This is a genomic window from Streptomyces sp. NPDC047869, from assembly GCF_040704065.1.
Classification (GTDB): domain Bacteria; phylum Actinomycetota; class Actinomycetes; order Streptomycetales; family Streptomycetaceae; genus Streptomyces.
Genome location: NZ_JBEYRK010000014.1, coordinates 110,856 through 165,279, shown reverse-complemented (window position 1 = coordinate 165,279; position 54,424 = coordinate 110,856). Strand labels below are relative to the sequence as shown.

At 74.5% G+C, this 54,424-nt stretch carries 55 protein-coding genes and 1 pseudogene (2 of these 56 only partly in view); 19 read left to right on the top strand and 37 right to left on the bottom strand.

What is annotated here, in order from left to right; genetic code table 11:
- From kdpB to AB0924_RS20165, 4 genes are all read right to left on the bottom strand, one after another.
- Positions 1-1,132, bottom strand: partial view of a potassium-transporting ATPase subunit KdpB gene (gene kdpB, locus AB0924_RS20180; RefSeq protein WP_366912069.1) — the 5' portion only. The gene continues 1,010 nt to the left of window position 1, outside the view; only the first 1,132 of its 2,142 coding nucleotides appear in the window; the start codon lies at positions 1,130-1,132; its stop codon lies beyond the left edge, outside the window.
- Positions 1,132-2,829 carry a potassium-transporting ATPase subunit KdpA gene (gene kdpA, locus AB0924_RS20175; protein ID WP_366912068.1) on the bottom strand — a complete coding sequence of 566 codons (1,698 nt, stop codon included), beginning with the start codon at positions 2,827-2,829 and terminating at the stop codon, positions 1,132-1,134. The genes kdpB and kdpA overlap by 1 nt, the downstream gene beginning before the upstream one ends.
- A gap of 8 nt (positions 2,830-2,837) precedes the next feature.
- Complete coding sequence (gene kdpF, locus AB0924_RS20170) at positions 2,838-2,927, bottom strand: K(+)-transporting ATPase subunit F (RefSeq protein ID WP_037817630.1); 90 nt, start codon at positions 2,925-2,927, stop codon at positions 2,838-2,840.
- Positions 2,928-3,213: 286 nt separating this feature from the next.
- The gene (locus AB0924_RS20165) at positions 3,214-3,585 is read right to left on the bottom strand and encodes a ferredoxin (protein WP_358934262.1); all 372 of its coding nucleotides are present in this window, start codon (positions 3,583-3,585) and stop codon (positions 3,214-3,216) included.
- 143 nt (positions 3,586-3,728) lie between these two features.
- On the opposite strand from AB0924_RS20165, the gene AB0924_RS20160 reads away from it, so the two are divergent.
- Positions 3,729-4,094 carry a DUF6479 family protein gene (locus AB0924_RS20160; protein ID WP_358934260.1) on the top strand — a complete coding sequence of 122 codons (366 nt, stop codon included), beginning with the start codon at positions 3,729-3,731 and terminating at the stop codon, positions 4,092-4,094.
- Between the two features lie 112 nt (positions 4,095-4,206).
- Here AB0924_RS20160 and AB0924_RS20155 read toward each other — a convergent pair whose 3' ends face one another.
- From AB0924_RS20155 to AB0924_RS20080, 16 genes are all read right to left on the bottom strand, one after another.
- Positions 4,207-4,665 carry an RpiB/LacA/LacB family sugar-phosphate isomerase gene (locus AB0924_RS20155; protein WP_358934258.1) on the bottom strand — a complete coding sequence of 153 codons (459 nt, stop codon included), beginning with the start codon at positions 4,663-4,665 and terminating at the stop codon, positions 4,207-4,209.
- Positions 4,666-4,797: 132 nt separating this feature from the next.
- Positions 4,798-4,992 carry a hypothetical protein gene (locus AB0924_RS20150; protein WP_358934256.1) on the bottom strand — a complete coding sequence of 65 codons (195 nt, stop codon included), beginning with the start codon at positions 4,990-4,992 and terminating at the stop codon, positions 4,798-4,800.
- Between the two features lie 142 nt (positions 4,993-5,134).
- Positions 5,135-6,385, bottom strand: coding sequence for an ANTAR domain-containing protein (locus tag AB0924_RS20145; protein WP_366912067.1), 1,251 nt, complete (start codon positions 6,383-6,385; stop codon positions 5,135-5,137).
- A gap of 133 nt (positions 6,386-6,518) precedes the next feature.
- Positions 6,519-6,938, bottom strand: a complete 420-nt coding sequence (locus AB0924_RS20140) for an STAS domain-containing protein (protein WP_358934252.1) — start codon at positions 6,936-6,938, stop codon at positions 6,519-6,521.
- A 166-nt stretch (positions 6,939-7,104) separates the two neighbouring features.
- The gene (locus AB0924_RS20135) at positions 7,105-8,025 is read right to left on the bottom strand and encodes a glycosyltransferase (RefSeq protein ID WP_358934249.1); all 921 of its coding nucleotides are present in this window, start codon (positions 8,023-8,025) and stop codon (positions 7,105-7,107) included.
- Entirely contained in the window at positions 8,022-8,948 is a 927-nt protein-coding gene (locus AB0924_RS20130; protein WP_366912066.1) for a glycosyltransferase, read from the bottom strand. Before AB0924_RS20130 ends, AB0924_RS20135 begins: the two co-directional genes overlap by 4 nt.
- A complete protein-coding gene (locus AB0924_RS20125; RefSeq protein WP_358934245.1) occupies positions 8,938-9,942 on the bottom strand; it encodes a glycosyltransferase family 9 protein in 1,005 nt (334 codons plus the stop codon). The genes AB0924_RS20130 and AB0924_RS20125 overlap by 11 nt, the downstream gene beginning before the upstream one ends.
- A gap of 38 nt (positions 9,943-9,980) precedes the next feature.
- Positions 9,981-11,417, bottom strand: a complete 1,437-nt coding sequence (locus AB0924_RS20120) for a PfkB family carbohydrate kinase (RefSeq protein WP_366912064.1) — start codon at positions 11,415-11,417, stop codon at positions 9,981-9,983.
- A complete protein-coding gene (locus AB0924_RS20115; protein ID WP_366912062.1) occupies positions 11,414-12,172 on the bottom strand; it encodes an SIS domain-containing protein in 759 nt (252 codons plus the stop codon). The genes AB0924_RS20120 and AB0924_RS20115 overlap by 4 nt, the downstream gene beginning before the upstream one ends.
- A 13-nt stretch (positions 12,173-12,185) precedes the next feature.
- A complete protein-coding gene (locus tag AB0924_RS20110) occupies positions 12,186-13,424 on the bottom strand; it encodes a glycosyltransferase (RefSeq protein ID WP_366912061.1) in 1,239 nt (412 codons plus the stop codon).
- Positions 13,421-14,383, bottom strand: coding sequence for a glycosyltransferase (locus tag AB0924_RS20105; RefSeq protein WP_366912060.1), 963 nt, complete (start codon positions 14,381-14,383; stop codon positions 13,421-13,423). The genes AB0924_RS20110 and AB0924_RS20105 overlap by 4 nt, the downstream gene beginning before the upstream one ends.
- On the bottom strand, positions 14,380-15,390 hold the full coding sequence (locus tag AB0924_RS20100) for a glycosyltransferase family 9 protein (protein WP_358934235.1): 1,011 nt from the start codon (positions 15,388-15,390) through the stop codon (positions 14,380-14,382). The genes AB0924_RS20105 and AB0924_RS20100 overlap by 4 nt, the downstream gene beginning before the upstream one ends.
- A complete protein-coding gene (locus tag AB0924_RS20095; protein WP_358934233.1) occupies positions 15,387-15,962 on the bottom strand; it encodes an HAD-IIIA family hydrolase in 576 nt (191 codons plus the stop codon). Before AB0924_RS20095 ends, AB0924_RS20100 begins: the two co-directional genes overlap by 4 nt.
- Entirely contained in the window at positions 15,959-16,960 is a 1,002-nt protein-coding gene (locus AB0924_RS20090; RefSeq protein WP_358934230.1) for a glycosyltransferase, read from the bottom strand. Before AB0924_RS20090 ends, AB0924_RS20095 begins: the two co-directional genes overlap by 4 nt.
- Positions 16,957-18,591, bottom strand: a complete 1,635-nt coding sequence (locus tag AB0924_RS20085) for a carbamoyltransferase C-terminal domain-containing protein (protein WP_366912059.1) — start codon at positions 18,589-18,591, stop codon at positions 16,957-16,959. The genes AB0924_RS20090 and AB0924_RS20085 overlap by 4 nt, the downstream gene beginning before the upstream one ends.
- Positions 18,592-18,629: 38 nt before the next feature.
- Positions 18,630-19,688 carry an NAD-dependent epimerase/dehydratase family protein gene (locus AB0924_RS20080; RefSeq protein ID WP_358934226.1) on the bottom strand — a complete coding sequence of 353 codons (1,059 nt, stop codon included), beginning with the start codon at positions 19,686-19,688 and terminating at the stop codon, positions 18,630-18,632.
- A 318-nt stretch (positions 19,689-20,006) separates the two neighbouring features.
- Here AB0924_RS20080 and AB0924_RS20075 point away from each other — a divergent pair, with 318 nt between their 5' ends.
- Together AB0924_RS20075 and AB0924_RS20070 are read left to right on the top strand one after the other, a co-directional pair.
- Positions 20,007-20,900 (top strand): polysaccharide pyruvyl transferase family protein, encoded by an 894-nt coding sequence (locus tag AB0924_RS20075; RefSeq protein WP_358934224.1) that lies wholly within the window; start codon positions 20,007-20,009, stop codon positions 20,898-20,900.
- A 102-nt stretch (positions 20,901-21,002) separates the two neighbouring features.
- A complete protein-coding gene (locus AB0924_RS20070) occupies positions 21,003-21,566 on the top strand; it encodes a hemerythrin domain-containing protein (RefSeq protein ID WP_358934222.1) in 564 nt (187 codons plus the stop codon).
- A gap of 130 nt (positions 21,567-21,696) precedes the next feature.
- Here AB0924_RS20070 and AB0924_RS20065 read toward each other — a convergent pair whose 3' ends face one another.
- Entirely contained in the window at positions 21,697-22,059 is a 363-nt protein-coding gene (locus AB0924_RS20065; protein ID WP_358934220.1) for a DUF3040 domain-containing protein, read from the bottom strand.
- A 278-nt stretch (positions 22,060-22,337) separates the two neighbouring features.
- On the opposite strand from AB0924_RS20065, the gene dhaK reads away from it, so the two are divergent.
- Genes dhaK through AB0924_RS20050 form a run of 3 tightly spaced genes read left to right on the top strand, consistent with a single transcriptional unit; the run spans position 22,338 to position 24,394 of the window.
- Positions 22,338-23,330: a dihydroxyacetone kinase subunit DhaK gene (gene dhaK, locus AB0924_RS20060; protein ID WP_358934218.1), complete on the top strand. Its 993-nt coding sequence runs from the start codon at positions 22,338-22,340 to the stop codon at positions 23,328-23,330.
- A gap of 46 nt (positions 23,331-23,376) precedes the next feature.
- Positions 23,377-23,991 (top strand): dihydroxyacetone kinase subunit DhaL, encoded by a 615-nt coding sequence (gene dhaL / locus AB0924_RS20055; RefSeq protein ID WP_358934216.1) that lies wholly within the window; start codon positions 23,377-23,379, stop codon positions 23,989-23,991.
- Positions 23,984-24,394 (top strand): PTS fructose transporter subunit IIA, encoded by a 411-nt coding sequence (locus AB0924_RS20050; protein ID WP_359554707.1) that lies wholly within the window; start codon positions 23,984-23,986, stop codon positions 24,392-24,394. Before dhaL ends, AB0924_RS20050 begins: the two co-directional genes overlap by 8 nt.
- Positions 24,395-24,494: 100 nt before the next feature.
- Here the strand turns inward: AB0924_RS20050 and AB0924_RS20045 are convergent, their stop codons facing one another.
- Positions 24,495-25,193 carry a glycoside hydrolase family 75 protein gene (locus AB0924_RS20045; RefSeq protein ID WP_358934213.1) on the bottom strand — a complete coding sequence of 233 codons (699 nt, stop codon included), beginning with the start codon at positions 25,191-25,193 and terminating at the stop codon, positions 24,495-24,497.
- 263 nt (positions 25,194-25,456) lie between these two features.
- Here AB0924_RS20045 and AB0924_RS20040 point away from each other — a divergent pair, with 263 nt between their 5' ends.
- Together AB0924_RS20040 and AB0924_RS20035 are read left to right on the top strand one after the other, a co-directional pair.
- Positions 25,457-26,443 carry a fibronectin type III domain-containing protein gene (locus AB0924_RS20040; RefSeq protein ID WP_366912058.1) on the top strand — a complete coding sequence of 329 codons (987 nt, stop codon included), beginning with the start codon at positions 25,457-25,459 and terminating at the stop codon, positions 26,441-26,443.
- Between the two features lie 193 nt (positions 26,444-26,636).
- Positions 26,637-27,185 (top strand): hypothetical protein, encoded by a 549-nt coding sequence (locus tag AB0924_RS20035; RefSeq protein WP_358934209.1) that lies wholly within the window; start codon positions 26,637-26,639, stop codon positions 27,183-27,185.
- 81 nt (positions 27,186-27,266) lie between these two features.
- On the opposite strand, the gene AB0924_RS20030 is transcribed toward AB0924_RS20035, so the two are convergent.
- From AB0924_RS20030 to AB0924_RS20015, 4 genes are all read right to left on the bottom strand, one after another.
- Complete coding sequence (locus AB0924_RS20030; RefSeq protein ID WP_366912057.1) at positions 27,267-27,851, bottom strand: PadR family transcriptional regulator; 585 nt, start codon at positions 27,849-27,851, stop codon at positions 27,267-27,269.
- 30 nt (positions 27,852-27,881) lie between these two features.
- Positions 27,882-29,897: an NADPH-dependent 2,4-dienoyl-CoA reductase gene (locus AB0924_RS20025; RefSeq protein ID WP_358934205.1), complete on the bottom strand. Its 2,016-nt coding sequence runs from the start codon at positions 29,895-29,897 to the stop codon at positions 27,882-27,884.
- A gap of 185 nt (positions 29,898-30,082) precedes the next feature.
- Entirely contained in the window at positions 30,083-30,454 is a 372-nt protein-coding gene (locus AB0924_RS20020) for a hypothetical protein (RefSeq protein WP_358934203.1), read from the bottom strand.
- Between the two features lie 119 nt (positions 30,455-30,573).
- Positions 30,574-31,461: a hypothetical protein gene (locus tag AB0924_RS20015; protein WP_358934201.1), complete on the bottom strand. Its 888-nt coding sequence runs from the start codon at positions 31,459-31,461 to the stop codon at positions 30,574-30,576.
- A gap of 319 nt (positions 31,462-31,780) precedes the next feature.
- Between AB0924_RS20015 and AB0924_RS20010 the strand changes: the two genes are divergently transcribed.
- On the top strand, positions 31,781-33,859 hold the full coding sequence (locus AB0924_RS20010; RefSeq protein WP_358934198.1) for a SpoIIE family protein phosphatase: 2,079 nt from the start codon (positions 31,781-31,783) through the stop codon (positions 33,857-33,859).
- A 6-nt stretch (positions 33,860-33,865) separates the two neighbouring features.
- Here the strand turns inward: AB0924_RS20010 and AB0924_RS20005 are convergent, their stop codons facing one another.
- Positions 33,866-34,663 carry a putative protein N(5)-glutamine methyltransferase gene (locus AB0924_RS20005; RefSeq protein ID WP_358934196.1) on the bottom strand — a complete coding sequence of 266 codons (798 nt, stop codon included), beginning with the start codon at positions 34,661-34,663 and terminating at the stop codon, positions 33,866-33,868.
- 278 nt (positions 34,664-34,941) lie between these two features.
- Entirely contained in the window at positions 34,942-36,021 is a 1,080-nt protein-coding gene (locus tag AB0924_RS20000) for a hypothetical protein (protein ID WP_358934194.1), read from the bottom strand.
- A gap of 133 nt (positions 36,022-36,154) precedes the next feature.
- On the opposite strand from AB0924_RS20000, the gene AB0924_RS19995 reads away from it, so the two are divergent.
- The gene (locus tag AB0924_RS19995) at positions 36,155-36,562 is read left to right on the top strand and encodes a MarR family winged helix-turn-helix transcriptional regulator (RefSeq protein WP_358934421.1); all 408 of its coding nucleotides are present in this window, start codon (positions 36,155-36,157) and stop codon (positions 36,560-36,562) included.
- Here AB0924_RS19995 and AB0924_RS19990 read toward each other — a convergent pair.
- Together AB0924_RS19990 and AB0924_RS19985 are read right to left on the bottom strand one after the other, a co-directional pair.
- Positions 36,559-37,311 carry a GNAT family N-acetyltransferase gene (locus tag AB0924_RS19990; protein WP_366912055.1) on the bottom strand — a complete coding sequence of 251 codons (753 nt, stop codon included), beginning with the start codon at positions 37,309-37,311 and terminating at the stop codon, positions 36,559-36,561. The genes AB0924_RS19995 and AB0924_RS19990 overlap by 4 nt on opposite strands.
- On the bottom strand, positions 37,308-38,234 hold the full coding sequence (locus AB0924_RS19985) for an NADP-dependent oxidoreductase (RefSeq protein ID WP_358934190.1): 927 nt from the start codon (positions 38,232-38,234) through the stop codon (positions 37,308-37,310). Before AB0924_RS19985 ends, AB0924_RS19990 begins: the two co-directional genes overlap by 4 nt.
- A 188-nt stretch (positions 38,235-38,422) precedes the next feature.
- Between AB0924_RS19985 and AB0924_RS19980 the strand changes: the two genes are divergently transcribed.
- The 6 genes from AB0924_RS19980 to AB0924_RS19955 all read left to right on the top strand — a co-directional run bounded on the left by AB0924_RS19980 (position 38,423) and on the right by AB0924_RS19955 (position 43,962).
- The gene (locus AB0924_RS19980) at positions 38,423-39,028 is read left to right on the top strand and encodes a sulfite oxidase-like oxidoreductase (RefSeq protein WP_358934188.1); all 606 of its coding nucleotides are present in this window, start codon (positions 38,423-38,425) and stop codon (positions 39,026-39,028) included.
- Positions 39,021-39,788 (top strand): ferredoxin reductase, encoded by a 768-nt coding sequence (locus AB0924_RS19975; RefSeq protein ID WP_358934186.1) that lies wholly within the window; start codon positions 39,021-39,023, stop codon positions 39,786-39,788. The genes AB0924_RS19980 and AB0924_RS19975 overlap by 8 nt, the downstream gene beginning before the upstream one ends.
- 204 nt (positions 39,789-39,992) lie before the next feature.
- Positions 39,993-40,577, top strand: coding sequence for a hypothetical protein (locus tag AB0924_RS19970; protein WP_366912054.1), 585 nt, complete (start codon positions 39,993-39,995; stop codon positions 40,575-40,577).
- Positions 40,578-40,810: 233 nt separating this feature from the next.
- Complete coding sequence (locus tag AB0924_RS19965; RefSeq protein ID WP_366912053.1) at positions 40,811-41,779, top strand: acetylxylan esterase; 969 nt, start codon at positions 40,811-40,813, stop codon at positions 41,777-41,779.
- A 144-nt stretch (positions 41,780-41,923) separates the two neighbouring features.
- Positions 41,924-43,090, top strand: coding sequence for a serine hydrolase domain-containing protein (locus tag AB0924_RS19960; RefSeq protein WP_366912052.1), 1,167 nt, complete (start codon positions 41,924-41,926; stop codon positions 43,088-43,090).
- A gap of 128 nt (positions 43,091-43,218) precedes the next feature.
- The gene (locus AB0924_RS19955) at positions 43,219-43,962 is read left to right on the top strand and encodes a GntR family transcriptional regulator (protein ID WP_358934178.1); all 744 of its coding nucleotides are present in this window, start codon (positions 43,219-43,221) and stop codon (positions 43,960-43,962) included.
- Here AB0924_RS19955 and AB0924_RS19950 read toward each other — a convergent pair.
- Both AB0924_RS19950 and AB0924_RS19945 read right to left on the bottom strand, forming a co-directional pair.
- Positions 43,932-44,678, bottom strand: coding sequence for a class I SAM-dependent methyltransferase (locus AB0924_RS19950; protein WP_358934176.1), 747 nt, complete (start codon positions 44,676-44,678; stop codon positions 43,932-43,934). The genes AB0924_RS19955 and AB0924_RS19950 overlap by 31 nt on opposite strands.
- A 9-nt stretch (positions 44,679-44,687) precedes the next feature.
- Positions 44,688-45,269 carry a PadR family transcriptional regulator gene (locus AB0924_RS19945; protein ID WP_358934174.1) on the bottom strand — a complete coding sequence of 194 codons (582 nt, stop codon included), beginning with the start codon at positions 45,267-45,269 and terminating at the stop codon, positions 44,688-44,690.
- Between the two features lie 72 nt (positions 45,270-45,341).
- Here AB0924_RS19945 and AB0924_RS19940 point away from each other — a divergent pair, with 72 nt between their 5' ends.
- Positions 45,342-45,740 (top strand): nuclear transport factor 2 family protein, encoded by a 399-nt coding sequence (locus AB0924_RS19940; protein ID WP_359554756.1) that lies wholly within the window; start codon positions 45,342-45,344, stop codon positions 45,738-45,740.
- Positions 45,741-45,767: 27 nt separating this feature from the next.
- Here the strand turns inward: AB0924_RS19940 and AB0924_RS19935 are convergent, their stop codons facing one another.
- Positions 45,768-46,652, bottom strand: coding sequence for a hypothetical protein (locus AB0924_RS19935; RefSeq protein WP_366912051.1), 885 nt, complete (start codon positions 46,650-46,652; stop codon positions 45,768-45,770).
- Positions 46,653-46,776: 124 nt separating this feature from the next.
- Complete coding sequence (locus AB0924_RS19930; RefSeq protein WP_366912084.1) at positions 46,777-48,006, bottom strand: cytochrome P450; 1,230 nt, start codon at positions 48,004-48,006, stop codon at positions 46,777-46,779.
- Positions 48,007-48,419: 413 nt separating this feature from the next.
- Here AB0924_RS19930 and rho point away from each other — a divergent pair, with 413 nt between their 5' ends.
- Both rho and AB0924_RS19920 read left to right on the top strand, forming a co-directional pair.
- Positions 48,420-49,568: a transcription termination factor Rho gene (rho, locus tag AB0924_RS19925; RefSeq protein ID WP_366912050.1), complete on the top strand. Its 1,149-nt coding sequence runs from the start codon at positions 48,420-48,422 to the stop codon at positions 49,566-49,568.
- 136 nt (positions 49,569-49,704) lie between these two features.
- Positions 49,705-50,586: pseudogene (locus tag AB0924_RS19920) on the top strand (D-alanyl-D-alanine carboxypeptidase); the annotation flags it as partial.
- 50 nt (positions 50,587-50,636) lie between these two features.
- Here the strand turns inward: AB0924_RS19920 and AB0924_RS19915 are convergent.
- The 3 genes from AB0924_RS19915 to AB0924_RS19905 form a co-directional block, all read right to left on the bottom strand.
- Positions 50,637-51,986 carry a glycosyltransferase family 87 protein gene (locus AB0924_RS19915; protein WP_366912049.1) on the bottom strand — a complete coding sequence of 450 codons (1,350 nt, stop codon included), beginning with the start codon at positions 51,984-51,986 and terminating at the stop codon, positions 50,637-50,639.
- Positions 51,983-53,377, bottom strand: a complete 1,395-nt coding sequence (gene mptB, locus AB0924_RS19910; protein WP_358929471.1) for a polyprenol phosphomannose-dependent alpha 1,6 mannosyltransferase MptB — start codon at positions 53,375-53,377, stop codon at positions 51,983-51,985. The genes AB0924_RS19915 and mptB overlap by 4 nt, the downstream gene beginning before the upstream one ends.
- A gap of 109 nt (positions 53,378-53,486) precedes the next feature.
- Positions 53,487-54,424: the 3' portion of a glutaminase gene (locus tag AB0924_RS19905; protein ID WP_358929442.1), read on the bottom strand. 1 nt of this gene lie beyond the right edge of the window; 938 of the gene's 939 nt are visible here — the last part of the coding sequence; the start codon is cut by the window's right edge — 2 of its three bases fall inside, at positions 54,423-54,424; the stop codon is at positions 53,487-53,489.

The window sequence follows — 54,424 nt, the reverse complement described above, 5'->3', positions numbered from 1 at the left end:
CGATCGAGCGGCCCTCGGGGGTCTCGTCGGCCAGCGAGGACAACTGCGCGGCGTCGGCGACCTCGGCCTCCGTCGTCCCGCTCACCGGCACGAACTCCGCCGCCCGGCGGTTGCCCAGGGTGATGGTGCCGGTCTTGTCGAGCAGGAGGGTCGACACGTCACCGGCGGCCTCGACCGCGCGCCCCGACATCGCCAGCACATTGCGCTGCACCAGACGGTCCATGCCCGCGATGCCGATCGCGGAGAGCAGGGCGCCGATGGTGGTCGGGATGAGGCAGACCAGCAGCGCCACCAGCACCACCGTCGTCAGATGCGTGCCCGCGTAGTCGGCGAACGGCGGCAGCGTGGCGCAGGCCAGCAGGAAGACGATGGTGAGCGAGGCGAGCAGGATGTTCAGCGCGATCTCGTTGGGCGTCTTCTGCCTGGCGGCGCCCTCGACGAGGGCGATCATCCGGTCGATGAAGGTCTCGCCGGGCTTCGTCGTGATGCGGACGACGATCCGGTCCGAGAGCACCTTGGTGCCGCCCGTCACCGCGCTGCGGTCGCCCCCGGACTCGCGGATCACGGGAGCGGACTCACCGGTGATCGCGGACTCGTCGACGCTGGCGACGCCCTCGACGACGTCTCCGTCACCGGGGATGACGTCGCCGGCCTCGCAGACCACCAGGTCCCCGACGGTCAGGTCGGTGCCCGGGACCCGCTCCTCGGGGCCGTCCTCACGGAGCCGTCGCGCGACGGTGCCGGTCTTGGCCTTGCGCAGGGTGTCGGCCTGGGCCTTGCCCCGGCCCTCGGCGACCGCCTCCGCGAGGTTGGCGAAGAGCACGGTCAGCCAGAGCCAGGCGCTGATCGTCCAGCCGAACCAGTCGCCGGGGTCCTTGGAGGAGAAGACGGTGGTCAGCACCGAGCCGATCCACACCACGAACATGACGGGCGACTTGACCATCACCCGCGGATCGAGCTTGCGGAAGGCCTCGGGCAGGGACCTGATCAGTTGCCCGGGGTCGAAGAGGCCCGTGCCGACGCGGCTCCCGGCCGGTTGGTGCCCGGCCGGCGCGTCCTGGTGGGGCGCGAGGGTGGGAGTGGACGGGGAGTCCTCGTACTTGTCGCTGCCGGTGTCGGTCTCGGTGGTCATCACGCCAGCCCTTCCGCGAGCGGGCCCAGCGCGAGGGCCGGGAAGTAGGTGAGGCCGGTGATGATGAGGATCGCGCCGACCAGCAGGCCGGTGAACAGGGGCTTCTCGGTGCGCAGGGTGCCCGCGGTCACCGGCACCGGCCGCTGCCGTGCGAGCGAGCCGGCCAGGGCCAGCACGAACACCATGGGCAGGAAGCGGCCGAACAGCATCGCCAGGCCCGTCATGGTGTTGAACCAGTCCGTGTTCGCGTTCAGGCCGGCGAAGGCCGAACCGTTGTTGTTCGCGGCCGAGGTGAAGGCGTACAGGACCTCGGAGAACCCGTGCGGACCGGAGTTGAGCATCGAGTGCGGCGGGGTGGGCAGCGCCATCGACGCCGCGGTGAGGACCAGCACCAGCGCCGGCGTGACGAGCAGGTAGGCCGCGGCGAGCTTCATCTCGCGGGCGCCGATCTTCCTGCCCAGGTACTCGGGGGTGCGGCCGACCATCAGACCGGCGACGAACACCGCGATGACCGCCATGACCAGGATGCCGTAGAGGCCGGAGCCGGTGCCGCCGGGAGCGATCTCGCCCAGCATCATGCCGAGCATCGTGATGCCGCCGCCCAGCCCGGTGAAGGAGGAGTGGAAGGAATCCACCGCACCGGTCGAGGTCAGGGTCGTGGCCACCGCGAAGATCGACGAACCGCCGACGCCGAAGCGGACCTCCTTGCCCTCCATCGCACCGCCGGCCACCTGCGGCACCGGGCCGTGGTGGGCGAACTCGGCCCACATCATCAGCGCGGTGAAGCCGAGCCAGATGGCGGTCATCGTCGCGAGGAGCGCGTATCCCTGCCTGACGTTTCCGGCCAGCACGCCGAAGGTGCGGGTCAGCGAGAACGGGACGACCAGGATCAGGAAGATCTCGAAGAGGTTGGAGAACGGGGTCGGATTCTCGTACGGATGCGCGGAGTTGGCGTTGAAGTAGCCGCCCCCGTTGGTGCCCAGCTCCTTGATGGCCTCCTGGGAGGCGACCGCGCCGCCGTTCCACTGCTGCGAACCACCCACGAACCGGCCGACCTCGTGGATGCCGGAGAAGTTCTGGATCACGCCGCAGGCGACCAGGACCACCGCGGCGACGACGGCGACCGGCACCAGGATCCGCAGGGTCCCGCGCACCAGATCGACCCAGAAGTTGCCGAGTTCACCGGTGCGCATGGGGGTCCCCCCGCGCGAGCGAAGCCGAGCGTGGGGGAGGGTGAACCCGCGGACCAGGGCCACGGCGACGGCCATGCCGACGGCCGCGGAGACGAAGTTCTGCACGGCGAGACCGGCCGTCTGCACGACATGCCCCATGGTCTGCTCGCCGTAGTACGACTGCCAGTTGGTGTTCGTCACGAACGACACGGCCGTGTTGAACGACTGCGCCGGGCCGACCGAGGAGAAGCCGAGCGAGCCGGGCAGGATTCCCTGCAGCCGCAGCAGCAGGTAGAGGAACAGGACTCCGGCGGCCGAGAAGGCGAGGACCGCGCGCAGATACGCGGGCCAGGTCATCTCGGCGCCGGGGTCGGCACCGATGCCCTTGTAGATCCACTTCTCCACCCTGAGGTGCCTGCCGGAGGAGTAGACCCGGGCCATGTGGTTGCCGAACGGGACGTGGACGAGCGCCAGCGCGCCTGTGAGGGCGAGCAGTTGGAGCACGCCGGCGAGTACGGGACCCATGTGTGTGCTCAGAACCTCTCCGGGAAGAGGAGGGCGAGGACGAGATAGCCCAGCAGGGCGACGGCCACGACGAGGCCGACGACGTTCTCGGCGGTCACAGCTTGGTCACCCCCTTCGCGACGAGGGCCACCAGCGCGAAGGCCGCGAGCACGGTGACGACGAAGGCCAGATCGGCCATCGTGAACTCCTGGAATAGATGCGGTTGCGTCGGACGGTTCGAGCAAACCGCCTCAGCGACCGGTCGCGGCCGCCGTTGACGGCCCTCTTACGGCCGTGCGTCCCGCCTTGACGGGACCCTGACGGTCCGCTGCTCCGGAGTTCTCGTCCGTGGCTCGTGACGGCCTCGTGGCGCGTGATGTCCTCTCGGGAGGCTGCCGTCCCGGCTCAGTCGAGCGCCACCATGAAGTCCGTGCACGCCACGGCGCAGGCGCGGCACACCGCCGCCGCGGACTCGGCGCCCGGGTGCTCGTCGAAGGCGTGGGCGCACTCGAGGCAGACCGAGCGGCACCACTCGAGCTGCACTCTGAGCCCGTCCTCGTCCTGACCGTTCTGCTCGGAGAGCGTGCGGCACGTCGCGTCGCACACCTCGGCGCACATGATCCCCAGCCGCCGTACGCGCTCCTGCTGCTCGGTGCCGTCCGGGTCCAGGAGGCTCGCGCGCACCGCACAGGCCCTGGCGCACTCCGCGCACGCCTGGGCGCACGTGAACCGGTCCTCGAGGAACCGGTAGAGCTGCTGCTGCGTAGGCGATGTCACACCCGGCGGGTAGCCGGGCCCGGGCAGGGCAAACGCATAGACCACGATGCGGGATGCCGCAACCCGGGGCGGGTCGCCGACGGTGACGGACGGCCACGCAAGGTGTCCGGTTCGCCCCATTCTGTGCGGGGTATTCCTCAGTTATGAGTACCGCACAGATGCAGCTGGCCGCGGCGAGCGGCCTGGTGGGCCTCGTGTTCTTCGTCATAGCCGTCGCCGTGCTGGCGCTGCTCGCCGGCGGCTTCTGGATGAACTCCCGGGAGAAGTACCGCGAGCCTTCCCGGCCGCGTCCCGAGGAGCAGCCGCACCTGCCACCGGAGGGCGCGGTGCACGAGATCCGGGAGAACAGGGAGTCCCAGGAGGTTCCCGTCACTCCCAAGGGCGGCCGCCCGCTCACCCCGTACGAGCTGACCAACGTCGACTCCAGGCCCAGCGACTCGAAGGAGCGCCCGCGCTGGAGCAAGGGGTCGAGCGGCTCGTTCGGCGGCGGCGGGCTGGGCGCCCACTGACCCCGGACGCCCACCGACCCGAACCCCGACCCGGCACCCGACTTCCCCGACCCGCACCCGATTCCCGACGGGAGCCGCCCGCACCCGGCCCGCGCCGGGCCGCCGCACGCCGCTAGGTCATGTCCTTCCTGGCGGCGTCCAGGCGCCCGACGCGGGCCACGTTGCGCAGGTCCTCGGGGTCCTGGCTGGGCTCGGCCGCGAACCACGCGTCGAGGATCTCCCGCAGCACCGGAGCGGAGGTGAGCCTGAGTCCGAGCGCCAGGACGTTGGCGTCGTTCCAGCGCCGCGCCCCCTCCGCCGTACCGGCGTCCGTGCACAGGGCCGCGCGGACGCCCGGCACCTTGTTCGCCGCGATGGAGGCGCCGGTGCCGGTCCAGCAGCACACCACCGCCTGGTCGGCCGCGCCGTCGGCGACGTCCCGGGCGGCGGCCTCGGAGCAGACCGCCCACTGCGGGTCGGCGCCGGGGCGCAGCGCGCCGTGCTCGCGCACCTCGTGGCCGCGCCGGCGCAGCTCCTCGACGAGGTGGCGGGCCACGGGTTCGTCCATGTCGGAGGAGACGGAGATCCGCATGCTCCGGAGCCTAGCGGTTGCCGGCCGGCGGTTCCCTTCCCCAGGTGGCCCCGTCCGGGCGGCAAGCGGCCCCGGAGGGCGTCCGGTGACGCCGTCCGGGGCCGGCCGATCGGTCCGCGGGTCCTTCGACGATCAGGGGTGGTCGGGCTGCTGTGCCGGGGGCACTCCGCCGCCCTCTCCTCCGCCCTTGTTGCCCTTGTCCGGGCCGTGCGGGCGGCCGCCCGCGTCGCGTCCGGCCGTCTGGCGGGCCTTGAGTTCGCCACTGTCCTGCGGGGTACCGCCCCCCTTGTCACTGCGCCGCTGTTCGGGCTGCTGCGGATTGGACATGCGCCGGGCTCCCTCCGGGTGTACGTACTGCTTGCGGGGTCCGGGTTCCCAGGGGAACGCGGGTGACGCACACCGCGGCGCGGCCGGTCCGTCCACCCGGCGGCCCGGACCGGCCCTCCGCGGTCAGCGGTGCCGGACCGCCTCAGGGCGCGCGGCGGGTCAGGTTCCTGTGCAGGTGCTCCAGCGCGTCCAGGAGCACCGAGCGGTGGTACCAGCTCAGCCAGGCGGCCGTGTCGGCGGCGAGCACGTCGAGGGTCTCGCTCCGGGCGCCGGCCGGCGTACGGCCGGTCGCGGGCCAGTGCAGGGTGATCACTCCGGTGCAGGATCCGGCGGCGGAGACGACGGGAACGCTGTGCAGGGCACGGGTGTCCGTGGCCAGCAGGGCGCGCCTGACCTCGTCGGACAGCAGCGGCTCCGCCGCCACGTCGGGCACGGTCACCCGGCGCAGCCGCATCCGGGCGAGCGCGTCGGCCATGCCCTCGTCCTGGCCCCGGACGAGATGGTCCAGAAACCTTTCGTCACAGCCGTAGTGGGTCTCCAGCGTCAGCGCGTTCACCGCGGGGTCCACGAACCGCACGTATCCGGCGGTGGCCCGGCCCACGGCCAGGGCCTCGTGCAGCACCGCGTCGATCATCTGGCGCCGGCAGCGCGGGTCCCGGCCTTCCCGGGCCAGGATCCGCAACTGTGGCACGGGCAGGGAGCGGCGGCCGGGGAACCAGACCTCGCCGTCCGGGGGCCGGGCCACCACGACGGCGGACACCAGGACGCGCAGCGGCACGTTGAACCGCTGGGAGGCCTCGCGCAGCACCTGGAAGGCACTGCCGGAGTCCGGCAGGCCGTAACGGGCCATCAGCGTGCCCTGCGCCATGCCGATCACCGGGGCGGTGCGCACCCTGGCCCGCAGGGCCCGGACCTCCTTGTGCAGGTCCTCGTACGACGGACGCCAGAGGTCGGCCATCTGCGAACGCCAGGCCGGCAGGTCCTCCACCGGGGCCGTGGACCGCGCCAGTTCCCGCAGCGCCTCGTCGAGGGTGGCGTACAGGAGGACGCCGTCGAGGCGGGCGAGGTGCACGGCCTCGCGTACGCCGGGACGGGCCCGGATGATGATCAGATCCGGGCGTCCGACGCGGCCCCGGGTGGTCTCGCTCAGCGCGTGCAGGACGGCGGCGCCGCCCAGCTGCACATGGGCCATGTCGAGTACCGGCCGCAGCCCGGCACGGTCGGCCTCTTCCAGATGGCCGCGCAGTTCGTCCGACCAGACCTCCGCAGCGTCCGGGCTCAGCGTCCCGGACATGCGCAGGAGCAGGGCGCCCTCGGCGGGCAGGCCCTCCACCAGGGACGACTCGATGACGAGAGGGGCCGGTGCGCCCGGGCGGGCGGAGGAGGATTTCACGGCATCACCACACCAGGACGTCACAAAGCCTCGAATATCCGCAAAGGCCTCTTCCTGACCTTGGACCACCACCTTGCACGCTCGGTGCCCGGCCCTCAACCGCACCGCGCGGGGCCCCGGCCGCCGATTTGTGTCAGTGGGTGCCGCCGGGCCGCGCCGGTTCGCCCGCCGGCAGGGAGTCCAGGGCGGACGCCGTGGTGGCGTGCACCCGCACGCCCGGCAGACCGGCGAGCCGCAGCGCCTCGCGCACATGGGGCCGGGGCTGGACGATCGGCAGGCAGCGGCCGGACAGCGCGAGCCCGCCGGTGGCCCGGTCCAGCGAGCGCACCGCGACGGCACTGGCCAGATACACCTCGGTCATGTCCAGTACGAGGTGTTCGCCGGCTCGGTCGGACTGGCGCAGATGCTCCGCCAGGGCTTCGGAGAACTCCGTGGCGTTGGACGCGTCGACCGTGCCGCGCGCCTTGAGAAGGGTGATCCGGCCGGACTCGGGGCGGCTCTCCCGCACGGCTCGGAGCAGCAGCGGGGCAGCGGGAAGCTGGCCTTTTTCCATGGGCGGGGCACTTCCTGGGAGGGAGGGCTCGGCCAGCCGCTTCTTGACCGGGGAGGGGACCACTGTGCCGCCCCCGGGTGCCCGAAGCAACGACGTGTCTCCGGGCGTGTCGCCGAGGGGCCGGATCGCGGGCTCCCGTGCTTCCGGGCTCCCCCGCCCTCGGCCTCTAGCCTACGTACCGCCGCGCCGGTGACGTGCGGCGCGCCCGCTCCAGCGCGGCCAGCCGGTGCTCCAGCTCCGGCGGCACCGGGTCGCGCTGGCGCAGCACCCAGGGCAGCCCGGCGGTGGCACGGGCGAACGCGCGCGCGGAGGCGGCGTCGCGGGGCACCGTGCGCATCAGGTGCCCGGTGCGGCGCAGGGCGGGCAGCAGGGGGCGGCGCAGCCAGGTGAACCACAGCGTGTTGCGGATCCCGAGGACACGGCGCGCGGTGCTGTCGCGCAGCGGGGACGCCTGGTGGTGGACGGTGAGTTCGTCCGCGTAGGCGAGCCACCAGCCCTGCCGGAGCAGGTCGCAGGCGAGCAGTTCCTCCTCGCCGCCGAGCCACAGCCCGGGGTGGAAGCCGCCGCCGGCCCGGAAGGCGTCGGTGCGCAGCACGGTGGCGGCGGCGAGGAACGATCCGAGCGCGGGGCCGGGCAGCCAGCCGGGGCCGGGCAGCGGCGATTCGCGCAGCTCACGCACGACGGGGTCCTCGGTGCCCTGCGGCTGGACGACGATCCGGGCGGTGACGGCCGCGAGGCGGGGCCGGGTGTCGAGCAGGTCGGCGGCCCGGCGCAGGCTGCCCGGCTCCCACCAGGAGTCGTCGTCGCAGAAGGCGACGTAGGGCGTGCGGACGTGGCGTACCGCCAGGTTGCGGCCGACGGCCCCGAGGTTGCGGCCGGGGCGCAGCAGGGTCATCTCCGGGAAGTGCCGGGCGACGGCTTCGGCGGTGCCGTCGCCCGAGGCGTTGTCGGTGACGATCACCCGGGGCCGCTCGGGGAGCCGCCTGAGGCGGGTGAGGGTGCGCAGGAGTTCGTCGCGGCGGTCGTGGGTGATCAGGACCACGGTCGTACGGCCGTCCGGGTGCACCTGGGGGTGTGTCCGGCTCATCGGGCGCATCCGGCGGGCTGCCGGTCGAGCAGGCGTGCGGCGTGTTCGACGTGCGGGGGCAGCGGCCGGCGCCCGGCGACGGCGGCGGGCAGCCGTACGAGGGTCTCGCGCAGGGCGCGGCGGGCGCCGGGCCGGGCGGTGACGGCGGCCAGGGCGAGTTCGGCGCCGGCGCGCAGGGCGACGGGCCAGGGCCGGCGCAGGCAGGTGGTGAGCACATGGTTGCGCCTGACCAGGCTGGACCGGCCGGTGCGGCCGTCGGTCTGGGGGTGGTGGCGGGCGCACAGGGAGGGCTCGTAGGCGAGGCCCCAGCCGCAGGCCGCGAGGTCGTAGGCGAGGAGGGTCTCCTCCCCGCCGAAGAAGAGCAGCGGGTGGTAGCCGCCGGCACCCAGGAAGGCCTCCCGGCGCACGACGCAGGCGCAGCCGAGGAAGCCGAGCACCGGGCGGCCGGGCAGGTCCGGTTCGCTGGGCAGGGGTGAGGCGGCGAGGACGGCGTTCAGCGGGTCCTCGGTGCCCCGCTCACCGACCAGGGTGCGGGCGGCGAGCAGCCCGAGCCGTGGGTGCCCGTCGAGCAGGTCGGCCGCGTGGCGCAGGGAGCCCGGGGTCCACCAGGAGTCGTCGTCGCTGAAGGCGACGTAGGGGGTGCGGGCGTGCCGGACGGCCAGGTTGCGGCCGACGGCGCCGGTGTTGGTGGCGGGCCGCAGCAGACGGGTGACCGCCGGGTGGCCGTGCACGGCCTCCCGGGTGGTGTCGTGCCGGGAGTTGTCGACGACGATCACCGGCGGCCGTTCGGGCAGCGCGGCCAGGGCGTCCAGGGTGCGCAGCAGACTGTCGGACCGGTCGCGGGTGATGACGGCGACCGTGATCCTCCGGTCCGGTCCGGTGGTGGGCCGGCGGGTGGGTCCTGGGGCCCGGTCAGTGGACACGCGCCGCCACCCTCCACCCGGGGGCTCCGCACGCTCCGGCGCGGGCCTGCCGGCCGCTGAGCTGCAGCAGGCAGGCGGCGGCGACCTCGCCGGTGTGGACGCGCAGCAGCCGGGCGTCCGGGTTGCCGCCGTGCGGGTCCCCGGGCGGGCCGGGCTTCCACAGGGCCAGGTGCCGGTGGCCGGGCGGTGGCCCCCACAGTCGCGGGGAGACGGGGCCGAACAGGGTGACCGACCGGGTGCCGTGGGCCACCGCGAGGTGGGCGATGCCGGTGTCGCCGCTGAGCACCAGCGACGCCCCGGCCACCAGCGCCGACAGCTCGTCCAGGGGCAGGCCCCCGCTGAACACGTCCGACGCGGGCCGGCCGCCGCGCTCGGCGACGGACCGCACGAGGGCGTCCTCCCCGGGGCCGCCGGTCAGCACCACACGGTGTCCGGCAGCGCGCAGGCACCGTACGACGGCGGCGAACCGCTCCCCCGGCCAGCGGCGCGAGCCCGACGCGGCCCCGGGGTGCACCACCACCGCACCGGGCGCCGGTGACGGCGTGGACGGGGCCGGCAGGCGCAGGTCGAGGGGGTCGGCCGGGATGCCGTGGGCGCGCAGGAAGGCGCACCAGCGGTCCCGTTCGTGGGCGTGCGGCTGCCAGGGCGGGCCGTCCGGCAGGGCGTGGGCGAGCAGCCGGCGCGGGTTCAGGGCGGCCAGCGCGTCGCGGCTCTCGGGACCGTTGCCGTGCAGGTCGATCGCCACGTCCGGCGGCGGCCCCGGCCAGTGCGCGAGGGACGGCACGGCCCGGCCCGGCGCCTCGGCCGGGAGGACTTCGTCGACCGCCCCGGTGGACAGGGCGATGCCGGTCAGCGCGGGCGGCAGGGCGAGGACCACCCGGTGCTCCGGGAAGCCCCGTCGGACCGCGCGCAGCGCGGGCACCCCGGCGAGCAGGTCGCCGAGTCCCAGGGCGCGCAGCACCAGCACGGTCGGGGGACGCGAGTCGGGTGTCACCGGACCGGCACCCCCGGGCGGCGGGTGCGGGAAGCGGGTCACTGGACGGGTCCTTCGGTGCGGGCGGGTGCCAGGGCCGCGCGGCGGGCGAGGCCGGTGGTGGAGCGGCCGTCGAGGTAGGGCAGCAGGAGGACCTGGCCGCCCCAGCTCTCCACGAGCGGCTGCTCGGGCAGCCGGGTGCGGGCGTAGTCGCCACCCTTGGCCCAGATGTGGGGGCGCAGTTCGCCGAGGACGCGTTCCGGTGTGTCCTCGTCGAAGACGGCGACCGCGTCGACGCACTCCAGCGCGCTGAGCACGCGTACCCGGTCGGCCGCCGGGACCAGGGGCCGGCCGCCGCCCTTGCGCCGGCGCACCGAGTCGTCGGAGTTGACACAGACGATCAGGCAGTCACCGGCCCGGCGCGCGGCCTGCAGCAGGGCGACATGGCCGGCGTGCAGCAGGTCGAAGCAGCCGCCCGCGGCGACCACGGTGCCGCCCGCGGCCCGTACCCGGGCGGCGGTGCGCCGGGCGGCGGCCGCGCAGTCCTCGCCGGCCGGCCGTTCCGGTGGGGTGTCCGGCGCCTCGGGCACGGCGACGGCGCGGGCGCCGCCCTCGGCGACGTACCGGGTGGCGGCGTGCACGGCAGCCTGGACGGCCGCCTCGGTGAAGGCGCCGTCGGCGAGCAGCCCGGCGGCGGCCGCCGCGAACCGGTCCCCGGCCCCGCAGGGGTCGCCCGCCGCGGTGGCCGGGGCCGGCACCAGCAGGGGGGTCTCGCCGTAGGAGAGCAGCGCGCCGCGTTCGCCCAGGGTGACCGCGACGGCGTGCGCGCGCCAGGCCCGGGCGAGCGCGGCGGCGTCCTGGGCGGCCGTGCGCAGTACGCCTCCGTCGCCGGGCGCGCTGCCGGTGTCCCCGGCCGGCCGCCGGGCCAGGAGGCGGGCCTCCTGGGCGGAGGGGGTGGCCAGCCGTACACCGGGGACCGGCGGGCCGCCCCGCACATGTGGGTCCCACACCACGGGCGCCCGCGCGGCGGCGCCGGCCAGCGCCTCCCGGAGGACGTCGGCGGTGCCCCGGCCGTAGTCGGCGACCAGGACGGCGTCCGCCGCGCGGACCGCGGCCAGGGCGGCCCGGCTCGCCTCGCGGGCGCGTCCGTCGCCGTCGTCGAGGCGGAGCAGCGGCCGGTCTCCGGCGAGTACGCGGGTCTTGCTGCCGAGTTCGCCGTCCAGCGGGACCTCGACCAGGTCGACGCGGCCGGCCAGCAGGTCCCGCAGGATGCCGCTGGTCGCGTCGTCGCCCAGGGCGGTGACAAGGGTGACCGGGCGGCCGTCGGAGGCGGCCAGGCAGGCGGCGAGGGCCGCACCGCCCGGACGGGAGCTGCGCCGGGTGCCGTGCACCACCGGCACGGGCGCGTCGGGGGCCAGCCGCTCGGCCCGGCCGCACAGGTCGTGGTCGAGCAGCGCGTCCCCGACGACGACCAGGGGGGTACCTGGGGTCTTCATGCGTCTCCCTCCCCCCGCCGCGCCCGGGTGCCCGCGGTGCGGCCGTGGCCGTCCGGCCGGGCGCCGTCCGCCCGGCCCCGCGCCCGGCTGTCCGATCGGCCGTCGACACCGGGCCGGCCGTCACCTCGACCGTCCGCCGTGCCTCCCTCCGCAGTGCCTCCCTCCGCCGTGCCTCCCTCCGCCACGCCCCGTTCGACGGCCTGGTCGAACGACTCGCAGAGCATGTGCACGGCGACCAGGTGCAGTTCCTGCACGGTGGCGGCCACCGGCGCGTCCACGCACAGCGCGTCGTCGGCGGCCAGGTGCAGGGGGTTCGGGGCCCTGCCGGTCAGCGCCCAGACGGTCATGCCGAGCCCGTGGGCGCGGTCGGCCGCGGCCAGCAGGTTGGCGCTGGCACCGCTGGTGGACAGCAGCATCAGCACGTCGCCGGGGCGGCCGTGTGCGGCGGTCTGACGGGCGAACACCTCCTGGACGCCGTAGTCGTTGGCGATCGCGGTGGTGGAGGAGGTGTCGGCGTGCAGGGCGAGCGCGGAGAACGGCGCCCGGTCGTCCCGGTAGCGGCCCACGAGTTCGGCGGTGAGGTGCTGCGCCTGGGCGGCGCTGCCGCCGTTGCCCGCGACGAGCAGCCGGCCTCCCGAGCCCAGCCGCCGGGCGAGTTCGGCGCCCCAGCGTTCAATGAGGGAGCCCTGGTCGCGGAACATCTCCAGGGCCTTCATCAGGTCGTCGCAGTGCGCGGTGTCGGTGACGGTCTTCATCGGGCGGCTCCCTTCATCGGGCGACTTCCGAGAGCGAGGGCATCGAGGACACGGCGCCGTACACCCCGGCCACTCCGTCGGCCACGCGGTCCCAGGTGTAGTGGGCCAGCACCCGTTCGCGGCCGGCGGCGCCGTGGCGGGCGAGCCGGCCGGGGTCGTCGAGGAGTTCGCGGACGACTTCGCCGAGGTGGTGGTGGTCGTCGTCGGCCGGGACGTGGACGCCGGTGGTGCCGTCCACGACCGTGTCGAGCTGGCCGCCCACGGCAGTGGCGACGACCGGGGTGGCGCAGGCCATGGCCTCGAGCGGGACGATGCCGAAGGGCTCGTAGCGCGGCAGGGACAGCACGAGGTCGGCGCCGGCCATCAGGCGCGGCATCCGGGTCCGGCCGACCCCGCCGAGCAGGGTCACCCGGTCGGTGACGCCGTACTCGCCGGCGATGGCGTGCAGCCGCCGGGCCTCCGGCTCGGTGCCCAGCAGCTCCGCCTCGGGGCCGCCGGCGACGAGGAGTTCGGCGTCGGGTATCCCGGCGAGGGCGCGGATGGCGCGGTCGAAGCCCTTGCGGGGCACGAGCCGGCCGACGGCAAGCAGCCGTCTGCGGCCGCCGGGCAGCGTCCGGGGGCGGCCGGACGGCGCGAACTGGTCGGGGTCGACCCCGCAGGGCACGACCGCGACGCGGTCCTCCGGCAGGCCCATGGCCCGCAGTTCGGCCACCTCGTCGGAGCAGGTGGCGATGATCCGCGCGCACTCGTGGCCGACGGCCTCCTCGATCGCGACGCGCTCGGGCGGGCTGGTGTCGTCGGCGCCCTGGTAGCGCTTCTTGACGGTGCCGAGGGCGTGGTAGGTCTGCACGACGGGGATGCCCAGGCCCCGGGTGCCGGTCAGGGCGGCGAGGCCCGACATCCAGAAGTGGGCGTGCACCACGTCGGGTGGGTCGACGGCCCACTGCCGGGCCAGGAAGGCGCCGAACGCGGCCATGTGGGGCAGCAGTTCGTCCTTGGGTACGGGTGCGGGCGGCCCGGCGGGCACATGCACCACCTGGACGCCGTCGATGAGGGTCATCCGGTCCGGCAGTCCGGTGGAGTCCCGCCGGGTGTACACCGTGACCCGGTACCCCTTGCGGGCCAGTTGCCGGGCCACCTGTGCCACGTACACGTTCTGGCCGCCGGCGTCCGGTCCGCCGAGCGCGGCCAACGGGCTGGCGTGCTCGGAGACCATGGCGACGCGCCCGGCCGGGGGCGGAATGCGGCTCATCGGGTGACCTCCTTGATCAGGCGCTCCCAGTCGTCGAGGAAGCGTCGTTCTCCGTAGCGGGCCAGGACCGCGGCACGGGCTGCCTGCCCAGTGCGGCGGGCGTGGTCCGGTTCGGCGAGGAACGTCCGTACGGCGTCCTCGAGGACGTCGAGCCGGTTGGAGACCACGCCGGCGCCCGCGGGGACCGCCTCGCGGACCTCGGTGGTGTCCAGGGCGACCACCGGCATGCCCAGGAACATGGCCTCCAGCAGGGACAGGCCGAGCGAGGTCCAGCGCACGGGGTGCAGGTACAGCCGGCAGCGGGCCATCGCGCCGTGCAGTTCGTGCTGGGGCAGGTCCCGGGCGCGGCAGCGCTCGGCGGGCAGGCCGAGGTGTCCGGCGAGACCCTCGGTGCGCATCCCGAAGACGTCCAGGGGCGCCGAGCGGGCGAACCGGGGCAGCAGGTCCGTTCCGGTGGTACGGCCCCTGCGCACCGGCTCGTTGACCACGACGGCGGCGCGGCGCTCGGTGCCGGTCCAGCGGTGGCCGGGGTCGACGATGCCGTGCTCCACGACCTCGGCCGGTGCCCTGCCGCTGTCCCACATCAGCCGGTTGAAGTGGGTGACATGGACGACGGGGATCTCCGTCTGCCCGGCGAGCGGGTGGAGTTGCCGTTCCGGGGACGCGTCGGGGCTGTTGTGCTCGACGTACACGGCGGGCACGTCCGCACCGGGCACACGGCCGGTCCAGCGCCGGGCGAGGCCGATCTCGTGCGGACGCTGCAGCACCATCAGGTCGATGTCGGTGTCGCGCAGTTGCTCGGGGGTCCGTTCGAGCACCGTCGCGGGCCAGTCCCAGGTCACCGCGCGGCCCAGGCCGTCGGGTCCGCGGTCCTCGGTGACCGGGAGCAGGTAGGTGTGCGGCCCCCGCACGAAGGCCGTGAGCCAGGATCCGTGCACGTGCCAGACGAGGATGTTCATGACTGCCGCTCCTGGATGAGCTTGTGCACCGCGCGCACCACGTCCTGTCCGGTGACCTCGTCCAGGCAGGGGTGGCCGGGCACCGGGCAGACCAGGGCCCTGGTGTCCGCGCACGGCGCCGTCTGGTCGCCGAGAAGGATGACGGGGACGCCGTAGGGCGCCCAGCGGCCGGCCGGGACGACGGGCGCGAACAGCGACACGACGGGGGTACCGACCGCTGCCGCCAGGTGTGCCGGGCCGGTGTTGGCGCTCACCACGACGTCGGCCGCGCGCAGCACCCCGGCGAGGGTGCGTGGGGTGGTGCGGCCGCCGAGGTCCACGGCCAGGTCCGCACTCACCCCACGGGTGAGGGCGGTCTCGTCCGGCCCGCCGGTGACAACCACGCGGTGCCCGGCGTCGGCCAGCAGCGCGACCGCCTCCTCGCACCGGTGGGGGCTCCAGGCACGGGCGGGGGCGGTGGCGCCGGGGTGCAGCACCACGTAGGGGCCGTGGCCGGTCAGGGCGTCGGTGTCGGGCGGCGGCAGCACCCGCGGGCGGCCGTCGTCGCCGGGCGGGAGCGGGAAGCCCATCGCGGCGGCGGTGTCCAGGGCCGCCTCGATCTCGTGCCGGCCCGGCCGCCGCCGGTGGCGGACGTCCAGCAGCCGGCCGGGGTGGTCGGTGCTGTCGGCGCCGATGTGCCCGATCCCCGCGAGGCGCAGCACGAGCGCGGTCGGCAGGGGGCTCTGGTGGAAGGAGGTGAGGATCAGGGCGGAGTCGAAGGCGGCGGCACGCAGCCGCCCGGCCAGCGCGTGGACGTCGGCGGCGACGACCGGGGGCGGGTCGAAGCCCTCCCAGGGCGCATCCCACACCAGCACCTCGTCGACGCCGGGCAGCAGCCGGGCGGCCTCGGCGCCGCGCGGGCCGCACAGCATGGCGACGTGCGAGCGGTGCGCGGCGACGGCACGGACGGCGGGGCCGGCGAGCAGCACGTCACCGAAGCTGTCGAGCCGGACGACGAGCGCCTTCACGGGGACCGCCTCCCATCGTGGGCACGGTGCTCGCGTGCCGGGGTGCCCAGTGCCGTGCGCACCGCCGTGAGGACGTCGGGGGCGCACTGGGCGGCGAAGCGCCGCACCTCGGCGGGCGCGGTGGCCGCGTTGGGGACGAGGACGCCCCGGGCGCCCGCCGCCCGGGCGGCCAGCAGGTCCGCGGCGATGTCGCCGATCACCAGGCACCGGTCCGGGCGGACGCCCAGGCGGGCGGCGGCCGTGAGGACGAGACCCGGGCGGGGCTTGCGGCAGGCGCAGCCGTCGTCCGGGGTGTGCGGGCAGAAGACCCAGGTGCCGAGGCCGCCGAGGAGCCGGTCAGCCCGCTCGTTGACGGCGTGGACCTGGCCGGTGGTGAGCAGTCCGCGGCCGATGCCCGACTGGTTGCTGACCACGGCGGTGGCGAGCCCCGCACGGCGGGCCAGAGCCACGGCCTCGGCGGCACCGGGCAGCGGGCGGACGCGGTCGGGGTCGCCGTTGTAGGGGACGTCCGCGAGCAGGGTGCCGTCGCGGTCGAACAGGACGGCGCGGAGGGGCGGCCGGTCCGTGCTCACGCGGCGCCTCCCAGAGGTACGGCACCCCGGTGGCGGACGGCTCCGCGCAGCCAGTGCCGTACCGCGAGCGGCGGTATGAGCACGCTGGTGCCCAGCATCCCGGCGATCTCGCGGGCGGTGCGGGGGCCGGGCCGGATCCGGGCGAGGGCGAACTCGGCCGTGCCGAGCGTCCACAGCGCCGCGCAGACCGCGGCGGTGCGGCGGCGGCCGGTGAGCGCGCAGACGGCGGAGGCGAGCGCGGCGCCGGTCACCGCGACATGCCCCGGCAGCCGTCCCCGGGGGGCCTGGGCGCGGGCCCACCAGTCGCGGCCGTGCAGCCGGCTCATCAGGGCGTCGTCGGCGTTGCCGCGCTGCGCGGGCAGCGAGGCCCACCACTGGGACGGGCGGACCGGGTGCCGGGTGAGGCGGGTGCCGCGGTGCAGGGTCCAGCCGGCCCGCTCCATGCGCAGGGCGAGGTCGGCGTCCTCCCGGAAGGCCCGCGGGAAGCGCTCGTCGAAGCCGCCGACCTGGATGAGCGCGGCGGTGCGGTACGCCATGTCGGCGGTGGCCCAGGCCGCGTTCTCCAGGCCCTTGGTGGTGCGCTCCCAGTCGGTGGGCCGGCGGTGCAGGGGCAGGGGGACACGCAGCCGTCCCTGGATGCCGCCGGCGTGCTCGCCGGCCGCCCTCAGGTCGTCGGCGAGTCTGCGGGACCAGTCCGGCAGCACCTGGACGTCGTCGTCGAGGAAGACGGTCCAGGGCGTACGGACGGTCCGCCACCCGGCGTTGCGGGCCGCGGCCGGGCCCTTGCCGCCGGTGTGCAGGGCCCTCACCCGGTCGAGGAGCTGGCCGGCGGCCTCCAGCGGCAGGCCGGTGTCGGGGTCGGTGGCGGGCCGGTCGTCGACGACGATCACCTCGTGCGGCGGGTGGCCCTGGGCCGCGGCCAGCGCGCGCAGGCACTCGGCGAGACAGGGACGGCCGATCGTCGGGACGACGACGGTGTAGGCGGGAGCGGCGCTCATGCGAAGGCCTTTCCGCGGCGGACGGCGAACGGACCGAGGACCAGCAGGTCGACGGGGGCGGAGCCGAAGCACTCCAGGGCGTCCCGGGGGTCGTCCACCATGGGCCGGCCGGCGGTGTTGAGGCTGGTGTTGACCACCACGGGCAGGCCGGTGCGCCGCTCGAACCCGTCGATCACGCGGGCCATCAGCGGCTCCTGCGCGCGGTCCACGGTCTGGATGCGGGCGGTGCCGTCGACGTGCACCACGGCCGGGACGCGGTCCTTCCAGGCGGCCGCGACGTCGTGCACGAAGAGCATGTGCGGGCTGGGCAGCGGGCCGTCGAACAGTTCCGCCGCGCGCTCGGCGAGGACCATGGGCGCGACCGGCCGGAACTCCTCGCGTCCCTTGACGGCGTTGAGCCGTTCCAGGTTGGCGGCGTGTCCGGGGTGGGCGAGCAGTGAGCGGTGGCCGAGGGCGCGCGGCCCGTACTCGCTGCGGCCCTGGAACCAGGCGACGATGCCGTCGGCGGCGAGCGTCCCGGCGGTCGTCTCGGCGATGTCGGCGGGCTCCTCGTAGGGCACCGCCGCCCGCTCGAGCCAGTCGCGCAGTTCGGTGTCGCTCCAGCCGCGGCCGAGCGCGGCGGTCGGCATCGGCTCCAGGGTGTCCTTCTGGCCGGCCACGTGGGCGGCCGCGCCGAGGGCGGTGCCGGCGTCCCCGGCGGCGGGCTGCACCCACACGTGCCGGAAGCCGCTCTCCCGCCAGATCCGGGTGTTGGCGACGCAGTTCAGGGCGACGCCGCCGGCCATGGTGAGGGCGTCCTCGCCGGTGCGCTCGCGCAGCCGCCGGGCGAGGACGAGCACGGTCTCCTCCAGGCAGAGCTGGGCGCTGGCCGCGAGGTCGGCGTGGTCCTGGCTCCAGGCTCCGCCCGCCTCGCGCGGCGGGACGAGGGAGGCCCAGGGCACCGGCCGGGCCCGGAAGCCGCCCCGGTCGTCGGCCCCGACGTACTCGCGCAGCCGGCCGGCGAAGCGCGGGGTGCCGTAGGAGGCCAGTGCCATCACCTTGAACTCGTCGCTGCTGCGCAGGAATCCGAGGTGGTGGGTGAGGTCCTCGTAGAACAGGCCCAGGGAGTCGGGCAGTTCCTGGGTGCCGAGGACGGTCAGCTCGCGGTTGGTGTACCGGCCGGCCAGGTGGGAGCCGCACTCGCCGCGGCCGTCCAGGACGAGGACTGCGCAGTCCGGGTAGGGCGAGACGGGTCCGGCGGAGGCCGCGTGCGCGACGTGGTGCGGGACGAAGCGGACCTTGGCCGGGTCCAGGCCGGGCAGCGCCTCGGCGAGGAAGCCGGGAGCCCGGCGCGCGTACTCCTGGCGCAGGTGGTCCCAAGGGTCGTGCAGGCCCATCCGCTCGGCCGGGCGGGCCAGCGAGGGGTCGTAGGAGTAGGCCACGGCGTCCAGGTCGGACGGAGCCAGGCCGGCCTGTTCGAGGCACCAGCGGGCGGAGAGTTCGGGCAGTTCCCAGGCGGAGAAGGGGACGGGCCGCTTGCCGTGCTTGCGACGGGAGAACCGTTCCTCCTCCGCCGCCGCCACGACCTTGCCGTCCGTCACGAGGGCGGCGGCGGGGTCGTGGAAGAGTGCGTTGATACCGAGGACGTGCATGCGCTGTCTCCTGTGCGGCGGGCGGGGCGGTCGAGTGGTCAGGTCCGTGCGGCCGGCTCCTCGTCCGGGGGTGATGTCCGGCCGTCCGGGGACCGGACGGGCTCCCGCGGAGGCAGGGTGCGCTCCTCCGGGGACAGGGCGGTGAAGTAGGCGATCGTCTGCTTCAGGCCCTCCTCCCAGGGCACCTGCGGGGCCCAGCCGAGCAGTTCGCGGGCGAGCGCGGTGTCGGGGCGGCGCCGGCCGGGGTCGTCGACGGGCCGGTCGACGAACGCGATCGGCGAGCGGGAGCCGGTCAGCGCGACCACGCGGCGGGCGAGGTCGGCCATGGTGATCTCGTCGGCGCCGCCGATGTTGACGGGCCGCACCGACCGGCTGGCCGCCACCCGCAGCACCCCGTCGACGGTGTCGTCGACGTAGCACAGCGAACGGGTCTGGCTGCCGTCGCCGGTCACGGTGAGCGGTTCGCCGGCCAGGGCCTGGCTGATGAAGGTGGGCACGGCGCGTCCGTCGTGGGCGCGCATGCGCGGTCCGTACGTGTTGAACAGCCGGACGATCCCGGCGTCGGCGCCGAGGGTGCCGGCGTGCGCGGTGACGAGCGCCTCGGCGAACCGTTTGGACTCGTCGTACACGCTGCGCGGGCCGACCGGGTTGACGTTGCCCCAGTAGCCCTCGTGCTGGGGATGGACGAGCGGGTCACCGTACACCTCGGACGTGGAGGCGAGCAGGAAGCGGGCGCCGTCGCGCTCGGCGATCGTCAGGGCGTTGCGGGTGCCGAGGCTGCCCGCGTCCAGTGTCTCCAGCGGCAGCCGGAGGTAGTCGGCGGGCGACGCCGGGCAGGCGAAGTGCAGGACCAGGTCGTACGGTCCCGGCAGCAGCCGGGGGCAGTCGGGCGCGCTGACGTCGCAGCGCACGTAGCGGAACCCGGGGCGGCCTTCCAGGTGGGCGACGTTCTCCCGCCGGCCGCAGACCAGGTTGTCGGCGCAGTCGACGTCGGCTCCCGAATCCAGCAGCCGTTCGCACAGATGGGAACCGAGGAAGCCGGCGCCGCCGGTCACGACGGCACGGCGCCAGGGCACCGCGAGGGTCTCACCAGTCATGGGGGCTCGTCCTTAGTCCACGTCATCCGCGTCGCCGGGCTCGCCGGGGCGCCCGGAACGCCGCGTGGAAGCGGGCGTTCGGCGCGTGTGTGTGCGGCCCGGCCGGCCTCGTCGCCGGCTCGTCGAGCGGGACTGTGATGGAAGACGGAAGGGGCCCGGTCCCCGCTGATCCGGAGGACCGCCCTCGTCGGCCGCCGCTGGCTGGACGGCACTGGCATCGGTGTTCCCGTACCAGTTGGCTTCACACCTTAGATCCATGATGTCCGGAATGACGGGTACTCGCGACTCAGGATGATCGCCCGCCCCGGGGAGACGCCCATGGACGACGAAGTGCCCGACGCCCTGCTGCGCCTGCTGCGGCGGCCCGGGCATCCGCCCCGGCGGCTGCTCCTCACCGGCTGGTTCAGTTTCCTGGACGGCGAGGCGACGGCCGGTGACGTCCTGGCGCAGCGGCACGTGTCGGCGGCGCTGGACCGGGCCGGCGTCCGGCACGACACCGCGTGGAGCCCCAACTTCCGGCCGGGCGCGCTGTCCCTGGAGACGGCGGACCCGCGCGCGTACGACACGCTCGTCTTCGTCTGCGGTCCGGTGCACGGCCCGCAAGTCGTCGCCCTGCACCGTGCGTTCCCACACTGCCGGCGGCTGGCGGCCGGCGTCAGCGTGATCGACCCGGCGGATCCGGCGGTCACCGGCTTCCACGAGATCGTGCCCCGGGACGGCACCCCGGCGCCCGCCCGGCGCGACCTGGCCGCCACGGCTCCGGTGGGCCCGCTGCCGCCGGTGGCCGGGCTGGTGCTCACACACGGCCAGGGCGAGTACGGCGGGCGCCGCAGGCACGAGGGTGTGAACGAGCGTCTCACCGGCTGGCTCGCCGCCAAGGACTGCGTGCGGCTGCCGGCCGACACCCGGCTGGCCGGGGACGACTGGCGGCTGTGCGCCACGGCCGAGCAGTTCCTGGCCCTGGTCTCCCGGCTCGACCTGGTGGTCACCACCCGGCTGCACGGCCTGGTGCTCGCCCTGCGCACCGGCACCCCGGCGATCGCCGTGGACCCGGTGGCGGGCGGCGCGAAGGTGAGCGCCCAGGCACAGGCGCTGGGGTGGCCGGCGGTGATCGAGGCGGGCGCGCTGTCCGCGCGCATCCTGGACCACTGGTGGGCCTGGGCGCTGTCCGGGGCGGGCCGGACGGCGGCAGGGCGCCACTCGATGGGCTGAGCGGCGGGGGCCTGCCGTGTAGCGGGTGCGGAGCGGGGCACTCGGCGCAGCGACGAGCGGCGGGCCGCGCATGGCTCCCGCGCGTACCTGAGGAGGCAGGACATGGGTCACGGCGGAAACGTCATTCAGGAACTGACGACCGACCACCGGGAGGTCGAGGAGATCTTCGGCCGCATCGAGGCGATGCCCCCCGGTTCCAAGGAACGCAAGACGCTGGCCGACCAGGCCACCATCGAACTGGTCCGTCACTCGGTGGCGGAGGAGGCCTATCTCTACCCGGCGGTGCGCAAGCACATCGAGGGCGGGGGCGCCCTCGCCGACAAGGAGCTCGAGGACCACGCCCAGGCCGAGCAGATCATGAAGGACCTGGAGGGCCTGGACGCGGACGACGCGCGGTTCGACACCCTCATGACCCGGCTGATGAGCGAGATCCGCTCGCATGTGGCCGACGAGGAGCAGAACCTCTTCCCGCGGCTTCAGGCGGCCTGTACGCCGGAGGCGCTGGACGAGCTCGGCGAGAAGGTGCGCAAGGCGAAGAAGACCGCGCCGACCCGCCCGCACCCGATGGCCCCGGACAAGCCCCCGGCCAACAAGCTGCTGGCGCCCGGCGCCGGCATGGTGGACCGGCTGCGGGACGCGATGTCGGGGCGCGGCAAGGAGAGCTGAGGAGACTCACGGCAGCCGGGTCGGGCCGGGACCTCCCGGCGCCCGCCGTCCCCCGAGGGGTGCGGCGGGCGCCGGGAGGTCTGCCGTGCCGGTGGACGCCGGTCCGGGCCCCGGGCCCCACCGCGGCCGCTCAGAGCCACCGGGTGAGCCGGCGGCCGGGCCGTGCGCGGCGGGTGGCGCGGCACAGCAGCCGGAAGGACTGGATCAGGGTGAGCGGCCACAGCAGGGCGAAGCACCACAGCGGCGCGGGCGCGGAGGTGCGCACTCCGGTGACGGCCGCGAAGGCGGACGCCGTGAGCAGCAGCAGGACGGAGAGCGGCAGCCACATGCCCCGCCTGCTCCGGGTGGTCCGTCGGTCCCCTGTCATCCGGTGCGCGGCGCGCATCCGGTGGGCGAGCCGGCGGTCCTGCCGGAGGTTCGCCTCGATCTGCAGCAGCGCGAGCCGCTCGCGCGGCGAGAGCCGTACGTCCTCGGGGGTCTCCCAGTCGTCCACGGAAAACGGCACCTCCTCGCACCGGGCGGCGGCCCGCGTGCCCCCTCGTCCGGGCTCTTGCGTGGGCCGGGTTCCCCGTGCGGCCGTCCCGAAGCGGCCGCCGCCCGGGCCCGCCGCCACCGGGGCGGGACGCCGCGGTGCGCGAGGGCGCGCACGTGACCTTCCGTGCCACAGGGCCGATACTGCCAGTAGCAAGGTCTCCAGCCGTCTCACATCGCCCTATATGACCAGCGGGTACCGGGCCGACGGCCCCCCGCCAGGCTTGCCAGGAGGCACCCATGAGGATGCTGATCAACGTTCCCGAGACCGTCGTGGCGGACGCGCTGCGGGGTATGGCGGCCGCCCATCCGGAGCTCACCGTGGACGTGGAGAACCGGGTGATCGTGCGCCGGGACGCCCCCGTGGCCGGCCAGGTCGCGCTCGTCTCGGGCGGCGGGTCGGGGCACGAGCCGCTGCACGGCGGCTTCGTCGGTCCGGGCATGCTCTCGGCGGCCTGCCCGGGAGAGGTGTTCACCTCACCGGTGCCGGACCAGATGGCGCGGGCCGCGGCGGCCGTCGACAGCGGGGCCGGCGTGCTGTTCGTCGTGAAGAACTACACCGGTGACGTGCTCAACTTCGACATGGCCGCGGAACTCGCCGAGGACGAGGGCATCCAGGTCGCGAAGGTGCTGGTCGACGATGACGTGGCGGTGACCGACAGCCTGTACACGGCCGGGCGGCGCGGCACCGGCGCCACGCTGTTCGTGGAGAAGATCGCGGGCGCGGCCGCGGCCGAGGGGCAGCCCCTGGAGCGGGTGGAGGCAGTCGCACGCCAGGTGAACGAGAACGCGCGCAGCTTCGGAGTGGCGCTCAGCGCCTGTACGACCCCGTCGAAGGGCAGCCCCACCTTCGATCTGCCGGACGGCGAACTGGAGTTGGGCATCGGCATCCACGGCGAGCCGGGCCGGGAGCGACGGGCGATGATGACCTCCGGCGAGATCGCCGACTTCGCGGTGCACGCCCTCCTGGAGGACATGCCCCCGCACAACCCCGTGCTGGTCCTGGTCAACGGCATGGGCGCCACTCCGCTGCTGGAGCTGTACGGCTTCAACGCCGAGGTGCAGCGGGTGCTCACCGAACGGGGCGTGACCGTGGCCCGCACCCTCGTCGGCAACTACGTCACCTCCCTCGACATGGCCGGCGCCTCGGTCACCCTGTGCCAGGTCGACGAGGAACTGCTGCGGCTGTGGGACGCGCCGGTGAAGACCCCCGGGCTGCGCTGGGGGATGTGACGAGGCGGACGAAGCGCGCAACTTACCTACCATGCAAGGAGATCCAGTGCTCGACGCCGATTTCTTCCGCCGTTGGATGACCGCGACCGCCGCGTCGGTCGACCGGGAGGCGGACCGGCTCACCGCCCTCGACTCGGCCATCGGTGACGCCGACCACGGCAGCAACATGCAGCGCGGGTTCAGAGCGGTCACGTCCGCCCTGGAGAAGGAGACACCGGACACGCCAGGGGCCGTGCTGACCCTGGCCGGACGGCTGCTGATCTCGACGGTCGGCGGGGCGTCCGGGCCGCTCTACGGCACCCTGCTGCGCCGGACCGGCAAGGCGCTCGGGGACGCCGCCGAGGTGAGCGAGGAGCAACTGGCCGCGGCGCTCCGGGCGGGCGTGGACGGGGTGATGGCGCTCGGCAAGGCGGAACCCGGTGACAAGACCATGATCGACGCACTGGTCCCCGCGGTGGACGCGCTCGGCGACGGGTTCGCCGCGGCGCGCTCGGCCGCCGAGGAGGGCGCGGTGGCCACGACCCCGCTGCAGGCCCGCAAGGGCCGGGCCAGTTACCTCGGCCAGCGCAGCATCGGCCACCAGGACCCGGGCGCCACCTCCTCGGCCCTGCTGATCGCCGGGCTCGGGGAAGCGGCCGGCGAGGAGGCCCGCGGTGAGTGACGAGAAGCTGGTGGGGATCGTGCTGGTGTCGCACAGCGCGGAGGTCGCCGCCTCCGTCGCCGAGCTGGCGAAGGGCCTGGCGGGCGGCACCACGGCGGTGCCGGTCGCCCCGGCGGGCGGCACCGAGGGGGGCGGGCTCGGCACCAGCGCCGAGCTGATCTCCGCCGCGGCCGCCTCCGTGGACCGGGGCGCGGGTGTCGCCGTGCTCATGGATCTCGGCAGCGCGGTGCTCACCGTCAAGGCGCTGCTCGCCGAGGGCGACGAACTCCCGGAGGGCGCGCGCCTGGTGGACGCCCCGTTCGTCGAGGGCGCGGTCGCCGCGGTGGTCACCGCGGCCACGGGCGCCGACCTGGACGCGGTCGAGGCCGCGGCGGCCGAGGCGTACAGCTACCGCAAGGAGTGAGCTCCGGGACCGGCGGACGGCCACGGGACGATCGCCCGGGCCGTCGCCGGCGCGGGCCCGGTGGACGGAGGCCCCGCTCCCGGTCCCGGCGGGGCCGCGTTCAGTGCGGGTGCACGAAGCGGCGGGCCAGCCGCTCGCCGGCCTCCACCGCCGCCCGGTGGTTCTCGATCGGGGTGATGCGCGAGTCCTTGAAGACGATGTAGGTGACGCCGGAGGCGGCTCCGCCGCGGATCGGGTCGGGGTGGATGCCCAGGCCGCGGGCGGTGGCGTAGGAGGCCTCGCCGATGATGTCGCGCGGGCCGGCGTCGCCGACGACCGCGTACTGCACCCGGTCCCGGTAGATCACGGCCGCCACGGAGCCGCCCCGGATGCCGTAGGCGCGGTGGTCCCAGATGCGGCTCGGGACCGGCAGCACGATGTAGGGCAGGGACGCGGCGTTCAGATGGCGGCCGTCCGACTGCTGGTAGGCGGTCGCGGCCGAGAACAGCGGATCGGTACGGCGGTTGCAGCGGGCGGTGGGCCGTCCGTCGCAGTCGATGTCCAGATCCGCCTTCCAGAACACCGCCCCGCGGGTGCCGCACACGGAGACCTTCGCGGACGAGGCGTCGTCGGTGCGGTATCCGCCCCGGGAGACCCGGTCGCAGGAGCGCACCCGGTCCAGCAGGTCGGCGGCGGTCACGGCGCCCTCGCCGTGCGCGGCCGGTGGTCTCTCCCGGGTGAGGACGGCCGCGGCGGGCGGCGTGGTCGGGGCGAGCAGGGCGGCACCGGCCGCGGCCAGCGTCAGCGTCTGGACACGCACTCTGGGGGACCCTCTCCTCGGGAACATTCCGGACACCATGCCCAAAACGGCACCAATCGGCGAGTGCGACACTCCTTTGAGTCCGGATGGAGCAGCGCCTTGACGCTTTCGTCTGATGAAAAGCCAAAAGGCTTGGCGGGCCCGGGCCGACGCCGGTCCGGCCCCCCGACCGTCACCGTTACGGCCCCCTTGCCACGCCCACTCCTGCCGGGTCATATTGGTCCGGACCTTTGCCGTGACGCCGTCCCCGGGGAGGCAGAGCCGTGCGACGCGTTCCCCTTCCGCCCCTGCTGGTCCCCGCCGTCCTCGTCCTGGTCGCGTCCTGCGGCCGGGGCGGTGCGGCGGAGGCCGACGGCGGCCGGGCCCCGGGCGCTCCGACGGGGGTCACCGCCGCGGCGGGCAGCGCCACGAGCGTGCACGTGATGTGGAACGCGCTGGCGGGCGGCGCCGCGGTCCGCGTCTACGAGGTATACAGCGGCCACACGAAGATCAGCGAAGTGCCGGGCTCACAGCACATGGTGGACGTCACCAGGCTCAGGCCGTCCACCATGTATGCCTTCACCGTGCGGGCCCGGGACGCGGACGGCCGCCTCGGGCCGCCGAGCCGGGCGGTGCGGGCGCGGACGCCGGCCGCGGTGGCGGCGGACCGCTCGGCGCCGACCCGCCCGGCCGGTCCCGCCGGACGGGCGGCGGGCAGCCGCGCGGTCCAGCTGTCCTGGTCCGCCTCCCGGGACGACCGGGGCGTGGTGTCGTACGAGATCCAGCAGGGCGGCGCGAGGATCCACAGCGTCGGCGGCGGGCAGCGCGCGACCGTGGTCACCGGGCTGCGCCCGGGCACCCGCTACGTCTTCACCGTGCGGGCCCGGGACGCGGCCGACAACCTCTCCCCCGCGAGCGCGCCGGTCCGCGTCACCACGCCGGGCACCGACGACGGCCGGGACACCGCGCCGGCCGCCTTCACCGCGGCGAGCCACCGGTCCGACGGGGCTTACTACATCGACCTGTCCTGGGAGCCGCCGGCCGTGGACGGGGTGATCACCGAGTACCGGATCCAGCTCGACGGCGCCACGGCCACCTCACTGGTGTGGGGCGGCGATCCGCCGCGCGGCCGGGCGCGCTACAGCTTCTTCGCAGGGCGCGAGGCGGGCGAAGAGCACCGGGTGCGGCTCGGGGCGCGGCTGCCGGACGGCACCTGGAGCGGCTTCTCGGCCGAACGGACGGTGATCCTGGGAGAGAACGCGGGCGGCTGACGGGCGGAAGGGGGCCGCGGCGCGGAGCGCGCGCCGGGGCACGCCGGACGGAGTACCGGTCACCCGACTGGGCGCGGTCCGGGTGCGGCGGGGTCCGGCGCCGCGTTTGCTGCCGTTGAGGCAGCACGGACGTTTCCCGACCCTCGGCGGCGCATGGGACGTACCGCCAACCGTGCCGCCGGAGGGCCAGCCAATGCGCAACTCCCGACGTCTCCTCCGCTCCGGTCTGACCCTGGCGGCCGCCGCCGCGCTTCCGGCCTCACTCGCCGGACCGTCGGCCGCGGCCTCCGGCATATCGGTGAGCACCATCGGTTCCACGGTCTCGGTCGTCACCAGTGCGTGCACCCAGAGCAACGGCAGCTGGGGCAACGCCTCCCTCATCAGCAGCCGCCAGGGGAACTTCTCCCAGGGGCGGCAGGTCGCCCTCTCGGGCACCACCGTCAGCCAGTCCGCGGCCTGGTCGGGGGTGAGCCCGGGCACGTACACGGTGGTCGTGATGTGCTCCAACGGCACGACCGCCGGCACCCAGTCCGTGATCGTCTCCGCGCCCAGCGCGTCCAACGCGCCCACGACCTCGTCGACGTTCACGCCCGCCCCGCCGCGCGGTGTGCAGGGCGGGGTCGGCGGCGCCTCCCGGGACTACGGCCCGCTCACCCTGGGCATCGGCGCGACCCTGGTGACGGCCGCCGTGGCCGCCACGGTCTGGTTCCTGCGCCGCCGTTCGAAGCCGTACCGGCTCTGAGCCGGCGGCCCGGCGCCCGGACGGTACCGGCACCGGTCCGGGCGGCCCCGCGGCCCCGCCGCGCGGCAGCCCCGGCGGCTCTCAGGCGGGCGTGCCGTCCGCCGGTTGCGTGCCGTTCCCCCCGCCGGCTCCGGGGAGTTCGGTGAACTCCTTCAGCGCCCGGGAGAGCCACTGGGTCCAGAAGGTCTCCAGGTCGATGCCGGCCCGCAGGACCAGGTGACGCAGCCGGTCCTCGGGGGTGTCCCGGCCCGGCGGGAAGTCGCGCCCCTCGATCTCCTCGTACTCGGCCAACTGCCGCCGGTGCACCTCCAGATGGCGGCCCAGCTCGGCCTCGAGGCCCGCCGTGCCGACGACCGCGGCCGCGCGCAGCCGCAGGAACAGCGCGTCACGGTGCGGCCTGGGGTCCTGCGACTCGGCCGTCCAGCGGGCCAGTTCGGCGCGGCCCGCGGGCAGGACCTCGTAGCTCTTCTTCTGCCCGCGGGCCGGCTGCTCGGCCGGCAGCACGCGGATGAACCCCTCCCCCTCCAGCCGCCCCAGCTCGCGGTAGATCTGCTGGTGCGTCGCGGACCAGAAGTAGCCGATCGACCTGTCGAACCGGCGGGTCAGCTCCAGGCCCGACGACGGCTTCTCCAGCAGGGCGGTGAGGATGGCGTGCGGGAGTGACATGGGCTCATCCTAGGGACGCGCGCCGGGCCCCTACAGTGCCGCCGCCAGCTCGGTGCCCTGCTTGATGGCCCGCTTGGCGTCCAGCTCGGCCGCGACGTCGGCGCCGCCGATCAGGTGGGCGCTGCGGCCGGCGGCGACCAGCTCCTCGTAGAGGTCACGGCGCGGCTCCTGGCCGGTGCACAGCACCACCGTGTCGACCTCCAGGACCGTGCTCTCCTCGCCGACGGTGATGTGCAGTCCGGCGTCGTCGATCCGGTCGTAGCGCACGCCCGGGACCATGGTCACGCCCCGGTGCTTGAGTTCGGTGCGGTGGATCCAGCCGGTGGTCTTGCCCAGTCCGGCGCCGACCTTGGTGGTCTTGCGCTGCAGGAGGTGGACGGTGCGGGGCGGGGCGGGCCGCCGCGGGGCGGTGAGGCCGCCGGGCGCCCGGTAGTCCATGTCGACGCCCCAGTTGCGGAAGTACGTGCGCGGGTCCTCGCTCGCCTTGTCGCCGCCGTCGGTGAGGTACTCGGCGACGTCGAAGCCGATGCCGCCGGCACCGAGCACGGCCACCCGGTCACCGACCGGGGCGCCGTCCCGCAGCACGTCGAGGTAGCCGAGGACCCGGGGGTGGTCGGCGCCGGGGATGTCGGGGACGCGCGGGGTGACGCCGGTGGCGACGACGACCTCGTCGTAGCCGTCGAGGTCCGCCGAGGTGACCCAGGCGCCGAGCCGTACGTCGACGCCGTGCTCGTCGAGCTGGTGGCGGAAATAGCGCAGCGTCTCGTCGAACTCCTGCTTGCCGGGGACCTTGCGGGCCACGTTGAGCTGGCCGCCGATCTCGTTCGCGGCGTCGAACAGGGTGACGGCGTGGCCGCGTTCGGCGGCGCTGACGGCGCAGGCCAGTCCGGCCGGTCCGGCGCCGACGACCGCGACCCGCTTGGCCAGCCGGGTCGGGGAGAGCACCAGCTCGGTCTCGTGGCAGGCGCGCGGGTTGACCAGGCAGGAGGTGATCTGCCCGCTGAAGGTGTGGTCGAGGCAGGCCTGGTTGCAGCCGATGCAGGTGTTGATGGCCTCCGGCTTCCCGGCGGCGGCCTTCGCGACGAAGTCTGGGTCGGCCAGCATCGGGCGGGCCACGGACACCATGTCCGCACAGCCGCCGGCGAGCAACTCCTCCGCCAGTTCCGGGGTGTTGATGCGGTTGGTGGTCACCAGCGGGACGGACACCTCGCCCATCAGCTTCCTCGTGACCCAGGTGTAGGCGCCGCGCGGCACGGACGTGGCGATGGTGGGGATACGGGCCTCGTGCCAGCCGATGCCGGTGTTGATGATCGTCGCCCCGGCGGCCTCGACGGCCCTGGCAAGGGTGACGACCTCCTCCAGGGAGGAGCCGCCCGGGACCAGGTCCAGCATGGACAGCCGGTAGATGATGATGAAGTCCTCGCCGACGGCCTCGCGCACCCGCTTGACGATCTCGACGGGGAAGCGCATCCGGTTCTCGTACGACCCGCCCCAGCGGTCGGTGCGCCGGTTGGTCTGCGCCGCGATGAACTCGTTGATCAGGTAGCCCTCGGAGCCCATGATCTCGACGCCGTCGTAGCCGGCCCGCCGGGCGAGGCGGGCGGCGCGGGCGTAGTCCTCGATGGTCCGCTCGACCTCGGCGTCGCTGAGCTCGCGGGGCACGAACGGGCTGATGGGCGCCTGCAGCGGGCTCGGGGCCACCAGGTCACGGTGATAGGCGTACCGGCCGAAGTGCAGGATCTGCATGGCGATCCGGCCGCCCTCGCGGTGCACGGCCTCGGTGACGGTCCGGTGCTGCTCGGCCTCCGCCTCGGTGGTGAGCCTCGCGCCGCCCTCGTAGGGCCGGCCCTCGTCGTTGGGCGCGATGCCGCCGGTGACGATGAGGCCCACTCCTCCGCGCGCGCGGGCCGCGTAGAACGCCGCCATCCGCTCGAAGCCGCGCTCGGCCTCCTCCAGGCCGACGTGCATGGAGCCCATGAGTACGCGGTTGGGCAGGGTGGTGAAGCCCAGGTCGAGCGGGGACATCAGATGCGGGTAACGGCTCATGGGGCCCTCCGTGCGGGGTGCGGTCGCCTCTTGTTGTAGAGGAAGCGCACCCCGTTGTGCAACTAGTTGCATAAACGAGGAGAGGTGAGCCCGGCCACTTCGCGCGGACACGACGGCGCCCCGGCCGGCTCCTCGCCGGCCGGGGCGCCCCGGTGTGCTGCGTCGTCCGGTCCTGCCGGACCCCGTCAGCGGCTCTCCAGCCGCAGGTGCAGGTCCCGCTCCTGGTCGCCGGAGGCCGTGCAGGTCTCCTCGACGGTGAACATCGAGTCCAGCGTCGTGCGGAACCGGTCCACGGCCCAGTAACTGCCCTGGACGTCCGCGAGGATGGACGAGTCGAGATGGACGGGTGGACAGCCGGGCCCACGCGCGTCCGCGACGTCGTACGTGCCGAGCCACACCATCGGACGGACCTCGTGGAGCTGCCTCGGAATGTCCTCGGGCGCCCGGTCCGACGCGAAACAGCTGTTGAGCGCGTCGAATACGAGGCGGGCGTCCTCCTTGGAGCCGCTGATCTCCACCGAGACGGTCTCCTGGTGCGACCGGTCCGTGTCCTCCATGATCGCTCCTTTCCTGGCCGCGCTGCGGTGGAACGGGGTACCCCGCCGAACCGCGTCCATCCTCAGCAAAGCACCACGGACCGGCGAGCACACCTCAGCGGCCGCGGAACCCGTGCGGCTCAGCCGCGGGTGAACTTGTACGTCTTGCTGTCCGTGAGGACGCAGAAGCCGGGCGACACGACGATGACGCGCAGGACGCCGGTCCGGCGGTCGTAGTCGATGCCCTCCGCCTCGAAGCCGCCCGAGCAGGAGCTGCGCAGCGGCAACTGGCGCAGTGCGGTGACACGACCGGTGACGTCGGCCGTGCCGTTCGGCGCCGCGGACAGGTCGATCCGCAGCAGCGGCTTGGTGAGGCCGAAGAGGGAGCCGTCCGGGTCGTCCGATGAGCAGAGCAGGGTGGTGGGGCCGGAGAAGTCGCAGCCCTGGACGTCACGCACGGCGTGGTCGAGGTTGACGGCGGCGACCTGAGGGAGGTTCGCCGAGGGCGAGGTGGCCGGGTTCACGCCCGGGGTCGGAAAGACGAGCAGGCGGTTCATGGTGCCCCACTCGCCCGACAGCATCCACTGGCCGTCGGGCGAGACCGCCGCCCAGGAGTTGTTCAGGGCCTCGCCGGCGCTCAGCGTGTGGACGTACTCCGACCAGCCGCCGCCCGGGGCCTGCACGCGGAACATCTTCGAGTTGCCCGAGTCGCGCTGGTAGGGCTCGATGTAGTGGCCGTCGTACGAGGCGTCGGGATCCCCCACGTGGTTCCAGCCGCGGCTGGAGAGCCCGATCGGGATGGTGCCGATGCCGGTGTACCGGTTGGGGCTGTTCGCCGGGACCTCCATCGAGGCCAGGCCCTGGCTCTCGGTCAGCGGATCGGCCCGGTCGGAGCCGGTCTCGGTCCAGGTGTCGGCGGCGTGGGCCGGGGCGGGTGCGGCGAGGGACACGACGGCGGCGGTGGCCAGGATGACGAGTCCGCTGAGGACAGCGTGACAACGTTGCCTGACGGCAGGGGACGCGGGCATGGCCGGCTCCTCGGAGGAGGGGGGTGGGTGCACTCGGTCGGCGGACAGTCTGGCCCGACGGAGTGGTCATGTACAGGCCAGTGGAGCAATATGAGCGTGAACTCTCACGGCCCCGGGCACCGTCCCGCGCGGCCACCGCGGGCCACGGCCGCCCCGTCGGCACCGCCGGCCCGGTGCATTCGGCGTACGTGCGCCGCCCGGCTGAGAGATGGTGGAGATAGGTGGGACGGCGCGGAGAGTCGGGTGTGAGCGCGGTAGAACAAGGGGAGTCGGCACGGGGGACGGCGTGCCGTGCGATCGGGCGAAGGCGGTGCGAGGCATGAGGGCAGCCGGGGCTCCGGCGGCGGACGGCGACGAGCCGGTGCGCGGGCCGGTGCGGGCCGGCGGACTGCTCGACGTGCTGCGCGTGGCGTCGGTGGTGCTGGACGGCAGCGGCCGCATCGTGCTGTGGAGCCCGCAGGCCGAGGAGCTGTTCGGCTACTCGGCGCAGGAGGCCCTCGGCCAGTACGCCGCCCGGCTGATGGTGGACGAGCGGCACATCCAGCTCGTCGGCAAGCTGTTCGCCGATGTGATGAGCACCGGCCAGAGCTGGGCCGGCGGCTTCCCGATCCGCCGCAAGGACGGCAGCACCCGTCTGGTGGAGTTCCGCAACATGCGGCTGCTGGACGACCGGGGGCACGTGTACGCGCTGGGGCTCGCCGCCGACCAGTCGACCGTGCGGCGCCTGGAGCAGGACGTGGCACTGTCCGAGCGGATGGTGCAGCAGTCGCCGATCGGGCTCGCCGTGCTCGACACCGAGCTGCGGTTCGTCACGGTCAACCCCGCCCTGGCGAGGAACAACGGTGTGCCGGCCGAGGAGCACATGGGGCGCAGGCTGCGCGACGTGCTGCCGCTGCTGGACACCGGGGCCCTGGAGGCCGCGACCCGCCGGGTCCTGGAGACCGGCGTCCCGGTCATCGACTCACCGCTGGTCGGCCGGACCCCGGCGGACCCGGACCGGGACCGCACCTGGTCGCAGTCGCTGTACCGCCTCGAGGACGCGATGGGCAACGTGCTCGGGGTCGCCGTCTCGCTGGTCGACATCACCGAGCAGCACCGGGCCTCGCAGGAGGCGGAGACCGCGCGCCGCCGGCTCGCCATCATCGCCGACGCCTCCGTCCGGATCGGCACCACGCTGGAGCTGGAGCGCACCGCCTGCGAGCTGGCCGACGTCTCGGTGCCGGCGCTGGCCGACATCGCCGCCGTGGATCTGCTGGACGCGGTGGTGGAGGGCCGGCCCAGCACGCTGGGCCCGTCGGAGGGTGCGGTGATCCGGGCCCTCGCGGTGCGCCCGGCGGAGAGCTCGGACGGCGTGTGCGCCGCCGACCCGCCCGGCCAGGTCGCCCGGTACGGCCCGGACCGGCTGGTCACCGAGTGCGTGCGCACGGGCGAGGTGGTGCTCGTGGCGCGGGTGAAGGACGAGGACCTGCCGCGGATCGCCCGCTCGGAGGAGGCGGCCGCCCTGCTGGGCCGGGCGGGCCTGCACTCCTATCTGGCGGTGCCGCTGATCGCGCGCGGCGAGGTGCTCGGCGCCCTCGATCTCAAGCGGACCCGCAATCCGGCGCCCTTCGACGAGGACGACGTGCTGCTGGCCCGGGAGCTGGCGGCCCGCGCCGCCGTGCACATCGACAACGCCCGCTGGTACCAGGACGCCCGCAACACCGCGCTCACCCTGCAGCGCAGCCTGCTGCCGAGCCGGCCGCCGGTGACCACCGGCCTCGAGGTGGCCTCCCGGTACCAGCCGGCGGGCGCCACCAGCGAGGTCGGCGGCGACTGGTTCGACGTCATCCCGCTGGACGGCGGCAGGACGGCGCTGGTGGTGGGCGATGTGATGGGCAGCGGCATCGGCGCGGCCGCGACCATGGGCCGGCTGCGTACCGCGACCACCACGCTGGCGGCGCTCGGCCTCGACCCGGCGCGGCTGCTGGACCACCTGGACAAGACCACGTCGGCCCTGGACCACTCCATCGCGACCTGCGTGTACGCCGTCCACGATCCGCATCTTCGCCAGTGCCGGATCGCCAACGCCGGGCACCTGCCCCCGGCCCGGGTCCGGCCGGGCCGGGAACCGGAGCTGCTCGACCTGCCCACCGGGGTGCCGCTGGGAGTGGGCGGGGTTGAGTTCTCGACCGTCACCGTCGACTTCGAGCCGGGCGACGTGCTGGTGTTCTACACCGACGGCCTGGTCGAGACCCGCAGCCATTCACTGGACGAGCGCCTGGACTTCCTGCTGTCCCTGCTGGACGATCCGGCCCGCCCGCTGGAGGAGGTCTGCGACCTGCTCCTGCGCACGCTGCACCACCCGGACAACCACGACGACGTGGCGCTGCTCATCGCCCGGGCGCAGGAGCTGCCGTAGGCCGCGTCACCGTTCCCGCACGCCGATCACCACATGCGCGTACAGCTCCTCGGACACCGCCGTACGGGCCGTCAGGCCGGCGTCGGTGAAGGCCCGCACCGCCGACGGCGCCTGGCGTTCGCTGGTCTCGGTCAGCAGAACGCCGCCGGGCGCCAGCCAGTTCGGGACTCCGGCGGCGACCCGGCGCAGGACGTCGAGTCCGTCCGCGCCGCCGTCGAGCGCGACCGGCGGCTCGTGGTCGCGGGCCTCCGCGGGGAGGAGCGGCACCTCGGCGCTCGGTACGTAGGGCACGTTGGCCGTGAGGATGCCGACCCGGCCGCGGAGCGCCGGCGGCAGCGCGTCGAACAGGTCACCCACATGGGATCGGCCGTCGTACGGGGCGAGGTTGCGGCGGGCGCAGCGCACGGCGGCGGGGTCGATGTCGGCGGCGTGCACCTCGACGGGGCCGAGCGCGGCGGCCAGGGCCGCGCCGAGCGCACCGGAGCCGCAGCACAGGTCGACCACGAGCGTGGCGTCCGGGGCCAGGGCCAGGGCCTGGTCGACCAGGAACTCGGTACGGCGGCGCGGCACGAAGACACCCGGTTCCACGGCGATGCGCAGACCGTGGAACCGCGCCCAGCCGAGGACGTGTTCGAGTGGCATTCCGGCGGCCCGCCGGTCCACCATCGCGGACAGTTCGGCGGGGGTGCGGGCGGTGCCGAGGATCAACTCCGCCTCGTCCTCGGCGAAGACGCACCCGGCGGCACGCAACGCGGAAACGACGGCGGAGGCAGGGAACGGGGACAGGGAGGGCACGGAGGACATGCGGGCCGAGAGCCTTTCGGAGAACCGGAGCCGAAGGGCGCTCCCACGCTCACAGCAAGCTGTCACGAGGAGAGAGCACCCGGGCTGACACAGCGGTAATGGGTCCCACCTCCTCAATGGCCGTCCGGCCACGGACACTCCGCGGCCGGACGGTCACCTTACCCCAGCGCCCCGGACCCGGCGTGCCGTACACGAAGTCCGGGAAGGACCCGCCACGGGACGGCGCGGACCGGACCGAATCGGGGTCCCGTCCGCCCGGGGTGAGTGCTGATGCCCCCTCACACCCCCACCGTCTCCTCCATCTCTTCCTCGGCCGCCTCGGTCCCGTCGGTCTCCCGTTCCGTGAGTCGCTCGGGCCGCCTCACGGCCGGCGTGGCCGTGGGAGGCGTCGGCGCCGCCCCGGCCCGGGAGTGCTCGAAGGCGGCGGCGATCGCGGTCACCGCGAGGCCGGCGAGCAGCCAGACCAGCAGGGTCCGGACGGCGTGGCCGAGGCCGTCGTCGCCGAAGTAGAGGAGGCTCCGGACGCCTTCGACGAAGCCGGCGCCGTTCCAGAAGGAGTGCAGGGCGCCGAAGAAGCCGTTCTGCAGCTCGGGCCCGAACAGACCGCCGGAGCTGGTGAAGTTGAGCATCACGAACAGCACCATCATGGTCAGCGTGGTCCACCGCTTGAGGAAGGTGTGCAGTCCGACGCCGATGAGCAGGATGCCCGCGGAGTAGAGCCACGCCATCCCCCATACGCCGGCGAGATCGTGGTGCGCGAGGCGGAACACCGGCCCGGCGAGCAGGGCGCCGATGCCGGCGACCACCGCGGAGACACCGAGCGCGAGCAGCGCCCGTATCCGCATCGGGAGGGCGGCGCCCGCCGCGCCGAGGGCGGCGACCGAGGCGTAGGAACCGATACTGACCGCGATCAGCAGGAAGAACAGGCCCTGCCCGGTGGGGTCGTCGGCGACCGGGGCGGCCACGTCGGTCACCTTCAGCGGCGCGCCGCGCTCCGCGGCGACCGGGGTGAAGACCTTCTCCGCGGCCGTCGCGCCCATGTCGGACGCCGCGGTGGCGACCAGCAGCTCCGGTGTCCTCGCGGCCGGTACGTAGGCGCCGGTGATGTCCCGGGACCGGAGCAGGTGTACGGCGTCGGCGCGGGTGGCGACGGTGCGTACATCGAGCCGGTCCCCCGCGGTGTCCTTGACGGTCTGGGCGAACACCTTCGCCCCGGGGCCGGCGCCGACGACGGCGACGGGCAGGTGGTTCGGCTCCGGCGTGACGAAGGCGCCCATGTACGCGAGCCCCATGCCCAGGCACATCAGCAGCGGGGTGATCAGGTGGGTGAGCACATGGCGCAGTGCCGGTGACCTCATCGCGGGCGGCCTCCGATGTTCGATGGTTGGCTTATACAACTTCCATTCAAGTTGTACTATACAACTAGAACGTCGGAGGAGGTATTCCGTGCCAGCAGCAGCGGAGACGGCCGTCGAGACCATCCAGCGCGAGATGACGATCTTCGCCCGCCGGGCCCGGGCTTCGGCGGGGCGCATGCACCCCGAACTGTCACTGGTGTCGTACACCTTGCTCGGGCATCTGGAGGAGAGCGGCGGCTGCCGGGCCACCGATCTGGCCGCGCACTACGCCCTGGACAAGTCCACGGTCAGCCGCCAGGTGACCGCGCTGGAGCGGGCCGGTCTCATCGAGCGCCGCACCGACCCTGAGGACCACCGCGTCCAGGTCCTGGACCTGACGCGGGCGGGCCAGGAGATCCTCGCCCAGGTCACGCGCAGCCGCCGGGCCGCCTTCCGGGAGCGGCTCGCCGCATGGCCGGAGGAGGACCTGGTCCGTTTCGCCCGGTACCTCGAGCGGTACAACGCGGGGCCGGCCCCGACGGCCGGCCCCGACGGGGTCTAGCGGGCCGGCACCGGCGTCCGGCCGGCCGCCGGCCGCTCCGGCACGCGGGCCGCGAGGAACGCCGTGCGGCGGCGCGGCCGGAAGCCGAGGGACTCGTAGAGCCGGAGGGCGTTCGTGTTGCGGGCACTGGCGTGCAGGAACGGGGTCTCGCCACGCTCCCGGACGCCGTGCGCCACGGCGCGGATCAGCCGGCCGGCCAGGCCCTCGCCGCGGTGGGCGGGGTCGGTGCAGACCGCGCTGATCTCGGTCCAGCCCGGTGGACGCAGCCGCTCCCCCGCCATGGCGACGAGGGCGCCCTCGCGGCGGATGCCGAGGTAGGTGCCCAGTTCGACGGTGCGCGCCAGGAAGGGTCCGGGCCGGGTGCGCCGCACCAGGTCGAGCATCACCGGCACGTCGCGCGGGCCGAGACGGACCGCCTCCGGGTCCGGTGCGGCGGCCAGCCCGTCGTCCACCAGCTGCACGCCCTCCGCCCGGAAGGTCACCTCCCAGCCGTCCGGGACCTCCCCGACGTAGCCCGACAGGGGTACCTCGGCGCCGGGACCGGCCAGCGCCGCGAGGTCCGCCCAGTCGTCCGCGTCCGGATCGTCGGGGAGCGCCAGCCACGGGGACACGTCGAGCGGGTAGCGCAGCACGCGGCCGCGCCGCTCGGCGAAGTGCGCGTGCGGGCCGGTCAGGGAGGCGAGGGCGGGATTGTCCAGCACGTGCGCGGCCACGGGAGCCTGGAGGCGGGCGAAGACCTCGGCGCTCATCCGCCCACCTCGATGACGACCTTCCCCCGGGCGTGCCCGTCCTCCACAGCGCGCAGGGCCGCCCCGGCACGCTCGAGCGGGAAGGTACGGGTGACGTACGGATCCAGGGCGCCGCGCAGCACGAGCGCCGCCACCTCGTCCAGTACGGCCGCGGTGCGGGCCCGGGCGACCCGGGAGCCGCCCAGCGCGGCGACGGTGCCGGGCGGGGCGCCGGCCGTGATCAGCCTCGTCCGGTCGGTGAGCAGGGTGGCGGCCTCGGCCAGCGTGTCGCCGCCCACCAGGTCGTACACCGCGTCCACGCCGCCGGGGGCGGCGGCGCGCACCCGCTCGGCCAGGCCCGGGCCGCTCGGCACGTGCACGGCGCCCAGCGACTCGACGAAGTCCTTCTTGGCCTCGCTCGCCACGCCCACCACCCGCACGCCGAAGGCGCGGGCGATCTGCAGAGCGGCGGCGCCGACCCCACCGCCCGCGCCGGTCACCAGCAGCGTCGCACCTTCGGGCAGGCCGAGCTGGCGGACGCCGTCGTAGGCGGTGGCCGCGGCGACCGGCAGGGTCGCGGCGTCGGTGAACGACAGCCCGTCCGGCTTGTGCGCGGTCACCCCGGCGCTCAGCAGGGCGTACTCGGCGTACCCGCCGTCGACGGTGTTGCCGAACACGGGATCGCCGGCGGCGAACCCGGTCACTCCCGGCCCGGCCGCCTCGACGACGCCGGCGGCCTCGCTGCCGAACACCGCTGGGAACACGCGCTCGGCGGGGTCACCGGGGCGGCGCAGGCCCTCGCGCAGTTTCCAGTCGACGGGGTTCACCCCGGCCGCGCGGACCGCGACCAGGAGCCGGCCCGGGCCGGGGCTCGGCGGGTCCACGTCGGTCAGGGCCTCGGTCTCCGGGCCGCCGTACCGCGTGAAGACGTACGCCTTGGACATCCTCTTTCCTCGCTTCCGTCGCACCGTCACCGGCGCACCGGCCGGCATTCAGCGGCAAGGAGGAGCGACCGACGGCTATTCCCGGCCCCGCGAAGAGTTCGCACGGCCGCAACGAATTCGTACGGCTGTCACAAACACCGCATTGACCTGGGGCGGAGCACGGGCGGGGACAGCGTACGGTGGAGACCATGAACGTCACCCGAGGCTTCACGGGTCGACCCCGCGTCACCGATCCAGGACTGCCTCCGGGGCAGTACGACGCGCGGGACGAGTGGCCCGTCCTGTCCGCCGAGGTCACCCCGGACCTCGCCCCCGCCGACTGGTCCTTCCGCATCGACGGGCTGGTGGAGCGCCCGCACACCTGGGACTGGGAGCAAGCCCGGGCGCTGCCCGCTTCGGCGTACGAGGGTGACATCCACTGCGTGACCGGCTGGTCGAAGTTCGGGGTGCGCTTCGGGGGCGTCTCGCTGGACACGTTCCTCGACGTGGTGCGGCCGGCCGCGGCCGCCACCCACGCGGTCGCCTACGCGCACACCGGCTACTCCACGAACCTGCCGCTCGCCGACCTGACCGGCGGCCGGGCCTGGATCGCCTGGGAGTACGACGGCGAACCGCTCGCGCCCGAGCACGGCGGTCCGGCGCGGCTGCTGGTGCCGCACCTGTACTTCTGGAAGAGCGCCAAGTGGATCGCCGGCATCACGCTCCTCGACCACGACGAGCCCGGTTTCTGGGAGGGGAACGGCTACCACGAACGGGGCAATCCGTGGGAGGAGCAGCGGTACTCCGGTGACTGAGACAGTGACCCCGGCCCGCGTTCCCGCGACGCGCTTCGCCGTGCCCGGACGCATCGCCGTGAGCGAGCAGGCCGCGTCGGCGTGGCAGACCGCCACACTGACCGGGATCCGCCGCGAGACCCCGCACGCGGCCACCTTCCGGTTCGCGGTGCCGGACTGGGCGGGGCATCTGCCCGGCCAGCACCTGCTGCTGCGGCTGACCGCGCCGGACGGGTACGTGGCCCAGCGCCACTACTCGATCGCGTCCGCCCCCGACGACTCGGGCCACATCGAACTGACCCTGGACCATGTGCGGGACGGCGAGGTCTCGGGCTGGTTCCACACCACGGCCCGGCCCGGTGACACCGTCGAGGTGCGCGGCCCGCTGAGCGGCTTCTTCGCCTGGCCGGGCGATCGGCCCGCGCTGCTGCTCGGGGCCGGTTCCGGCGTCGTACCGCTGATGTCGATGGTCCGGCACCACCGGGCACTGGGCCTCGGTGTGCCGCTGCGGATGCTGGTGTCGGCGCGCAGCCCGGAGGAGCTGATCTACGCCGGGGAGCTGGGGCCGGAGACGACGGCCGTGTTCACCAGGAGCGCCCCCACGGGGGTGCCGGTGGGTCGTATGGCGGCCGCACATGTGGCGCCGTTCCTGGCGGAGCAGCCTCCGGGTGGCTGGGAGGCCTATGTGTGCGGCTCCAACGGGTTCGCCGAGCACGCCTCGCGTCTGCTGGTCGAGGCGGGGCAGCCGGTCGAGCGGATCCGCATCGAGCGCTTCGGCTGAGCCCGCCGGCCGCTCGCGCGGCCGTGGGGCGCGGGCCGCGCGCCGGGCTCCAGGAGGGCTTGAACTCGCGGCGGGCGGCGTGCGCGAGGCGCTCCGTACGGGGTACCAGACGGGTGCGGACGCTTCGTGCGAGGCGACGGAGGAAGGCCGGGCCGGTGCCCGGCCCGGCCTTCCTCCGGCTCCGGCTGCGGCGAGGAGGTGGGCATGCGTACCCGGGTGCGCGGCTGGCGCTGGCGGCACAATCCGCTGCGGCGCCGGTCGGACGTCATGGAGGCCTGGACGGTCCTGGTCGCCGCCGTCCTGCTGTTCGTCGTCACACCGCTGGCCGGGGTGGCGGCCGGTCTGTACGCCCATGACCAGGCGCGGTCGCACGCCACGGCGCTGCGGGCCGAACGGCACCAGGTGCGTGCCTCCGTGATCGGCGACGAGTCCGCGCGGCCGCGCCCCGTACGGGGCGACCGCGCGCACCCCTATCAGGCCAAGGTCCGCTGGACCGAGCCGGGCACCGGAAGGCGTACCGCCGTGGCCCGCGTCCCCGCCGGGAGCCGGGCGGGTGACGAGGTGACCGTGTGGTTCGACGCCCGGGGCCGCGCCGTCGCCCCGCCGCCGAACGGCGTGGCGGTCTGGCAGCACACGGTCACGGTGGGCCTGTGCGCGGCGGGCGGCTCGGTGGCCGTGGTCCTCCTCGGGTACGCCGTGCAGCGCCGGGCCGCGCTGCGCCACCGGATGGACGAGTGGGAACGGGAGTGGGCGCGCACCGGCCCGAGGTGGACCCAGCCGCGGGCCTGACCGGGCGGGTGACCCGGCCACCCCGGACCAGGTGACCCGACCACCCCGGACCGCCGGCCGGTCCCGCCCGTCCGCGACGCATCAGCGTGGCAACCGCTTTCGCCTCGGTGACCAGCGTGGTGATCGTGTTTCGGTGGCGGAGGGAAAGCGTGTCCCGAACGGGCCTGGCGAGTCCTCCGACCACCCCCATACCGTGATCCCCGCAGGCTCTTCGTTCACAAAGGCGGTTGCTGATGGCCCTGTTCGACCTCCCCCTCGACGAACTCCGCGAGTACCGCAGCGCCTCCGCCGCGCCGGAGGACTTCGACGCCTTCTGGGACAAGACCCTCCAGGAGGCGCGCGAGTACGAGCTGGACGCCCGGTTCGAGCCGGTGGACACCGGGCTGTCCACGGTCCAGGTGTACGACGTGACGTTCGCCGGTTTCGGGGGCCACCCGGTCAAGGGCTGGCTGCGGCTGCCCGCCGGCGCCTCGGAACCGCTGCCGCTGGTGGTGGAGTTCATCGGCTACGGCGGCGGGCGTGGACTGGCGCACGAGGACCTGCTGTGGGCGTCGACGGGCCGGGCGCACTTCGTGATGGACACGCGCGGCCAGGGCAGCGCCTGGGGCGGCGGTGGCGGCACGGCGGACCCGGTGGGCGCCGCGCCCGCCTTCCCCGGGTACATGACGCGGGGCATCGACGCACCCGAGAACTACTACTACCGCCGGGTGTTCACGGACGCCGTGCGTGCCGTGGAGGCGGCCCGTTCGCATCCGCTCACCGACGCGGCGCGGACCGTGGTGATCGGTGAGAGCCAGGGCGGCGGCATCTCCCTCGCCGTCGGCGGTCTCCTGCCCGATCTGGTCGCGGTCGCCCCCGACGTGCCGTTCCTGTGCGACTTCCCGCGCGCGACGACGCTGACGGACCGTCACCCGTACCGGGAGATCGGCCTGTTCCTCAAGACGCACCGCGGCCGCGCGCAGGACGCGCTGCGTACGCTCGCCTACTTCGACGGCGTGCACTTCGCGGCCCGAGGCCGGGCCCCGGCGCTCTTCTCGGCCGCCCTGGAGGACCAGACGTGCCCGCCGTCGACCGTGTTCGCGGCGTTCAACGCCTGGGCGCACCAGGACAAGGGGATCGAGGTGTACGACTTCAACGACCACGAGGGCGGCGGCCCGTTCCAGGAGGAGCGCAAGCTGCGCTGGCTGCGCGCGTACGCCTGACCGCGGAGGTGCGACAGGACCGCGCCCGCGCCGGCCAGGCCGGCCCCGTCCGCCTTCTTCCCTCCAGTCCGACCAGTCGGTACGTTCGGGGGCGCCCCGGGCCGTGCTGCCGCCACCCGGGTTCCCGGCGACGACGGAGGCTGGATGTCCGCGCACGAGGCACAGGTTCAGGGCCACTGCGATCCGCGCTTCACCGCGGTGCGGGAGGCGTTCGAGGAGAATTTCCGGGAGCGTGACGAACTGGGCGCCGCCGTGGCGGTGACCGTCGGCGGCGAGACGGTGGCCGACCTGTGGGGCGGCTGGGCGGACGCGGCCCGCACCCGGCCCTGGGAGCGGGACACACTGGTCAACGTGTGGTCCACCACCAAGGGGCCGGTGGCCCTGTGCGCGCATGTCCTCGCCGACCGGGGCCTGCTCGACTTCGACCGGCCGGTGGCCGCGTACTGGCCGGAATTCGCGGCGGCGGGCAAGGAGGACGTACGCGTACGGGACCTGCTGTCGCACCGAGCGGGACTGTCCGGCCTGCGGGAACCGCACTCCGTCGAGCAGCTGTACGACTGGGAGCTGACGACCGCGCGGCTGGCGGCCACCGAGCCCTGGTGGGAGCCGGGCACCCGGTCCGGATATCACGCGCTGACCTGGGGCTTCCTGGTGGGGGAAGTGGTGCGGCGGGTGTCGGGGCTGCGGCCCGGGGCGTTCTTGGAGCGCGAGGTGACCGGGCCGCTCGGGCTGGACTTCACGATCGGCCTGCCGGAGAAGGAGGCCGGCCGGGCAGCCGAACTGGTACACGCGCGGTCCCGGGACGACGGCGAACGAGCCGCCGCTTTCGGCCAGTTGCCGCCTGCCGCGATCGCCGCCCTCGCCAATCCGGCCGTGGGCGCGGCGCAGGCGAACACGGCAGCGTGGCGGGCGGCGGAGATCCCGGCGGCCAACGGGCACGGCACCGCCCGCTCGGTCGCCGCCCTGTACGGCGTGTTCGCCGGCGGGGGCTCCTACGGCGACCGGCGGATCCTGTCACCGCGTGCGGTGGAACGGGCGCGCGAGGGGCAGGGCCGATGCCGCGATCTGGTGCTGGGCGCGGGGTTCGAGGGTGAGACGGAGGTCGGGCTCGGGTTGTGGCTGAGCGGCCCGCACGGCTCCTACGGACCGAACCCGCGCGCTTTCGGACACGACGGGTTCGGGGGTTCCTGCGGGCTCGCGGATCCGGAGGCGGAGGTCTCGCTCGGGTACACGATGAACCGGATGGGGCCGCACATCGCGGACGACCCGCGCAAGACGGCCCTGGTGAAAGCGGTCTACAGCGCTCTGTGAGGCCCGGTCGCGCGGGTGGGTTTCGGCCGAACCACCGGACCGCTCTTCCCTTGTGGTTTAGACCAATGCTAGATGTGGTCGCGCAATGAGCCCGTTCGGCTACGTCTTGTCACCACAGGAGGCGCGGCATGGCCCGCACCACCCCGCTCGACCCCCCTCAGACCGATGACCGGCCCCTGTACTGGCGGGTCGCGTCGCAGCTCCTCGACGAACTGCACGACGGCACCGTCCCGCCCGGTGACCGGCTGCCCAGCGAACGGCACCTGGCCCGGCACTTCGGTGTCAGCCGGGAGACCGTACGGCAGGCACTGGAGGTGCTGCGCCGCGGCGGCCTGGTCGCCACCGACCGGCGGGGCAGCCACGCCACGCTGCCCGGCCGCCCGGTCGAGGACCCGGTCTCGCTCACGTTCCCCGTGGGCGCCCGGCCGGCGGACCCGTGCGCGGTGGACCGGGCGACGGTGACCTGGGAGGCGCCGTCACCGGAGCACGCGCAGGCACTCGGTCTGGCCCCGCACCGGCCCACGCTGGTGCACCGCTACCGGTCGGCCGCGCCCGACGGCCACTCGCTGCGCACGGCGGTGACAACGTTCTCCGCGGTGGCGCTGAGCGAGGTCGCCGAGCTGGGCCGCTACCGCGACCGGGCGGACGGGGCCACCCCGGCACAGCTGCGCCGGGCCTACGACTGGATGCGCAAGGCCGGGCTCACCCTGCACCACCGGGACTCCATCACCCAGGTCGGCGACGCCTCGTCGGTCCGGGTGACGCGCCGGGTGCACGACCAGTACGCGCGCCCGCTGGAGATCACGGATCTGGTGGTCGACTCCGAACGGGACGCACTGGTCTACGAGTTCACCCTGCCCGCGGCCGGCTGAGCCCGGGCCACGAGGAGGCGGGCCCGGGGGCTGCCGTCGTCGCGCCGCCCGAACTCTGGCAGCGGCCGCAGCCCGACCATGAAGCCGGCGCCGGTCAGCCCGTCCATGACGTCGCCGAACCGGAAGGTCCGGTAGTACATGACGAACGGCGGCCGCCACAGGGCGTTGCGCACCCGCATCGCCGTGTCGAAGCCGAGCAGCGTCCAGAACGCGGGGCTGGAGAGGCGGGGCGGGGCGAAGACGGGGAAGGCGAAGCTGCCGCCCGGCCGCAGCACCGAGCGGACCTGGGCGAACAGCCCCGGCAGTTCGCGGGGCAGGAAGTGGCCGAACGCGCCGAAGCTGACCGCCAGGTCGAAGACGGGCCCGAACGGCAGGGCCCGGGCGTCGCCGCGCACCCAGGTGACGTCCGGGCCGCCGGACGGCACGCGGCGGCGGGCGACGTCGAGCATGCCGGCACTGAAGTCGACGCCGGTGACGCCGCGGCCGCACAGTCCCGTCAGCAGCTCCGTCCCGGCTCCGGTGCCGCAGCACAGGTCGAGGCCGTGCTCGAAGGGCCCGAGGGGCTCCAGCGCCTTGGCGACGGACTCCAGCACCGAGCCGGGCGTACGGAACGGGGTGTGGTCGAACTTCGGGGCCAGCAGGTCGTAGCCGTGCTCGACGGACGACAGTGCCTGTACGGCGAGTTCGCGCAGGCTGGGGCCTTCGGGGCTGAACATCGGCTCAGCCTAGGCGTACTCGCCACCGGACGGCGAGGGCACCCGCCGGTCGAGGACGCGCAGCACGCGCTCGCACCAGCGCAGGTTCTCCTCCTCGAAGGAGATGCCCGCCATGAGGGTGAGATACGGGCCGATCCGGTCGGCCGTACGCAGGTACTCCTCCTCGGACCGCCCGTCGAGGAGACGGGCGCGCACCCGTTCGTAGCGGTCGAGTTTGCCGCGGGCCCAGCCCGCGCGCTCCTCTACGAGCGCCCGGGCCACCCCGGGGTCGCCGCCGTCCATGGCCTGGATCTTGATGAGGAGTTCGTCGCGGATGGCGGTGGGGCGTTTCGGCGGTTCGTCGGCGAAGGCGCGCAGCCGGCTCCGGCCGGCCTCGGTCAGGGTGAACATCCGCTTGGTGGGCCGGCGTTCCTGCGGCACCGTCCGGGCCTCGACCAGTCCGTCCTGGGCGAGGCGCTCCAGCTCGCGGTAGAGCTGCTGGGGGGTGGCGGGCCAGAAGTTCGCGAGCGAGACGTCGAACACCTTCGACAGCTCGTAGCCCGAGGCCTCCCCCTCCAGCAGGGCGGCCAGGACGGCGTACTTGAGCGACATGTGGACACGCTAGCAGCCGATGATTACCCTCATCCGCACCTATTCAATTAATTGACTATGAGAGGTGATCCGATGCGCGCGTTCCGCGAGGCGGTCGAGGCGGGCGACCTGGACGCCGTCGAGGCGCTGCTGGCCGATGACGTCGTCTTCACCAGCCCCGTCGTCTTCAAGCCGTACCCCGGGAAGGCGATCACCGCGGCGATCCTGCGCGGGGTCTCCCAGGTCTTCGAGGACTTCCGCTACGAGCGGGAACTCGCCGGCGCCGACGGCCGCGACCACGCCCTGGTCTTCCGGGCGCGGGTGGGCGACCGGGAGCTGAGCGGCTGCGACTTCATCCACCTCGACGACGACGGTCTGATCGACGAGCTCACGGTGATGGTGCGCCCGCTCTCGGGCGCCCAGGCGCTCGCCGCGGCCATGGGCGCCCGGTTCGACTCGATCGCGCGGGAGGCGGAGGCGCGCTCGGCGTGAGCGGCGCGGCCGGGACCGGGGGCGGCGTCAGTCCTTGAGCCGCTCCAGCGTCGCCCTGGTGTCCGTCTTCAGCCAGTCGGTCACGTCGGCGAGCCCGGGCGGGTCCTTGTCCTGGTCGTACGAGCTGAGATAGACGCTGTAGCTCATCGTGTACGTCACCCAGCCGTCGCGCACGGCCAGCGTGGCGTACCGGGAGCCGCCGGTGGAGCCGCTGGTGGTGTCCTGGCTGACGAGGTAGGCCTCGTCACCGATGTCCTTCACCGGGCTGACGTCGTAACCGGTGTGACTGTCGCCGTAGTTGCTCCAGGTGGCGGTGAACTCGGGTGCCGGGTCGGTGCTGCGGTGCAGGTCCACCTGCATGGTGAGGTAGGCGTCCGAGTAGCTCGACCCGGTCTTCTTCAGCCCCACGCTGCAGTAACTCTCGTCCAGGGCATCGTCCTTGAGCGAGTTGTGCGTGGGCGAGGCGTCGTTCTGCGGGTACTCGTCCGTGAACGAGGAGTAGTCCGCGCCGGAGCACATGTTCGAGGGCGCCGAGTAGCCCCGCAGATCCGCGCCGTCGCCCGTGCCGCCGGCCAGGAACACACCGGCCGCCCAGGCCGCGGAGGCGACGACCGCCCCGACGGCCGCCCACAGCACCGCCCGCCCGGCACCGCCACCACCGGCCGGCGGGGCGGGCACGGGCGCGTACAGCGGTGGCTGGGCGTACGGATGACCGGGCTGCGGCGGCGGCTGGAGCAGGCCCGGCTGCCCCACCAGGGTGGGCTGCGCGTGGAACTGCCCCGACGCAGGGGACTGCGGACTCGGGTAGGGGTAGGCCGTCGGCTGTGCGGGCACCGCGGGCTGCGGGGCCGGCTGTCCGGGCTGCGGCGCGGGCCGGTCGGCCGGCTGCGGGGGCTGCGGGGGCGTGGACATGTCGTGACGATAGTGCCGCGTTGGCGGTCAAGTCCCCTGACGTCCGGGATCGTTATGGTGTGGGGACATCTGGCACGGATCGGTGACGTCCGGTCCGGCTTCCGACGGGCGGCGGCCCCTCGGCTCAGGGCACCGGGCGCACCGGGAGGGTGCGCACACTGTTGCCGACGAAGCCCGCGTGCGGGGCCAGTTCCGCGTCGGGGACGGCGAGTTCGAGTCCCGGGAAGCGGGTGAACAGCCGCTCCAGGGCGACGGTCGCCTCCAGGCGGGCCAGTGGGGCGCCGAGACAGTAGTGGGCGCCGTGTCCGAGGGAGAGGTGGCGTACGGCGCCGGGACGGGCGGGCCGGGTGACGTCGAAACGGTCGGCGTCCTGGCCGTGCGCCGCCCGGTCGCGGCCCGCGGCGGAGTAGCCGGCCAGGACGGGGGTGCCGGCGGGTATGAGCGTGCCGCCGACGGTGAGGTCGCGCACCGGGTAGCGGAACGGGAAGTAGCTGACCGGGGCGTCCCAGCGCAGGGTCTCCTCCACGACGTCGGCCCAGCTCGCCCCGCCCGCGCACACCAGGCCGAGCTGGTCGCGGTGGCCGCACAGGGCGCGTACCGCGTTGGTGATCAGGTTGAGCGTGGTCTCGTGTCCGGCGATGATCATCAGCAGGAGCGTGCCGATCAGCTCCTGCCCGCTGAGCCGGTCGCCGTCCTCGTCCCGGGCCGCGATGAGCGCGCTGGTCAGGTCGTCGCCGGGCGCGGCGGCCCTCGCGGCGGCGATCTCCTCGAGTACGGCCAGAAGTTCACGGTTGGCGGCGACGGCCTCGGCGGGCTCGGTGTCGGTGGCCACGATCCGGCTGCTGAGGTGGTGCAGCCGGTCCCGGAACTCGGCTACGACACCGAGGAGTTCGCTGATGACGCCCATGGGCAGCGGGAGCGCGAAGTGCCGGCGCAGATCCGCGACGCCCCCGCCGGCCGCGGCGGCGGCCGCCAGCCCGTCCAGCAGCGACTCGGTCAACTCCTCTACGCGCGGCCTCAGTTCCTCGGTGCGTCGTGGGGTGAAGGCGCGACCGACCAGGGAGCGCAGCCGCCGGTGGTCCTCGCCGTCGGCGGTGGTCATGCCCGGTACGGTCGCGAAGGTGCGCAACGGCCATCCCTCGGCTATCAGCCCCTCGCGCAGCGCCGTGAAGTGACGCGCGTTCTTGGCCACGCCGGGATCCTGCAGGAACTCCCGGAGCGCTTCGTGCCCGAGGACGGCCGCGCCCTCGATGCCACCGGGCAGTTCGACCGGAGTCACGGCGCCGCGGGCCAGGAGTCGCGCGTTGTCGGCGTGCGGGCAGCCGCCGGCGGGGTCCAGACGGTGCGGCGGCATGGCGGGCGTGGTCTCCACCGGCAGCTCCTGACGGTCGTACGGCGAGGGTGACGCCGACGATCGTAGGCTCACCGGAGCCGCCCGGCCTGGGCTTTCACATCATGGGGAATATGCCCCCGCGACGGTGTGTTGGCGTGGTCACGGACATACCGCTCCGCCGGGTGGTACTGTGCCGACAGGTACTCGTGCACGTCCCTTCGCGGACGCCGGTGCCGTTTCTCTCTCATCGCGCCGATCGGCCCGCCGGTCTCCGGCTCCGGCGCATCGGCTTCCCGGCACCACCTCGTGAACCGGCCTTCCGCCGTACCCGAGGTGCCGTTCCCGTCGCCCGGAGGCACCTGTGTGCCCGCCTCCCGCTCGCGGCCTCTCCCTCCTTCCTCTCTGCCTTCCGTCCGTGAAAGGACCTTCCCGCCATGACCACCACACTCGAACACCCCCCTGTCGCACAGCGGCCCCCGGCCGCCCGGCCCGTCACCGGTGTCCTGGACATCGACGCGCGCGGGAAGGGCCGCCTGAGGGCCGCGCACCTGCTGCCCTCCCCCGGCGACCCGCAGGTCTCCCCCGCGCTGATCCGCCGTCACGGCCTGCGCCGGGGCGACCTCGTGCGGGGCGAGAGCACGGCGCAGGCCGGCCTGACCGGCATCACACTGGTCGACGGCCGCGCTCCCGGCGAACTCCGCTCCCGCCGGCACTTCCACGAGCTCACCCCGCTGCACCCCCATGAGCGCCTCCGCCTGGAGCACCCGGCGTCCGGCCTGGCCGGGCGCGTCACCGACCTGTTCGCGCCGGTCGGAAAGGGGCAGCGCGGGCTGATCGTGGCCCCGCCGAAGAGCGGCAAGACCGTACTGCTCCAGCAGCTCGCCGCCGCTGTCGCGGGCAACCACCCCGACTGCCGGCTGATGGTGCTGCTGCTGGACGAGCGGCCCGAGGAGGTCACCGAGATGCGCCGCTCGGTGCGCGGCGAGGTGTACGCCTCCACCTTCGACCGGGCGGCCGGGGAGCACATCGCCCTGGCGGAACTGGTCGTCGAACGGGCCAAGCGGCTCGTCGAGGCCGGCGAGGACGTCGTCGTGCTGCTGGACTCGCTGACCCGGCTGTGCCGGGCCCACAACAACGCGTCCGCCGCCGGTGGCCGCACCCTGAGCGGCGGTGTCGACGCGGGCGCGCTGCTCGGCCCCAAGCGGTTCTTCGGCGCCGCCCGGCAGGCCGAGGAGGGCGGCTCGCTCACCATCCTCGCCACCGTCCTGGTGGACACCGGCTCGCGCGCCGACGGCTACTTCTTCGAGGAGCTGAAGAGCACCGGCAACATGGAGCTCCGGCTGGACCGGGAACCCGCCGCCCGCCGGGTCTTCCCGGCCGTGGACATCGACGCCACCGGTACCCGCCGAGAGGAACTGTTGCTCACCCCGGCCGAGTTGACGGTCACCCGGGGCCTGCGCCGGGCCCTGCGCTCCCGCGAGGGCGCACCGGGCGCCCTCGAGAAGCTGCTCGAGCGCATGCGGGGAACCCCCGACAACGCCACCTTCCTGCGCCGCGTCCAGCCGACCCTGCCCGGCGGCTGAACGGCTCCGGGACGCCCGTGAGCGCCGCGGTCGGCAGCCCCCCGGGGCTCGCGCGGGTGCTGCGTCCGGGTTGCTCCCGTAGGCCGTCCGGCCCGGACAGCGCGCCGGACCCGCCGCGACTTCCTACGTTGATCCTATGATCACCGGATTCTCTCGTCGGGTCGCCGTCACGGCCTGCTCCCTGTGTGTGGCGGGCACCCTCGCCCTCGCACCGGCCGCCGCCTCCACCGCACACCGTGCGGGTGATCCCGCGCCGCCCGGGCCACGCGCGTCGGTGCCGGAGCCGTCCCTGCTCCACCGGTCCGGCACGCAGGTCAGGCTCCGCAAGGGCGCCCCCGAGGTCCCGGAGGTCTCCGCGCTGTCCTGGCTGGTCGCCGACGCCGGCAGCGGCGAGGTGCTGGCCGCCGACGACGCGCACCGCGAGCTGCCGCCCGCGAGCACCATGAAGACGCTGTTCGCCCTCACCGTGCTGCCCGGCCTGCCCTCCACCATGCGGCACACCGTCGACTACCGGGAACTGGAGGACGTCGGCGAGGGCAGCAGCCTGGTCGGCGTCGAGGAGGGGCACAGCTACCAGGTGGCCGACCTGTGGCGCGGGGTCTTCCTCAGCTCGGGCAACGACGCCGTGCACGTGCTCGCCTCCCTCGGCGGCGGCTGGCAGGCCACGGCCCGGAAGATGCAGGACAAGGCGCGCTCCCTCGGTGCCCTGGACACCCATGTCGTCTCCCCCGACGGCTACGACGCCGACGGCCAGGTGTCCTCGGCGTACGACCTGGCCGTCTTCGGACGGGCCGGGCTGCGCAACCCCGACTTCGCCCGGTACTGCTCCACCGTCCGGTCCCAGTTCCCCGGCGACGGATGGCCGTACCAGATCGAGAACACCAACCGGCTGCTGACCGGTGAGGACGGCGTGGCCCCGTACCCCGGGCTGATCGGCATCAAGAACGGCTACACCAGCAACGCGGGCAACACCCTCGTCGCCGCGGCGCGCCGGGACGGCCGCACGCTCGTGGTGACCGTGATGAACCCTCAGGAGGGCGGCGGCCTGGCCGTGTACGAGGAGGCCCGTCAGCTGCTCGACTGGGGCTTCGCCGCGGCGGGGCGGGTGGGCCCGGTGGGGTCGCTGGACGCGCTGCGCCCGGGTGCGGCGGCCGCGGCCGCCGCACCAGCAGCGGCGACACCCGCCCCGGCGCCGGACGAGGAGCCGGACTGGTCGCCCACCGCGGCCGTCGTGGGCTTCACCGGGCTCGGCGCGGCGGCGGTGGCGCTGGCCTTGCGGGCCAAGAACGGCCGGGACGCCCGCGGCTGACCGGTCGGCAGGCCCAGCAGCAGACCGAGCGTGACCCAGGTGTAGGCGTTGCCGCCGAGGAAGCCGCCGATGCCGGAGGCGTCCCGGACCCAGAGCCACACCACGCTGCTGCACAGCACCGCGTACAGGGCGCCCGCGAGCCGCGGGTACCCGGCGCGCACCAGCACCGCGAGGGACGGCAGCAGCCACACCAGGTGGTGCACCCAGGTGACCGGGCTGACCAGGCAGGCCGCCGCGCCGGTGAGCGCGAAGGCCGCCGGCCAGTCGCCGGCCGCCGCCGCCCGGCGGGCCCGCCAGGCCCACCCGCACAGCACCAGCAGCACCGCACCCGCCCACAGGGCGCGGTCCGGCTCGCCGAGGCGGGCCAGGACGCCCTGCAGCGACTGGTTCGAGACGTAGTCGAGCCGTCCGACGCGGCTCGTCTGCCACAGCGCCCGGGTCCAGTAGTAACGGGACCCGCCCGGGTCCGCCCAGGCGGCCAGCCCGGTCGCCGCGAGGGCGACGCAGCTCGCCACGGCGGCCGCCCGCCGGCGCCGGGCGAGCAGCAGCAGGGCGATGAACAGGGCGGGCGTGAGCTTCACCGCCGCGGCCAGCCCGATCCCGGCGCCCGCCCAGCGGCCGCGGCCGGTCCGCAGCAGCCAGGCGTCGCCCAGCACCAGGGCCAGCAGCACCAGGTTCACCTGCCCGAAGCTGACGGTGTCCCGCAGCGGCTCGAACAGCGCGAGCAGGCACAGCGTCAGCGACCAGTGGAACCAGCCGTGCCCTCGCCGGCCGGGCCCGGCGAGGACGCGCAGGACCACCGCCAGCGCGGCCAGGTTCACCAGCAGGGAGGCGGCGATCGCGGTGTGCCGGCCCATCGCGGCCAGAGGCAGCATGAGCAGCGCGGCGAACGGCGGATAGGTGAAGCCGTACGGCGTCCCCGGCACCCGGTAGTCGTAGATCCGGCCGCCGTGCCCGGCCCAGGTGTGCACGGTCCCGTAGTAGACGCGCAGGTCGAAGAAGTCCCGCAGCAGCGGCACGGTGGCCGTGAACACGGTCACCGCGGCGGCCAGGGCCGCCACGAACATCAGGCGCCCGCGATCGGTGCGCGGCAGCGAAGGGCCCCTCATGCCGTCTCTCCCGCCGCCGGCGCCCGGGCGGCCGGCCGGGCCTGCCACAGCAGGACCAGGCCCAGCGCGCCGCCGCAGAGGGCGAGGGCGAGCTGGCCGGGGGCCGGCGGGCCGCCGCTCGGCAGCACGGCGAGCGCCAGCACACCGGTCAGCGCGGCGACCCGGTGCCGCACCGAGGTGCTGGGCGCGGCCGCCGCTATGAGGAACAGGCCCCACAGCATGTACCAGGGCCGGATGGCCGGGCCCAGCACGGCGACCGCGAGCAGGCTCAGCCCGAGGGCGTACACCGGCAGCGGGCGCAGCCGGAGCCAGATCAGCGTCACGGCGACGGCGGTGGCCACCAGGCCCAGCAGATGCCAGGCGGGCACGGCGAGCGGGGCCAGGCCGCTGCCGAGGTGTTCGAGCAGGGCGCCGGTGGCCCGGCCGAGCAGGCTGGTCAGGGCCCAGTTGTGCGCGGAGACGGGGGTGTCCAGGGCGCCGATCCAGCCGTATCCCGTGCCGGCGACGGCGGTGGCGAGGACCGTGGTCGCCGTGGCGCCGGCCGCCGTCGTGACCGTGGCGCGCAGCGGGCCGCGGCCGGCGTGGAGCTGGAGGATCAGCGCCGCGGGCAGGCCGAGCGCGGCGGGCGCCTTGACCAGGGCGGCCAGGGTGATGAGCACCGTGCCGAGCAGCGGCCACCGGCCGAGGGCCGCGACCAGGCCGAGTCCCAGCAGGCCGAGCATGAGCGCGTCGTTGTGGGCGCCCGCGACCAGGTGCAGCAGGACCAGCGGGTTCAGGGCGCCGAGCCACAGCGCGGCGGCCGGGTCGGCGCCGCTGTGCCGGGCCAGACGGGGCAGCGCCGCCGCCATGAGGGCGACGCCCAGCACCGCGACCAGGCGCATGCCGAGCAGACCGGCGGGCAGCTCGCCGCGGGTCAGGGCGGACAGCGCCGAGGCCAGGGCGAGGAACGCCGGGCCGTAGGGGGCGGCCGTGTGCTGCCACACCGGCGCGACCTCGTCGGCCAGCGGGCCGCCGAGCCGGGCGGGACCGTGGGCGTACACGTCCATGTGGGCGTCGACCATGGCGCCCTGCGCGAGATAGCTGTAGACGTCCCGGCTGAACAGCGGGGGCGCGAGCAGCAGCGGGGCCGCCCAGACGGTGAGCACCAGCAGCAGGGAGCGCTCGCCGGGCGGTCGCGGGCCCCGCACCAGACGGCCGAGCAGCGCCCAGGCCGCGGTGAGCAGCACGACCCCGCAGTAAACCCCGACCAGGCCGAGCGCGGCCCGTGCGGAGGCGGGGGCGAGCGTGTCCCGCACCGGCAGGGCGCCGGCCGTCCCCCCGCCCAGCGCGAGGCATGTGGTGCCGGCCAGCCCGAGCAGCCGGCAGCGGCGGAGGTCGAGGGGAAGGGGCATGGCCGGCACGGGGTCAGCGTGGCAATCCAGGGTGGCCGGGAGACGACGCTCCCCGCACCGGCGGGCGGCCCGTACATGACCGCCGTGTGCGCGACGGGGCCGGTCCGGGTCAGAACACCGACAGACCGGTGAGCGTGGTGAACCGGTCCAGCGCCGCCACGCCCGCCACCGAGTTGCCCCGTTCGTCGAGCCCCGGGCTCCACACGCACAGCGTGCAGCGGCCCGGGACCACCGCGATGATGCCGCCGCCGACACCGCTCTTGCCGGGCAGCCCGACCCGGTAGGCGAAGTCGCCGGCCGCGTCGTACGTCCCGCAGGTCAGCATCACCGCGTTGACCTGCTTGGCCTGGCTGCGGCTGAGCAGCCGGGTGCCGTCGGCGCGGATGCCGTGCCGGGCCAGGAAACCGGTGGCGAGGGCCAGGTCGGCGCAGGAGGCGGCGACGGAGCACTGCCGGAAGTACTGGTCGAGCAGCACCGGTACGTCGTTGTCGATGTTGTGGTACGACGCCATGAAGTGCGCCAGGGCCGCGTTGCGGTCGCCGTGCGCGGTCTCGGAGGCGGCGACCTCGAGGTCGAAGTCCAGGCCGGGGTTGCCGCTCTCGGTGCGCAGGAAGGCGAGCAGTTCGCCGGAGGCGTCGCCGGTGCGGGTCTGCAGGCGGTCGGTGACGACCAGCGCGCCCGCGTTGATGAAGGGGTTGCGCGGGATGCCGTTCTCGTACTCGAGCTGCACCAGGGAGTTGAACGGGTTGCCGGAGGGCTCGCGGCCGACGTGCTCCCAGAGTTCGTCGCCCTCGCGGGCCAGGTCCAGGGCGAGGGTGAACACCTTGGTGATGGACTGCGTGGAGAACGGCTGCCGCCACTCCCCCACCCCGTACACCGTGCCGTCCGGTTCGGCGACGGCCATGCCGAAGCTGCGCGCGTCGCGGGCCGCGAGCGCCGGGATGTAGTCGGCGGGGCGCCCGCGGCCGGGGGTGCGGCCCAGCTCCTGGGCGATGCGCTCCAGGACCGGCAGGAAGGCGGGGGACGACGTCGTTGTCATGATCGCCA

What these genes read in the sequence shown, in the direction of transcription:
- AB0924_RS19985 (WP_358934190.1), bottom strand. Translation starts at nt 38,234, where the DNA reads ATGTCCAAGGCGTACGTCTTCACGCGGTACGGCGGCCCGGAGACCGAG.
- kdpA (WP_366912068.1), bottom strand. Translation starts at nt 2,829, where the DNA reads ATGGGTCCCGTACTCGCCGGCGTGCTCCAACTGCTCGCCCTCACAGGC.
- AB0924_RS20005 (WP_358934196.1), bottom strand. Translation starts at nt 34,663, where the DNA reads ATGTCCTCCGTGCCCTCCCTGTCCCCGTTCCCTGCCTCCGCCGTCGTT.
- AB0924_RS20120 (WP_366912064.1), bottom strand. Translation starts at nt 11,417, where the DNA reads ATGAAGACCCCAGGTACCCCCCTGGTCGTCGTCGGGGACGCGCTGCTC.
- AB0924_RS19995 (WP_358934421.1), top strand. Translation starts at nt 36,155, where the DNA reads ATGACGATCTTCGCCCGCCGGGCCCGGGCTTCGGCGGGGCGCATGCAC.
- AB0924_RS20140 (WP_358934252.1), bottom strand. Translation starts at nt 6,938, where the DNA reads ATGGAAAAAGGCCAGCTTCCCGCTGCCCCGCTGCTGCTCCGAGCCGTG.
- mptB (WP_358929471.1), bottom strand. Translation starts at nt 53,377, where the DNA reads ATGCCCCTTCCCCTCGACCTCCGCCGCTGCCGGCTGCTCGGGCTGGCC.
- AB0924_RS19930 (WP_366912084.1), bottom strand. Translation starts at nt 48,006, where the DNA reads ATGCCGCCGCACCGTCTGGACCCCGCCGGCGGCTGCCCGCACGCCGAC.
- AB0924_RS19965 (WP_366912053.1), top strand. Translation starts at nt 40,811, where the DNA reads ATGGCCCTGTTCGACCTCCCCCTCGACGAACTCCGCGAGTACCGCAGC.
- AB0924_RS20080 (WP_358934226.1), bottom strand. Translation starts at nt 19,688, where the DNA reads ATGACTGGTGAGACCCTCGCGGTGCCCTGGCGCCGTGCCGTCGTGACC.
- AB0924_RS20135 (WP_358934249.1), bottom strand. Translation starts at nt 8,025, where the DNA reads ATGAGCCGGACACACCCCCAGGTGCACCCGGACGGCCGTACGACCGTG.
- AB0924_RS20000 (WP_358934194.1), bottom strand. Translation starts at nt 36,021, where the DNA reads ATGAGGTCACCGGCACTGCGCCATGTGCTCACCCACCTGATCACCCCG.
- AB0924_RS19980 (WP_358934188.1), top strand. Translation starts at nt 38,423, where the DNA reads ATGAACGTCACCCGAGGCTTCACGGGTCGACCCCGCGTCACCGATCCA.
- AB0924_RS20020 (WP_358934203.1), bottom strand. Translation starts at nt 30,454, where the DNA reads ATGGAGGACACGGACCGGTCGCACCAGGAGACCGTCTCGGTGGAGATC.
- AB0924_RS20010 (WP_358934198.1), top strand. Translation starts at nt 31,781, where the DNA reads ATGAGGGCAGCCGGGGCTCCGGCGGCGGACGGCGACGAGCCGGTGCGC.
- AB0924_RS19990 (WP_366912055.1), bottom strand. Translation starts at nt 37,311, where the DNA reads ATGAGCGCCGAGGTCTTCGCCCGCCTCCAGGCTCCCGTGGCCGCGCAC.
- AB0924_RS20090 (WP_358934230.1), bottom strand. Translation starts at nt 16,960, where the DNA reads ATGAGCGCCGCTCCCGCCTACACCGTCGTCGTCCCGACGATCGGCCGT.
- AB0924_RS20160 (WP_358934260.1), top strand. Translation starts at nt 3,729, where the DNA reads ATGAGTACCGCACAGATGCAGCTGGCCGCGGCGAGCGGCCTGGTGGGC.
- AB0924_RS20105 (WP_366912060.1), bottom strand. Translation starts at nt 14,383, where the DNA reads ATGAACATCCTCGTCTGGCACGTGCACGGATCCTGGCTCACGGCCTTC.
- AB0924_RS19950 (WP_358934176.1), bottom strand. Translation starts at nt 44,678, where the DNA reads ATGTTCAGCCCCGAAGGCCCCAGCCTGCGCGAACTCGCCGTACAGGCA.
- AB0924_RS19945 (WP_358934174.1), bottom strand. Translation starts at nt 45,269, where the DNA reads ATGTCGCTCAAGTACGCCGTCCTGGCCGCCCTGCTGGAGGGGGAGGCC.
- AB0924_RS20155 (WP_358934258.1), bottom strand. Translation starts at nt 4,665, where the DNA reads ATGCGGATCTCCGTCTCCTCCGACATGGACGAACCCGTGGCCCGCCAC.
- AB0924_RS19970 (WP_366912054.1), top strand. Translation starts at nt 39,993, where the DNA reads ATGCGTACCCGGGTGCGCGGCTGGCGCTGGCGGCACAATCCGCTGCGG.
- AB0924_RS19935 (WP_366912051.1), bottom strand. Translation starts at nt 46,652, where the DNA reads ATGTCCACGCCCCCGCAGCCCCCGCAGCCGGCCGACCGGCCCGCGCCG.
- AB0924_RS20150 (WP_358934256.1), bottom strand. Translation starts at nt 4,992, where the DNA reads ATGTCCAATCCGCAGCAGCCCGAACAGCGGCGCAGTGACAAGGGGGGC.
- AB0924_RS20110 (WP_366912061.1), bottom strand. Translation starts at nt 13,424, where the DNA reads ATGAGCCGCATTCCGCCCCCGGCCGGGCGCGTCGCCATGGTCTCCGAG.
- AB0924_RS20015 (WP_358934201.1), bottom strand. Translation starts at nt 31,461, where the DNA reads ATGCCCGCGTCCCCTGCCGTCAGGCAACGTTGTCACGCTGTCCTCAGC.
- AB0924_RS20070 (WP_358934222.1), top strand. Translation starts at nt 21,003, where the DNA reads ATGGGTCACGGCGGAAACGTCATTCAGGAACTGACGACCGACCACCGG.
- AB0924_RS19940 (WP_359554756.1), top strand. Translation starts at nt 45,342, where the DNA reads ATGCGCGCGTTCCGCGAGGCGGTCGAGGCGGGCGACCTGGACGCCGTC.
- AB0924_RS20115 (WP_366912062.1), bottom strand. Translation starts at nt 12,172, where the DNA reads ATGAAGACCGTCACCGACACCGCGCACTGCGACGACCTGATGAAGGCC.
- AB0924_RS20085 (WP_366912059.1), bottom strand. Translation starts at nt 18,591, where the DNA reads ATGCACGTCCTCGGTATCAACGCACTCTTCCACGACCCCGCCGCCGCC.
- rho (WP_366912050.1), top strand. Translation starts at nt 48,420, where the DNA reads ATGACCACCACACTCGAACACCCCCCTGTCGCACAGCGGCCCCCGGCC.
- AB0924_RS19960 (WP_366912052.1), top strand. Translation starts at nt 41,924, where the DNA reads ATGTCCGCGCACGAGGCACAGGTTCAGGGCCACTGCGATCCGCGCTTC.
- AB0924_RS20035 (WP_358934209.1), top strand. Translation starts at nt 26,637, where the DNA reads ATGCGCAACTCCCGACGTCTCCTCCGCTCCGGTCTGACCCTGGCGGCC.
- AB0924_RS20030 (WP_366912057.1), bottom strand. Translation starts at nt 27,851, where the DNA reads ATGTCACTCCCGCACGCCATCCTCACCGCCCTGCTGGAGAAGCCGTCG.
- dhaK (WP_358934218.1), top strand. Translation starts at nt 22,338, where the DNA reads ATGAGGATGCTGATCAACGTTCCCGAGACCGTCGTGGCGGACGCGCTG.
- AB0924_RS20025 (WP_358934205.1), bottom strand. Translation starts at nt 29,897, where the DNA reads ATGAGCCGTTACCCGCATCTGATGTCCCCGCTCGACCTGGGCTTCACC.
- AB0924_RS19955 (WP_358934178.1), top strand. Translation starts at nt 43,219, where the DNA reads ATGGCCCGCACCACCCCGCTCGACCCCCCTCAGACCGATGACCGGCCC.
- AB0924_RS20075 (WP_358934224.1), top strand. Translation starts at nt 20,007, where the DNA reads ATGGACGACGAAGTGCCCGACGCCCTGCTGCGCCTGCTGCGGCGGCCC.
- AB0924_RS19915 (WP_366912049.1), bottom strand. Translation starts at nt 51,986, where the DNA reads ATGAGGGGCCCTTCGCTGCCGCGCACCGATCGCGGGCGCCTGATGTTC.